General features: G+C 38.0%; 61 protein-coding genes, 1 riboswitch and 1 other annotated feature. Of the genes, 12 read left to right on the forward strand and 49 right to left on the reverse strand.

Annotated features, from left to right (window positions below):
• The 30 genes from ACOMCU_RS17360 to comGA all read right to left on the reverse strand — a co-directional run.
• The coding region (locus ACOMCU_RS17360; RefSeq protein WP_421050857.1) for a contractile injection system protein, VgrG/Pvc8 family at positions 1-1,310 on the reverse strand (1,310 nt) is incomplete at its 3' end.
• 33 nt (positions 1,311-1,343) lie between these two features.
• Entirely contained in the window at positions 1,344-1,751 is a 408-nt protein-coding gene (locus ACOMCU_RS17365; RefSeq protein ID WP_010859790.1) for a DUF4280 domain-containing protein, read from the reverse strand.
• Positions 1,752-1,884: 133 nt separating this feature from the next.
• Positions 1,885-2,622, reverse strand: a complete 738-nt coding sequence (locus tag ACOMCU_RS17370; protein ID WP_421050859.1) for a hypothetical protein — start codon at positions 2,620-2,622, stop codon at positions 1,885-1,887.
• Between the two features lie 18 nt (positions 2,623-2,640).
• Positions 2,641-3,216, reverse strand: a complete 576-nt coding sequence (locus tag ACOMCU_RS17375; protein WP_421050860.1) for a serine protease — start codon at positions 3,214-3,216, stop codon at positions 2,641-2,643.
• A gap of 26 nt (positions 3,217-3,242) precedes the next feature.
• A complete protein-coding gene (locus ACOMCU_RS17380; protein WP_010859793.1) occupies positions 3,243-4,373 on the reverse strand; it encodes a pentapeptide repeat-containing protein in 1,131 nt (376 codons plus the stop codon).
• A 47-nt stretch (positions 4,374-4,420) separates the two neighbouring features.
• Positions 4,421-5,845 (reverse strand): hypothetical protein, encoded by a 1,425-nt coding sequence (locus ACOMCU_RS17385; protein WP_421050861.1) that lies wholly within the window; start codon positions 5,843-5,845, stop codon positions 4,421-4,423.
• The gene (locus tag ACOMCU_RS17390; RefSeq protein WP_421050862.1) at positions 5,845-6,522 is read right to left on the reverse strand and encodes a hypothetical protein; all 678 of its coding nucleotides are present in this window, start codon (positions 6,520-6,522) and stop codon (positions 5,845-5,847) included. Before ACOMCU_RS17390 ends, ACOMCU_RS17385 begins: the two co-directional genes overlap by 1 nt.
• A 52-nt stretch (positions 6,523-6,574) precedes the next feature.
• Positions 6,575-7,360, reverse strand: a complete 786-nt coding sequence (locus tag ACOMCU_RS17395; RefSeq protein ID WP_421050863.1) for a DNA and RNA helicase — start codon at positions 7,358-7,360, stop codon at positions 6,575-6,577.
• Between the two features lie 30 nt (positions 7,361-7,390).
• The gene (locus tag ACOMCU_RS17400; RefSeq protein WP_421050864.1) at positions 7,391-10,036 is read right to left on the reverse strand and encodes a molecular chaperone; all 2,646 of its coding nucleotides are present in this window, start codon (positions 10,034-10,036) and stop codon (positions 7,391-7,393) included.
• 22 nt (positions 10,037-10,058) lie between these two features.
• Positions 10,059-10,754, reverse strand: coding sequence for an iron-dependent peroxidase (locus ACOMCU_RS17405; protein ID WP_421050865.1), 696 nt, complete (start codon positions 10,752-10,754; stop codon positions 10,059-10,061).
• Entirely contained in the window at positions 10,745-12,022 is a 1,278-nt protein-coding gene (locus ACOMCU_RS17410; RefSeq protein ID WP_421050866.1) for a normocyte-binding protein, read from the reverse strand. The genes ACOMCU_RS17405 and ACOMCU_RS17410 overlap by 10 nt, the downstream gene beginning before the upstream one ends.
• A 1-nt stretch (position 12,023) precedes the next feature.
• Positions 12,024-13,661 (reverse strand): PP2C family protein-serine/threonine phosphatase, encoded by a 1,638-nt coding sequence (locus ACOMCU_RS17415; RefSeq protein WP_421050867.1) that lies wholly within the window; start codon positions 13,659-13,661, stop codon positions 12,024-12,026.
• A gap of 50 nt (positions 13,662-13,711) precedes the next feature.
• A complete protein-coding gene (locus ACOMCU_RS17420) occupies positions 13,712-14,554 on the reverse strand; it encodes a PP2C family protein-serine/threonine phosphatase (RefSeq protein WP_421050868.1) in 843 nt (280 codons plus the stop codon).
• A 6-nt stretch (positions 14,555-14,560) separates the two neighbouring features.
• A complete protein-coding gene (locus ACOMCU_RS17425; protein WP_010859802.1) occupies positions 14,561-15,088 on the reverse strand; it encodes an FHA domain-containing protein in 528 nt (175 codons plus the stop codon).
• 40 nt (positions 15,089-15,128) lie between these two features.
• Positions 15,129-15,692, reverse strand: a complete 564-nt coding sequence (locus tag ACOMCU_RS17430; protein WP_036131520.1) for an FHA domain-containing protein — start codon at positions 15,690-15,692, stop codon at positions 15,129-15,131.
• A gap of 46 nt (positions 15,693-15,738) precedes the next feature.
• Entirely contained in the window at positions 15,739-16,167 is a 429-nt protein-coding gene (locus tag ACOMCU_RS17435; RefSeq protein WP_010859804.1) for a J domain-containing protein, read from the reverse strand.
• Between the two features lie 92 nt (positions 16,168-16,259).
• Complete coding sequence (locus ACOMCU_RS17440; RefSeq protein WP_010859805.1) at positions 16,260-16,685, reverse strand: hypothetical protein; 426 nt, start codon at positions 16,683-16,685, stop codon at positions 16,260-16,262.
• 386 nt (positions 16,686-17,071) lie between these two features.
• Positions 17,072-19,240, reverse strand: a complete 2,169-nt coding sequence (locus tag ACOMCU_RS17445) for a hypothetical protein (protein WP_010859806.1) — start codon at positions 19,238-19,240, stop codon at positions 17,072-17,074.
• A 541-nt stretch (positions 19,241-19,781) separates the two neighbouring features.
• A complete protein-coding gene (locus tag ACOMCU_RS17450) occupies positions 19,782-20,702 on the reverse strand; it encodes a serine/threonine protein kinase (protein WP_421050870.1) in 921 nt (306 codons plus the stop codon).
• A 519-nt stretch (positions 20,703-21,221) separates the two neighbouring features.
• Positions 21,222-22,685: an aminomethyl-transferring glycine dehydrogenase subunit GcvPB gene (gcvPB, locus tag ACOMCU_RS17455; protein ID WP_010859808.1), complete on the reverse strand. Its 1,464-nt coding sequence runs from the start codon at positions 22,683-22,685 to the stop codon at positions 21,222-21,224.
• Positions 22,678-24,024: an aminomethyl-transferring glycine dehydrogenase subunit GcvPA gene (gene gcvPA / locus ACOMCU_RS17460; protein WP_010859809.1), complete on the reverse strand. Its 1,347-nt coding sequence runs from the start codon at positions 24,022-24,024 to the stop codon at positions 22,678-22,680. The genes gcvPB and gcvPA overlap by 8 nt, the downstream gene beginning before the upstream one ends.
• 25 nt (positions 24,025-24,049) lie before the next feature.
• Positions 24,050-25,153, reverse strand: a complete 1,104-nt coding sequence (gcvT, locus tag ACOMCU_RS17465) for a glycine cleavage system aminomethyltransferase GcvT (protein ID WP_010859810.1) — start codon at positions 25,151-25,153, stop codon at positions 24,050-24,052.
• A gap of 205 nt (positions 25,154-25,358) precedes the next feature.
• A riboswitch (glycine riboswitch) is annotated at positions 25,359-25,451 on the reverse strand.
• A 144-nt stretch (positions 25,452-25,595) separates the two neighbouring features.
• Entirely contained in the window at positions 25,596-26,111 is a 516-nt protein-coding gene (locus ACOMCU_RS17470) for a shikimate kinase (protein WP_010859811.1), read from the reverse strand.
• 19 nt (positions 26,112-26,130) lie between these two features.
• Entirely contained in the window at positions 26,131-26,331 is a 201-nt protein-coding gene (locus tag ACOMCU_RS17475; protein ID WP_010859812.1) for a hypothetical protein, read from the reverse strand.
• Positions 26,309-26,734 (reverse strand): competence type IV pilus minor pilin ComGF, encoded by a 426-nt coding sequence (comGF, locus tag ACOMCU_RS17480; protein WP_010859813.1) that lies wholly within the window; start codon positions 26,732-26,734, stop codon positions 26,309-26,311. Before comGF ends, ACOMCU_RS17475 begins: the two co-directional genes overlap by 23 nt.
• Positions 26,731-27,045 (reverse strand): hypothetical protein, encoded by a 315-nt coding sequence (locus ACOMCU_RS17485; RefSeq protein ID WP_010859814.1) that lies wholly within the window; start codon positions 27,043-27,045, stop codon positions 26,731-26,733. Before ACOMCU_RS17485 ends, comGF begins: the two co-directional genes overlap by 4 nt.
• Positions 27,042-27,482, reverse strand: a complete 441-nt coding sequence (gene comGD / locus ACOMCU_RS17490) for a competence type IV pilus minor pilin ComGD (protein ID WP_219362945.1) — start codon at positions 27,480-27,482, stop codon at positions 27,042-27,044. Before comGD ends, ACOMCU_RS17485 begins: the two co-directional genes overlap by 4 nt.
• Positions 27,479-27,820: a competence type IV pilus major pilin ComGC gene (gene comGC / locus ACOMCU_RS17495; protein WP_010859817.1), complete on the reverse strand. Its 342-nt coding sequence runs from the start codon at positions 27,818-27,820 to the stop codon at positions 27,479-27,481. Before comGC ends, comGD begins: the two co-directional genes overlap by 4 nt.
• A gap of 11 nt (positions 27,821-27,831) precedes the next feature.
• The gene (gene comGB, locus ACOMCU_RS17500) at positions 27,832-28,905 is read right to left on the reverse strand and encodes a competence type IV pilus assembly protein ComGB (protein ID WP_421050872.1); all 1,074 of its coding nucleotides are present in this window, start codon (positions 28,903-28,905) and stop codon (positions 27,832-27,834) included.
• The gene (comGA, locus tag ACOMCU_RS17505; RefSeq protein WP_421050873.1) at positions 28,883-29,902 is read right to left on the reverse strand and encodes a competence type IV pilus ATPase ComGA; all 1,020 of its coding nucleotides are present in this window, start codon (positions 29,900-29,902) and stop codon (positions 28,883-28,885) included. The genes comGB and comGA overlap by 23 nt, the downstream gene beginning before the upstream one ends.
• A 323-nt stretch (positions 29,903-30,225) precedes the next feature.
• Here comGA and ACOMCU_RS17510 point away from each other — a divergent pair, with 323 nt between their 5' ends.
• Both ACOMCU_RS17510 and ACOMCU_RS17515 read left to right on the forward strand, forming a co-directional pair.
• Positions 30,226-30,936 (forward strand): helix-turn-helix transcriptional regulator, encoded by a 711-nt coding sequence (locus ACOMCU_RS17510; protein ID WP_421050874.1) that lies wholly within the window; start codon positions 30,226-30,228, stop codon positions 30,934-30,936.
• A 117-nt stretch (positions 30,937-31,053) separates the two neighbouring features.
• A complete protein-coding gene (locus ACOMCU_RS17515; RefSeq protein ID WP_010859821.1) occupies positions 31,054-31,296 on the forward strand; it encodes a DUF2626 family protein in 243 nt (80 codons plus the stop codon).
• Positions 31,297-31,703: 407 nt separating this feature from the next.
• On the opposite strand, the gene ACOMCU_RS17520 is transcribed toward ACOMCU_RS17515, so the two are convergent.
• Complete coding sequence (locus ACOMCU_RS17520; RefSeq protein ID WP_421050875.1) at positions 31,704-32,348, reverse strand: MBL fold metallo-hydrolase; 645 nt, start codon at positions 32,346-32,348, stop codon at positions 31,704-31,706.
• A 167-nt stretch (positions 32,349-32,515) separates the two neighbouring features.
• Here ACOMCU_RS17520 and ACOMCU_RS17525 point away from each other — a divergent pair, with 167 nt between their 5' ends.
• The 3 genes from ACOMCU_RS17525 (at position 32,516) to ACOMCU_RS17535 (ending at position 34,013) form a co-directional block, all read left to right on the forward strand.
• Entirely contained in the window at positions 32,516-32,695 is a 180-nt protein-coding gene (locus tag ACOMCU_RS17525; protein WP_010859823.1) for a DUF2759 domain-containing protein, read from the forward strand.
• A gap of 258 nt (positions 32,696-32,953) precedes the next feature.
• Complete coding sequence (locus tag ACOMCU_RS17530; RefSeq protein ID WP_010859824.1) at positions 32,954-33,493, forward strand: TlpA disulfide reductase family protein; 540 nt, start codon at positions 32,954-32,956, stop codon at positions 33,491-33,493.
• 217 nt (positions 33,494-33,710) lie between these two features.
• Positions 33,711-34,013: a hypothetical protein gene (locus tag ACOMCU_RS17535; RefSeq protein WP_421050876.1), complete on the forward strand. Its 303-nt coding sequence runs from the start codon at positions 33,711-33,713 to the stop codon at positions 34,011-34,013.
• Between the two features lie 340 nt (positions 34,014-34,353).
• Here ACOMCU_RS17535 and ACOMCU_RS17540 read toward each other — a convergent pair whose 3' ends face one another.
• The 4 genes from ACOMCU_RS17540 to rpmG all read right to left on the reverse strand — a co-directional run bounded on the left by ACOMCU_RS17540 (position 34,354) and on the right by rpmG (position 37,545).
• Entirely contained in the window at positions 34,354-36,249 is a 1,896-nt protein-coding gene (locus tag ACOMCU_RS17540) for an LTA synthase family protein (protein WP_421050877.1), read from the reverse strand.
• A gap of 284 nt (positions 36,250-36,533) precedes the next feature.
• Positions 36,534-36,743, reverse strand: coding sequence for a YqgQ family protein (locus tag ACOMCU_RS17545; RefSeq protein WP_010859827.1), 210 nt, complete (start codon positions 36,741-36,743; stop codon positions 36,534-36,536).
• 2 nt (positions 36,744-36,745) lie between these two features.
• Complete coding sequence (locus tag ACOMCU_RS17550; protein WP_421050879.1) at positions 36,746-37,330, reverse strand: 5-formyltetrahydrofolate cyclo-ligase; 585 nt, start codon at positions 37,328-37,330, stop codon at positions 36,746-36,748.
• A 65-nt stretch (positions 37,331-37,395) separates the two neighbouring features.
• Positions 37,396-37,545 carry a 50S ribosomal protein L33 gene (rpmG, locus tag ACOMCU_RS17555; RefSeq protein WP_008408521.1) on the reverse strand — a complete coding sequence of 50 codons (150 nt, stop codon included), beginning with the start codon at positions 37,543-37,545 and terminating at the stop codon, positions 37,396-37,398.
• Positions 37,546-37,695: 150 nt separating this feature from the next.
• Between rpmG and ACOMCU_RS17560 the strand changes: the two genes are divergently transcribed.
• Together ACOMCU_RS17560 and ACOMCU_RS17565 are read left to right on the forward strand one after the other, a co-directional pair.
• A complete protein-coding gene (locus ACOMCU_RS17560) occupies positions 37,696-38,151 on the forward strand; it encodes a hypothetical protein (protein ID WP_230491853.1) in 456 nt (151 codons plus the stop codon).
• A gap of 2 nt (positions 38,152-38,153) precedes the next feature.
• Positions 38,154-38,651: a hypothetical protein gene (locus tag ACOMCU_RS17565; RefSeq protein WP_421050880.1), complete on the forward strand. Its 498-nt coding sequence runs from the start codon at positions 38,154-38,156 to the stop codon at positions 38,649-38,651.
• 202 nt (positions 38,652-38,853) lie between these two features.
• Here the strand turns inward: ACOMCU_RS17565 and ACOMCU_RS17570 are convergent, their stop codons facing one another.
• The 9 genes from ACOMCU_RS17570 to ACOMCU_RS17610 all read right to left on the reverse strand — a co-directional run bounded on the left by ACOMCU_RS17570 (position 38,854) and on the right by ACOMCU_RS17610 (position 48,174).
• Positions 38,854-39,432: an anthranilate synthase component II gene (locus ACOMCU_RS17570; RefSeq protein ID WP_010859831.1), complete on the reverse strand. Its 579-nt coding sequence runs from the start codon at positions 39,430-39,432 to the stop codon at positions 38,854-38,856.
• Entirely contained in the window at positions 39,429-40,814 is a 1,386-nt protein-coding gene (gene trpE, locus ACOMCU_RS17575; protein ID WP_421050881.1) for an anthranilate synthase component I, read from the reverse strand. Before trpE ends, ACOMCU_RS17570 begins: the two co-directional genes overlap by 4 nt.
• A gap of 519 nt (positions 40,815-41,333) precedes the next feature.
• Positions 41,334-41,539: a binding site (T-box leader), on the reverse strand.
• Between the two features lie 39 nt (positions 41,540-41,578).
• Positions 41,579-42,649 (reverse strand): mechanosensitive ion channel family protein, encoded by a 1,071-nt coding sequence (locus ACOMCU_RS17580; protein WP_010859834.1) that lies wholly within the window; start codon positions 42,647-42,649, stop codon positions 41,579-41,581.
• Positions 42,650-42,725: 76 nt separating this feature from the next.
• Positions 42,726-43,598, reverse strand: coding sequence for a hypothetical protein (locus ACOMCU_RS17585; RefSeq protein WP_010859835.1), 873 nt, complete (start codon positions 43,596-43,598; stop codon positions 42,726-42,728).
• A gap of 187 nt (positions 43,599-43,785) precedes the next feature.
• Positions 43,786-44,445 carry a phosphate signaling complex protein PhoU gene (gene phoU, locus ACOMCU_RS17590; RefSeq protein ID WP_010859836.1) on the reverse strand — a complete coding sequence of 220 codons (660 nt, stop codon included), beginning with the start codon at positions 44,443-44,445 and terminating at the stop codon, positions 43,786-43,788.
• Between the two features lie 13 nt (positions 44,446-44,458).
• Positions 44,459-45,250 (reverse strand): phosphate ABC transporter ATP-binding protein PstB, encoded by a 792-nt coding sequence (gene pstB, locus ACOMCU_RS17595; RefSeq protein ID WP_219362986.1) that lies wholly within the window; start codon positions 45,248-45,250, stop codon positions 44,459-44,461.
• Positions 45,251-45,304: 54 nt separating this feature from the next.
• Positions 45,305-46,183, reverse strand: coding sequence for a phosphate ABC transporter permease PstA (gene pstA / locus ACOMCU_RS17600; RefSeq protein ID WP_219362916.1), 879 nt, complete (start codon positions 46,181-46,183; stop codon positions 45,305-45,307).
• A 1-nt stretch (position 46,184) separates the two neighbouring features.
• The gene (pstC, locus tag ACOMCU_RS17605; protein WP_421050883.1) at positions 46,185-47,132 is read right to left on the reverse strand and encodes a phosphate ABC transporter permease subunit PstC; all 948 of its coding nucleotides are present in this window, start codon (positions 47,130-47,132) and stop codon (positions 46,185-46,187) included.
• A gap of 64 nt (positions 47,133-47,196) precedes the next feature.
• On the reverse strand, positions 47,197-48,174 hold the full coding sequence (locus ACOMCU_RS17610) for a PstS family phosphate ABC transporter substrate-binding protein (protein ID WP_010859840.1): 978 nt from the start codon (positions 48,172-48,174) through the stop codon (positions 47,197-47,199).
• A 231-nt stretch (positions 48,175-48,405) separates the two neighbouring features.
• Between ACOMCU_RS17610 and ACOMCU_RS17615 the strand changes: the two genes are divergently transcribed.
• On the forward strand, positions 48,406-48,600 hold the full coding sequence (locus ACOMCU_RS17615; protein ID WP_010859841.1) for a hypothetical protein: 195 nt from the start codon (positions 48,406-48,408) through the stop codon (positions 48,598-48,600).
• Between the two features lie 192 nt (positions 48,601-48,792).
• Here ACOMCU_RS17615 and ACOMCU_RS17620 read toward each other — a convergent pair whose 3' ends face one another.
• The 4 genes from ACOMCU_RS17620 to ACOMCU_RS17635 all read right to left on the reverse strand — a co-directional run bounded on the left by ACOMCU_RS17620 (position 48,793) and on the right by ACOMCU_RS17635 (position 54,292).
• Positions 48,793-50,997 (reverse strand): peptidoglycan D,D-transpeptidase FtsI family protein, encoded by a 2,205-nt coding sequence (locus tag ACOMCU_RS17620; RefSeq protein WP_421050885.1) that lies wholly within the window; start codon positions 50,995-50,997, stop codon positions 48,793-48,795.
• Positions 50,998-51,279: 282 nt separating this feature from the next.
• Complete coding sequence (locus tag ACOMCU_RS17625; protein WP_421050887.1) at positions 51,280-51,885, reverse strand: superoxide dismutase; 606 nt, start codon at positions 51,883-51,885, stop codon at positions 51,280-51,282.
• 229 nt (positions 51,886-52,114) lie between these two features.
• On the reverse strand, positions 52,115-52,594 hold the full coding sequence (locus ACOMCU_RS17630; protein ID WP_421050888.1) for a DUF456 domain-containing protein: 480 nt from the start codon (positions 52,592-52,594) through the stop codon (positions 52,115-52,117).
• A gap of 66 nt (positions 52,595-52,660) precedes the next feature.
• Complete coding sequence (locus ACOMCU_RS17635) at positions 52,661-54,292, reverse strand: Na/Pi cotransporter family protein (RefSeq protein ID WP_421050890.1); 1,632 nt, start codon at positions 54,290-54,292, stop codon at positions 52,661-52,663.
• A 194-nt stretch (positions 54,293-54,486) separates the two neighbouring features.
• Between ACOMCU_RS17635 and ACOMCU_RS17640 the strand changes: the two genes are divergently transcribed.
• From ACOMCU_RS17640 to ACOMCU_RS17655, 4 genes are all read left to right on the forward strand, one after another.
• Positions 54,487-54,996: a DUF1189 family protein gene (locus ACOMCU_RS17640; RefSeq protein ID WP_421050891.1), complete on the forward strand. Its 510-nt coding sequence runs from the start codon at positions 54,487-54,489 to the stop codon at positions 54,994-54,996.
• A 52-nt stretch (positions 54,997-55,048) separates the two neighbouring features.
• Positions 55,049-55,393, forward strand: coding sequence for a hypothetical protein (locus ACOMCU_RS17645; RefSeq protein WP_421050892.1), 345 nt, complete (start codon positions 55,049-55,051; stop codon positions 55,391-55,393).
• A 96-nt stretch (positions 55,394-55,489) separates the two neighbouring features.
• On the forward strand, positions 55,490-56,605 hold the full coding sequence (ispG, locus tag ACOMCU_RS17650) for a flavodoxin-dependent (E)-4-hydroxy-3-methylbut-2-enyl-diphosphate synthase (protein ID WP_010859848.1): 1,116 nt from the start codon (positions 55,490-55,492) through the stop codon (positions 56,603-56,605).
• A 12-nt stretch (positions 56,606-56,617) separates the two neighbouring features.
• Positions 56,618-57,202: a 5' nucleotidase, NT5C type gene (locus ACOMCU_RS17655; protein ID WP_421050893.1), complete on the forward strand. Its 585-nt coding sequence runs from the start codon at positions 56,618-56,620 to the stop codon at positions 57,200-57,202.
• A 216-nt stretch (positions 57,203-57,418) separates the two neighbouring features.
• On the opposite strand, the gene ACOMCU_RS17660 is transcribed toward ACOMCU_RS17655, so the two are convergent.
• A complete protein-coding gene (locus tag ACOMCU_RS17660) occupies positions 57,419-57,547 on the reverse strand; it encodes a hypothetical protein (RefSeq protein ID WP_010859850.1) in 129 nt (42 codons plus the stop codon).
• Between the last annotated feature and the right edge of the window lie 124 nt (positions 57,548-57,671).

Consider the following 57,671-nt stretch of genomic DNA (forward strand, 5'->3'; position numbering starts at 1 on the left):
ACAAAGGTGATATTGTCATTGGCCTTGAGTGTAAGCGGATGGTTACTATGCACCTCAATTCCGCTGTCCTGGTTTAACTGCAGGAAAACGGCGCCTTCCTTGGCGGTAAAGGTCACAGATTGTGGGTCGAGTTTCATGTCTTTGCCTTTTGGTGTGCCCCAATAAGCTGTTTTTGGATCAGCTATTTTAGGGTTGGCATCGCCGCCTTTGCGAACACTGTGACGAACGACTGCTGTTTCCTCTCGGTGATTCGGGAAGGCAAGGTGGACGCTATCGCCGATTTCCGGTGGACTGTAAAAACCGCTATGACCCTCGGCTGTATACGGCGTAGCCAGTGAAAACCACGTGGCTTCTTCCTTCTTTTGCGCCTCATCAATCGCTAGGTGCAGTCGCACTTGATCCTTCTTTACCTCTAATACGGTCCCTTCAATCGCTGTGCCTGGAAGGGAGGGAATGCTTAGTCTCCCATTGCGAATGCCTGTCTCCGACATTAAATGGTATTCATAGCTAAGCACACCTCTTTGCATGCGGGCCATGGACTTTGCCACAACTAGCTCCTTGTTTTGGATAAGGACACGGTCACCGAGTGCTAATGTTTTTTTCGATTCAATTATATACGATACCGTATCCCGCTCCTCCATCGGTCGTTCGATGTCATTGTGTAGCGTATGTAAATAGATGGAGCGATCCTTAGCGATGGTATAGCTAGTAGCGGACAGCTTTTCTACTTGTCCTTCCGGCAGACCAAACCAGAGCTTGGGCGTATCGGCATCTACTGCGGGTACCAGTACCGTGCGAAAATGAGAGGCCATACGCTGTAAGAACTGCCAGTCTGTCTCCTTATATTGTAATATAAACTGCTTGATAGGAGTAGCCTTTGACGCCGTATCTATGACGTCCGCTCCGGGATGAGCAGCGAGCACTTGCTCAAGCATTTTACTATACGTCAGCTTCTCGTGCTGGAAGGAACGCGCATTTCGTTTACAATCTAACGTGAATGTTGACGACACAGCTTCAAGTTCAATTTGATAGACGCCTCTTACCATACGAACCGCCACTTCGGTTACTTGTCCCTTAAAAAGTGGGCGCACGCGCTGGCCATTGTTCTTTTGGTAGAGCTCTATACGATCTGCACTACTAGCAAGCTGCAGACAACTATCTTTCTTTTCCTCGGGGATTATTCCCGTAATGGATAACCTTGCATGGTCATTAACGGTTTGTATCAGGCTGATATCATGCAACGTCTGAACTTCATAGGGGGATACGAGATCGAGTTCTCCGTACCCAATCACTTCCTCATACGTCTTCACATGAATTCCCTTCTTTCCTCAGGGGATGGCGGCTTATTCCTGACCGTCATCTTCTACTTTAATGGTCCCGCAATAGAGGCACATATTGATAGATTGATTGATGAGTGCGGGGGATTTCTCAATCAACTGATCTGCTTTGCCATTAATCCATGGCATCGTGATAACAGGTGTGCAGGGCATTGGTGTCAGGACACCGTTATTCGCTGCTGTAGCTGCTGCGACCGTTGGATTGGATAATGTTTGGCATAAGCCAAAGGGTTGAATATTGACACCCGGTTTAAAATCCATCGTATTCATCTGTGCCTTGTTCTTCACGTAAACGCCGTGGCTTACGGGCATCTGTAAACTACTTGTTTGATCTCCCTGAGAGCATGATAATTTGGCGCCTGCTACTACATAGCTGCGCTGCTCGTCGCCCTTTGTTTGCATTTCGTCTGCCATCGAGAACCTTCCTTTCTATATGAATAGTGCATTCGCGTCCGTTTGAAGTGTTTCTTTATTTGCTTAACAAACAGAACTCAAACGTGTGGAGTGAATGCCTAGACTTTGATTAGAAAATTTATAGTACCTTGTATCAGAACATTAGAATTTCTTCTTTTTTCTCTTGTCCTTCCTCAAACAACTCTGTATAAATAACTTTTTTCTTGCTATCCTCTAGCTGACCAATTGAAATTTGTAACACCTGTTTTGTATTTTCTCCACCCATACGATAGAAATGACCGTTCCATCTGCCTGTAATTTTTTGTGCATCAGAAGCTACGATTTCCTCTACATATGTTAAGTCACCTAAATCGCTTGTTAGCGTGTTGCCATCCGCACTAATTGTCAGCTCTTTAACAATGGAAGCTGTAGGATTTTGTACTGTTGTCTGTTCATCAACTGTTGTAATGGTGATGTCGCTTTCACCAACTTTTCCAAGCTGGAAGTGTTCATTTGCCTCTAGTAAAAACTTGTACTCATTTTCTGTAATGCCTAGTTTTTCATCGTAGGGCAGAATCTCGCCTTCAGCTAAGCCACCTACTGTCTCTAAATACCATGCTTCATTTTTTGCAAGAGACGCCTGCATAGTTTCTGTGATTTTTTCCATCTTTTCATTTAAATCTGCAGGTAGACCGATTGCCATAACATCCGCTTTGTATGACCCTTCTGCAAAAATTTTAGCGAGATTCGCTTTGCTATTATCTACTTTTTCTTTAGCTGCGCTTTCCTGTCCAGCTACTTGTTCTTTTTTCTCACCTTTTTCAGCTTCATCTGAGCCACAGCCTGCTAGTACTAATGCCGCGAACATAACTGAAATCCATTTGCTTTTCATAATTACTTCTCTCCAAATCTAGTTATATGAAATACTGCAATCTGTTCCACTAAACGTCGCGCTCCATGTTCCCTCAGTTTGCACCTTTAGCAAGCGAATGCCTCGAAAAGCTCGGCGCAGTATGCTTTCTGCGAGCTCGATATTAACGATGAGATAATCCTCTTTAATACCCTCAATTTTAAAGATGGTATACGGGGCAGCTAACGCCTCATCGATAACCAATTTTTTCAAAGTTCCATCTAGATGGAACTCTGTTTGAGCTGAAAGACAAGCCACTTGTGGTGGAATGATGAGCCAATATAACACCTGTTTTAACTTGGCCTGTTCCATTAAAATTACCGGTTTGAATGGTAGTCGAGGTTCGTATTTTTCGACTAATTGTTTAACAGGGTCTGCTAATAGAGCAATAGGCTTTGCGATAAAATCGATATAGTCATTGTCATGCTTATTTAAAATTGGGAATTGACGATCAATGTCCTCCAATTCCTCCATTCTTTCCACTGTTAATAATTCTTTTTTGATGACTTGGGATAGACCAATTGGTTCTACAGCATTCGAGATACGATCATCCTGGGATAGAATAAAATAGTTCATCTTCTATAGGCTCCTTTTTACAACATCTACTTCCAAATGACATTTGCGGCTTGAAACGGATCAAGCTTCAGATGCTCCCGTGCTTCCTGCGAGAATATAGCCCGCTCTAAATTCGCACCTGCAAAATCAGTATTTTTTAGCTTCGCCCCGATAAAACAAGCCCCTCGTAAATTAGCCAACTCGAAGTTCGCCCCTTCTAGATTGGCTTCCGTAAAGCGTACTGGAAGATAACCTGGCATTTCCCACTTCTCTCGATTAGCAAGACCGCTTGCCCCTTGCACCTGTTGGAAATTAGCCCCCTGTAGCTGGCTATTGCTGAAATCCGCTTCATGGATGGCGCTAAAGCTCAAATCTGCTGCCATCAGCTGACTAGCATGTAAGTTAGCGCCAATCAGCAGACTACCTCGCATGTGGCTATGCGATAAATTGGTTTTTTTGAAAAACGCATAGCGTACATCGAGGCTTTCATAGTTGCCTGCGGATAAATCTAAATTGTTAAAGACCTCATACGGATATTCGTCCTCTAGTTTTTGGTCAAGCCAAGCCTTAATTTCTTCCGTATCTTTCTTGGAGAAATCATCACTATAAACAACTTCATTTATATCCATATACTCGCCGATACGAATTTCTACAGTTTCAGCTCTTTCAAGTGCTAAGTATTGTGGGCATCTGATGATGTCAGGCAGTGCATATCTTGCAAGGCTAATGACATACTGATGAAAAAGAGTGGCTTCCTGTAACTTGATGCGCTCTATCTCTGCCAGTGTAATCGCGCCCATGAATGTTTTGCTGTACATAGTTAGCTCTTCTATGAATTGCTCTAAAAAACGAAATGCCCAGTTTGCATCATAGCTCGCTAAAATAGGGTGTAGGTCAAAAAACCATTCTTCATCTGTGCCCTCCACTAGGTAACGATGCTGCCCCTCTAGAAGCTCTGTTCGTAGCATGGAAAAAGTGATATGTCCGATTGGCCCCTTTTGTTGCTGGGATTGTTGTTGTTGCAACTGTAGACAAATATTTTGAAAAGATTTTTGAAAGTCTTCCGCAAGCTCATCTTTAGAAGCTTGAAAAAAATCTTCTAATGCCAATAAATACTTCAATCTTCTTTTTTCTACTTCGGTTTCATAAAAATGCTGTAAAATTTCCTGCGCTTGCATATGCGTCTCCTTCTTTCTTTTTGGTCAGAACGTCTCCCATACGGCTGTTAATTGGCCTTGACTTCTTTGCCGAAAATCTGGACATTGCCGTCCATTGTTATTTTACTTTCTTTGCATTTTAATAAAATTTCTTCCTCCGCAGACAAAAGAATTTTCTTACTGGCATTGACAGAAATGTCTGCCGCCGAAATGAGTTTAATGTCCTTCTTGCTAAAAATCTCGATGCCGCTTTCTTCATTTAAGCGGATAAAAATATCGCCATCCTGCGCCGTAATGACAATTTCGCTTGGGCTCATCTTAATTTCTTTACCAAAGGCCGTTCGATAGTATTTAATAGAAGGATCATCGAGCTTATTCGTCGCACTACTATCTAAATTTTTGCGAATCGAGCTACTTGCAAGCCCCTCTTCTTCTTTATGGCTCGGGAAATATACATGGACATAATCATTGATTTCGGGCATACAATACCAGCCGCTATGCCCCTCAGCTGTATAGCCAGTCGAGTACAAGAACCAATGTGCTTTTTCCTTATCTTGTTTTTCATCGATAGTTAAATGGACCTTGATATGATCCTTGGCCACCTCAAGTACTTTACCTTCAATGGACAGACCAGAAATAGCTTGATTAAAGACTTCGCTTTTGTTCATGCCCTTTTTTGATGAAAGGCTATAAATATGTTTTAGCAGCCCATCCTTCATGGACGTGGATGCTTCAGCTACATAGAGGGTTTGTTCATTAAACGATACATGATCCCCAATATTGAAAACTTTGTCCGTCTCCACCTCATAGTAAAGAAAATCATTTTCTTCCATACCTTCATTACCGTTCTCTGTATAGAGGAGATAGTCTGCTAGTTTTTTTCTTGTTGTATAGTGATAGTCTGCAAGCTTACCTTTCGCACTACCAGCAGGAACACCGAAATGAAACTTCGGTTTATCGAAGGTCGCCGCAGGTACTAACCCCGTGTTAAAACGAGAGGCAAGTCTTTTTAAAAATTGCCAATCTGTTTCTCGATACTGCATGGTAAATTTGTCTAATTTACCGCCTTTTGTTGCTTCATCAATAATATCGAGGCCAGGGTAAGCGGGACTCATTAGTTGGAACAAGGATGAGTAGGTCATATCTTTGTGCTGATAGGAGCGACTTTTCGTTTTAATATCAAGTTGATAGCTGTTTGAGGCAGCCTCTACTTCTAGATAATAAATATCTCGAACCGCTCTCACTTTTATGCTTAAAATCACACCTTTAAATAAAGGAATGGGATTTCCTTGATGATCCAATTGATTGACTGCAATGGCTGCGTTGGCTTCAGTCATTTCGACGTATTTATCTCTTATCTCTTCAGGCACAATACCAGTAAAGCGTAATGTGGCATGCTCATTCATTTTCTTTGTCAGTGTAAGCTCTTGGAGACTGACTAGCTCAAAAGGTAAGACCTGTAAATTGTGATACGCTGTGACGGATACGCTCATTACTGTGCCCCTCCATTCATTCCATTAGGAGTAAATTGCAAGGTTTCCATCATCGCCCTTGCAATAGGTCGCCAATCCTCAAGATCCTCCTCCATACAATTGAAAGTACCAATGAGCGCTTGTCCATCTATAGAAGCAAAGAACATTAAATTAAAAATATCCCCATCTATAGCAGGTGTAATCACTTCGATAAAGCCAATTGTTTTGTCATTAATTTCTATCACATCTGTGTCTAACCATTCCGCTGATGGCTGGGCTTGTTCGAGAACGTCAATCATGTTTTCTTGAAACTCAGCAACCCCTGCTTCTGTTAAAACATGTGGTGTCATGTTGAAGGCTAGATTGATCGTTGTCGATTCATCTGTATAAATAATATTCGGCCTACGTTCCGAAGGGTATTTGAGAGATGCCAATTCAGGTAACATGATGGAAAATAGCTTGGGCATTCGTAACGTAATTTTCCCATTCAATATACGTTGGTCGATAACTGGAACATCTTCACCATCAATATCTACAAAGTCCTGGTAAAGATCAATTGCTTGTAGCTCATGCTGTTCCTCCTGTTGAGGTTCCGGCTCATTTTCTTGTAAAGCCGCTTCCTTTTGGGCTAATTCATGCTTTTCTTGTACCCGCATTTCATTTCTAAGTGCAAGTATCTTTTCATCTAAAAATTTCAACCTGTTTCACCTTCCCTTTCTTGAACGTATTATCACTAACAGACTTTCATTATTAGTCCACAATCATGCGCTTTGGGCGTCCTAGAGTCTGTCCTGCCTGACGACTGCCGCCCTTTGCTTCCACTAAAATACGACTTAAATATTTATGAATTTGTACATTTGTATACGCTTGGTCTTCCAACTCTAGTCGATTGCTTACGTAAAAGTCGATGACATCCCGTTGCACACGGTCATGATTTAAACATTCCAGCGCAAATGCTATATCATAGGCATTAGAGGGTCTATTTTTCAAAAGCTCGCGCGCAAAAAATTGTAAAATGATTGGATGAGATGTACTTTTTTGTACACCTGCATACTGACAGTGAATAAAATTGACCGTATTATATTCAGTAGCTAAATCGTGAAAATCGACATGTTGTGAACGGAGTCGAGCCCCTGGTTTTAATTTAAAGCGACCTAATTCCAGCTCATTTTTAGCCATTTTCACCGAATCATCGAGAACAATTTGCGTTGTGAAAGATGTAAAGTCTAATTCATTTACTTCTTCAGCAAATTTTATTTTCACCATCGTTTCATGCCCTGTTGCATAGTAGGGCAGCTCGTAATCTGAATGGAGTATATAGAGATGATCGTTATACTTGACAATTCCCTGGGTAATAATGAGCGATGTTTCAGCTACAAGGACATTAACCCCAGTGATTATGCCATTTGAATAATCCTTAAAATACAAATCGAGAAAGTCTCTTGGATAATCACGAAGATTTTCAAGCATTTCTCGTTTTAAAATCCTTCCTTTTTGGAAATGCGGATATTGATTGGCAAACACTCTGTCGTTCACCCCTCTCCTCTATTTCAATATTGATGTGACTTACTTTAATCCATCAAAGAAATCCAGTTCAGACAAATCTGTTTCAAAGGCAAAGAAATCTTTCTTACCTATAAATAGTTGCTCTTCTCTTCTCGCTACAGGTACTACATGGAAGCCCCAATGATCTTCTCCTGCAAATACAAAGAATTTTACTTCTCCATTAACGATGGAATCCGTCTCATCTTGTGGAATTTTATCTTGATAGTACGCAGCTATGTTCTCATAAAGAACTGAAACAAAATCTTCTTGTCGATTAAAGTAAATGTATTTATGTGTCGTATGATTGTCACTGCCGCTGAGGTAAAATTCAACTTCCGTGACACCCCATGGACGTGATATCGTACCGTGAATTTGGTTCAGTCGTTCCAGACTGCTGATGAGCAGTTTTTCCTGACGATTATGCGTAAAGGCACTGACAGCGTAAGGCACTACTGGTGCATGGTTGGTTACATTGGTTTCGATCATGCCTATCTTCTTAGCATTTAAATAGCGAAGTGCGCCTCGTAAACAAGCAAGCTTTAATTCAGGTACTTTTCCAACATTTTCAGCCTTTTGTCTAAATTCAATGCTTCGTCCTGGTACAAATTCCTTTAATGCCTCTCGAAAGGCATCAATTCTACAGGATTGACCCGTCAGTTTAATAATCGAATATTCGCCAAGCAGGCCGTTTTCATAAAAATCTTCTAAAAACTCTCTGACGATATCATAAATATCAGCCTTTATAAGGTGATTAATTTCCTTAATATTGAAATAGACATTAGGATAGTCGTAGACATCTTTGAATTGATTGTTTTCGAGTAGTGACAGACACCAACGATCCACTGCTGTTACGTTTATATCACTATCCTGATGCAGATCATTTTCTGAATAAAAACGACTTCTTAAAATCCCTGTCTTTCGGAAGAACTCTTTCTTCATCTCATCTGCCATTTCCCATAAGAAATAATAATTATTACGTACACGCAAGTATTCATCGCGCGTTCGATTTTCATATTCTTTAAAACGAGTAGGGATAATGTATTCTGCTTCACGAAAGGCCATTTCGAATTGTTCATAGACTGCTTCCACACCAAAATCATCAACATGTCTATAAATATCCTTGCCCGGAATATCGATTAATGCATCGATATCATAGGCACTTTTCCCTCGACTATAATAATTCGCAAAAACAATTTTCATAAACTGAAAAATACGGTATGTAATATTATTGCCGCCGAAATTTGTATCTCCATTTTCGTAAGTTGTATGAATATCAATTTTATAAGAGATATGTCCATCCTCGATTTGGAACTTACAGGAAGAAAGGTCGGTTGTACCGCCTCCACAATCGATGACCAGTGCTTTGTATTCCTTGCCATCCGTAAAGCTATTATTCTCTATTTGATTCGCGATGGTATTATAGAGCACAGCCATCCCTTCATCGAGTGCATGTTGTGATTCAATTTGATATTCAGGCAAAATAGCATGAAACATATCAAGAAATTGTGTTTTCAGCTTTACGGGACTTGAAATGTGCAAATGCTTGAATCGACATTTAAATTGATGCTCCGCCATGCGGACAATGTACAGCACAAACTCTCTTAAAATTTGACTTCGTGGAACAAGTGCCGTGTTGCCGTTTGCATCCATCACTTCTTCCAGCTTTGCATAGTTACTGACCCAGCGTTTAATGCCCTGAAATTTTGTTGCAAGCGTTGTATAGCTATTTTTTTTCATGACCTTTAACGCTTCGTAGCCAAAATGATAGTTTACTTGATCTGGATTCGAGCAATCTGCTACGGTCATAACGGTCGGCACTACTTCAATCCATTCATTTTGATGAAGTGGGTCTGGGAACGCTACAAAGTTGATGCTATTTAACTGAATTCTTTGGTTTAATAAATCATGACTACATGGCGAGGTAACATAATCACTATCTAAATAAACACCTGCCGTTGTATTCGTCGTTCCAAAATCGATTGCAAGAATAGCATTGGTCGTTTCCAGCTGTTTGATTTCCAAATCTGGTAATGGCACTTTATAATAATGAAGATTTGTCGGTGGAAGTGGATTCTCTTGATAGTAAGACTTGTAAATATACTCTGAATCTTGCTTTCTTAAGAAAATACAGCTGTAGTTTTTATTTTTTGTCTCCCGTATGCCGATTGCTTGCTCAGCTGCAAGATAGTAACGATTCGGATATTGGTCATCTTTTATTAGGTTAAGAATTCCGCAAAGCGCAAACTGTTCATTCACTAACAGTACATTGGACTCCACAAGAAAACCGCCTGTTTCTACAAGATACTGGTCTGGCTTATCGATTTTCATTCCTTGATAAAGGCTCATTTTCGCGGGAATTTTTATCTCGCCATTATCAGAAAGGGGCGTTTTTAAATAAGTTTGCATCGCAGCTTCAACTCGTTCAAAGCCCCCATCCTTGTTCTCTTTAATAAGAAGATTTTCTTCAGCACCTCGGTATCTTAATATGGTCTGAATTAGCTGATCTCTTGTCAATGTATTAATGAGCCCTGTGACAAGCTTTTCCTTATAGCAAATATTTCTAAGCTGAAAGGTTGTCATTTCCATTAATTCCACACGTGTAAATGTCATGTATTTCTTTTCTGTATAGCGCTTATTTGCATACAGTTTATACGAATATTTATTCATCCTGAATCCTCCTCCGCTCTATTCAGTAAAGGGCTATTCGATCCAGCTTCATTGTCTCCTCTGCACCAATTATGCCAAAGTGATTTTGCCAATAAACCTCCGTTTGAAAGTTCACTGGCAGGAAGATTTCTTGAACAAGTCGTACTTTCATCTCGTTAAGCTCTGACTTCTTTTGGCCAATATATAGAAGTAGCTCATCTTGTTCCTCTGACTTAACATAAATCATGCAATGTTTAAAAAGCCTTTTCATCGTATCCTTTAACAGGTAAATTTCATCACCTGTTTGATATAACCTTAAAATATTTAGCACGACCATCTCTTTTTCCTTTTTTGTAAATGCATGCATGTTGTCCCTCACCGTATCGCCAAATACATTTGCGTCGATTTCTCTGAGGATGAATTGTATAGAGAACTCTCGTTTATTCATGCCTTGCATTCGATCGATTTCTGCCAGAAAATGCAGGACAAAATCCAAGAAATACTCCCTTAGCTCTAAGTCATTCATGTTATCTGGATGAAATAGGTTTTTAAAGATTTCATAATAACGATAATAGGGATTTACTTCGACCTGTTGTTCTAGATGTTGTGCATTCAATAATTGTGGGCTAAGTTCCATATAGGGTGAAAAGTCTTTGGCAAGAAGAAACTGGATATCCTTTTTCGCAAAGCCCTCATCCTCGGCTCTAATAAGCAAGTCCCAAATATAATTCATAGCCATATACCTTCGCATCTATATTCAAAGAAATGTCTTTGCACTTCCGAAACAAGGAAGCTTAAAATATCATTTGAAATAAAACTTTTTTCCTCTTTTGCTGTAAATTGCAACAACATGACTTTCTTGTTACTTTTCTCTCCTATTACATCTAATAAGGACGGATCTGTAGAATGACTGAAGCTTGTTCCTTGGAATGATTCCATTATTTCTACATTTGCCAGCTCTATCTTTTCAGCAATTTCAAAGGAATTGACAAGTCTTATGATTTCACCTTTTGTTTTCACATTGGCTGAATATTTACTTGCATACTTGTGCATAAAACGATCCGTTCTGCGATTAGACACAAGTGGATAATTCAGTTTTCCAATTTTCTCTTCTTCTATTTGCGCTATTTTTAATAATTTCCAAATACCGGATTTGTCCTGTGGTGAAACAATGGTTATTTCATTTTCTAAACGTTTCACATAACGTACATTTTCCTCTTGTGTATCTACGAGATAGCCATGGTGACTTCCGGTCTTGCGAAGGGAAAGAACATGCTCATAATTCACTTTATCGACGGCTGGGGTGGGGAATCCTACATTCTTCACCGCATGTCTTTCAATATTCCATAGCGGCACCATATCCAGACGCTTTTTATGCTCAAATTCTTGTAAATCCATGGTGAATTCAATAATTTCGGCATCCTCGTTTAAAGGAGGGCTATCGACGAGAACAACATCAAAAAATTTATGGGCATAGGGGTGATTGATGGTTTTCCACGGTAGGCCATTTATTTGAAAAATAGGATATAGCTTGTCTATCTCTTCCAAATAAGTTGTATTCTTTTGAAGACTTACCTTTATGTCGACTTGTCCTTGCGTCGTTAAAAGTTTGCCAGCAAAGTAGCGCTGCTGCGTAAGTAACTGCTGGATTTGTCTAGAATCACACTGTAAAAATAACGTGAGCAGGACAAATGTTTCATTTTTCCTAAGCGCTTCAAGCATTTTTCCGATATGGATTTGTTTCTGTTCAAGATCAGATGGAAGCATAGGGAATAAGCAATCATGAATGGGATCGACATCTTCCTTTGTACTGAGTGTTACAAAAATATCGTGCTTATTCTCCAAATCTTCCATTTCGTTGAATATGCGCTCCTCAAGCTTTTTGTTCATTTCATCCTGATAATCGACTAAATTGACAAAGACGCCACTGACAATATCCTTTAGCAGTTGACGTTGCTCTAGATTTTCTATTTTACGTAACCGTTCAAACATGAGCTCTTTTATCACTTTACTTTCCTTCTTTCTCAGTATTTGAATTCTGATCGGCCGCTGTCGCTTCATCCATTGGCGGTTCCGCTCCACTCGCTGCTGTATCAGCTGGTTGTGCTTGAGGAACCGGATTTAACTTGTCATTGGCATTCATGATTTTACGTTCGAGACCTAAAACCTTCGCGAGTAAATCTGTCTCCTGATAGATTTCTTGCGCAAGTGTATAGGATTCGATTGCCTGCAAGTATTCTTGTCGTGCATAGCTTTGATCGCCGTTTTTTTCTAATCCTTCCGCTTTCAATTCCTTCTGTGCCTTCTTCAATTCCGCTATTTTTTCTTCTGTTTCTTCAATCTTTACCTTTATTTGAGGTTCACCAGTAAAGGATATAGCAAGTGCCTTCTTTCGTGCTTTTTGATAGGTTTCTAGTGCGCCATTATAGTCCTCTGCCTCAAATCTAAAATCGCCATCCTTTATGCCCTCAACAATTTGAACAATGGAATCCATATTGGTAATTCTTTGTTCAATAACCTCTTTGCCGAAGCTTTTAATAAGCTTGCCTTCCTTTTTGGCCTTCTCATAATGCTCCATTGCGTCAGTAAATTCTCCTGCCTCAGCTGCCTTATCGCCATTAATAATCAGCTGCGTCACTCTTAACTTTCTAGCTAGTAAATTTCTATGTATAGGATCTTTCAATTTCTTGGCGGCATTTCGGCCTTCGCTATATTCCAGTAAAGCATCCGCATAATTTCCATCCTGAAAATTAACGTTACCGGTCTTTTCATGCTCCTTCATCTCTACTGTCAATTCTGCTAATTTTTTTGCTTGTTTTGCTTGATAAAAGATCGTACTTCCTCCAACAATTAATGCTACGATGAGGGCAGCTACAATCATCTTAATGTATTTCATTTTTTTCTTGTTTGTTTCCTGATAAATCTTATTAGCGAAAATAGATGCTATTGTGTAGTTATTGACGACTTTTTTTTGCCTACTTAAAAGTACTTCCTCCAATAGATCTGTATATTGTTCGGGTTCCTTGGCGCCCTCTAATGCGTCTGCCATCTCAATTTCACTAACTTCTTCCCATAATCCCGATGTACAAAGTAGCAATACGTCGCCATCCATTAGCTTGATCTTATTGGAAACGAAAGGTTGAAAACTATTCGGTTTTCCAAGATAATTTAACAGATTCGTTCGTTCATCATGTTGGCTAATATCGAATGAACTGTTCCTGTCATTCACTAGCTCTTGTGCTAGACTTTGATCACTGCTTTTATAGGTCAATAGGCCATTTCGAAAATGATAGAGTCTTGTGTTCCCTGCCACTGCACAAATCATTTTGGAGTAATCTGATACAACAATGACTATGCTTGCTTTCAGTCTTACTCTTAAGCTTTGCGCTTGTAGTAAGTTTTGCGCATTTTTTATATATTTTTTAATGCTCCTTTTAGACATTGATGGTTTTTCCATAAATTTCTCAAGAATACCCTTTGCCGCTAGCTCTGCACTATTGATTTCCTGATCAGCATCTAGTCCTTTTACAGCCACCCAGCAGGCAACATCGTCTAGCTCTGCATAGGCAAAATAGTCCTTATTCTGCATAAACGAGCCAGCTTCTGATAGAAAGCTTGTTTTGAAATCGCTATTTTCCTTTCTCATGATTATCCTCCTTATTTACTGAGCCAATAATAATCACGCATAAATCAGCATTATGTCCATGTTGTTTCTAGAATGACGATGGTAGCATTGTCTTGATTTTTTAAGCGCTTTTGTTCAACAGCTTTTATCATATTTTGAGCTAAATCATAGGGCGGAGCTTGTTGGGAAAGAATTTTTTCCATTTCAACCTCTGTTAAGGTATCATAGATGCCATCACTAAATAGACATACCTTATCTCCTCTATTCAGCTTTATTGGACTTTTTCCAGTATCTATATTTTTAAATCCTTCATACCCTAAATAATTAATAAGCCTTTTTTTTAATGGATTCTCTTGCACCTCTAGCTGCGAGATTTCCCCTGATATATAACGATCCTTTAATACCGACTCAAAAATATGCTTTTGATTGATCGCTATAAATTCTCCGTTTCGAAAGATTGAAATCACGCTATCCCCGACGGCTCCCCAATGTAGAAATCCATGTTCATCAATCACTGCAGCCACGAGTGTAGTGCCCCCATTAGAACCATTTAAATTTTGCACAATCATCTGATTACTGGCCAAAGCCGTATCCTTAAAAAAGGACTGTATATTTGCTAGACTATTAAGCTTCATAAACTCTTGAATAAATGTCGTGACAGCAATCGTACTTGCCATTCGACCGTTAGCCAAGCCACTTATCCCATCTGCAAGTACAGCCATTGTTCCGTTATTCGTTTCAGCTGTAGAAAAATAATCATCCTGCTCGTCACGTCTGCCAACTGTCTGACCATTGCCGATTTCAATCTTTCTCGTTTCAACTTTTTGCACAATAATACTTCTAATGATTAGCAAACCTATGAGTACAATGATAAATCCAAGTACAACTATGTATGGCAGTAACTTCTGTTCCATTAGTCATCATCCCTCACTCTGGTTGTTTTCCCATTCAAAGTGAACACCACATAAAGGAATAAACAGAAACATACTTCTCCCTAACTGGATAACATCGTATGCCGCTAGCTCTGTGGGCGTATAGACAGCTTCATTATTGAGATAAGCTAATCCTGATGCGTCGCCGGGAAGGAGATAGAAATTTCTTTTTTTAGGATCATAGACAATAACAGCATGATTACGTTTGGAAATGGAATTATCTCCAATAATCCGAATGTGCATATCTTCAGCTCTGCCGATAAAGTTCTTTTCAGATAAAATTCGGTAGTCTCTTCCCATTTGAGGACCTTCAATACAAACTAACCAACCTGTAACAGGGTCAATACCATCCATTTCTCCAAGATAGGGCATTGTTTTATCATCCGCTTCCATAACAGCGATGGGTTGGCTAGTACCCTTTGGTTCCTGCTCCACCATCACATTGCAATACGGACAAATATTTCTATGTCTTCTTGAACTAAACATGTGACCATTTGTACATCTAATCAAACTCATTTTCATTTTCCCCCGTCTTTGTTACGAATCTAGATTTTCTTTATTTCACTAAAATACGTGTATTTGCTATGTATATAATATCTCCATGATTTATGCGAGAAGGATTGTCATATTTTAATCTATTTTTAACTCGTTTATTGGATTTTTTAATGCCTACTCCATTAACAGAATCAATATCCTCTATGTACCACATGCCAGAAACACAATTTAAAACAGCATGCTCGTAGTTGATGAGCGATTCATATTCTGTACCACTTAAATCGATGTCCGCTTCTAGTTCGGTTGTGCTTTTTCCTATAAGTAGTGAGGTTTTTCCTTTTACCGACCATTCTTTCATTTCTTTCCCTTGTTCACTGAGAAGGACGATTTTCTGAATGTCCGTATCCGTTATGTCATTTAAAACTTTCTTCGTTTCATACATAATGGATCCATAAACAATGATGATTATCGCTAGTATTGATCCAATAATCGTTTTCAACAGAAAATCTTGATTCATTACGAATACATATAAAATGAAAAAGAAAGCGATGATAACAATTAAAATATCTATGATTCTTAACATCATTTGTTTCTTTTCACTCTGCGCATAGGCTGAATTTTTCATGTCATACACGTTATCACTCTCCCCCACACTGATTGTTCATTTGTTGTTATTTATTAAAAAAGCGCTCAAATAAATCAGTTGTATCTATTGGATTTTTCTTTTTCGATTTATTTTGTGCTGACATTTCTTTCGTTTTCGGATTAAAGCCAAAAAAATGCTCGAAGTTCTTTTCAAGATCATTCATATTAAAATCTTGTTTATTTACAGTGGACTGTTGACGCGATTTATTTGTATGTTCATTTGTATAACTAGCACCTTGTCCTGCTTCATCAAGCCGAGCGTCATAAGCCTCTCTAGAAGCCGTGTCTTTTAGTACTTTGTATGCCTCTTGCACTTCTAAAAAAATCTTTTCCGATTCCTTGTTACCACCGCTTACATCTGGATGATGTTTTTTTGATAGTTTTCTGTATGCAAGTTTTATTTGATCTTGTGTTGCTTGCCTGCTAACGCCTAAAATTTCGTAATGATTTTTCATTAAATTTCATCCCCAGTATTAGGATTATTCAAAATTATCTAAGGAACTATATAGTCCCTTAGATAATTTGGTGTGTTCTATCAAACTACGATTTAGACAGCGTAGCCGCCTTCGATTTTTGCTAAATCTGTTTTGTCTTTCTTTTGTTTGATGAATAAGAAGAATTCGCCAATACCTTCTGTATCGCCGTATCTTTCTGTGTAGTCAACAACAAACGCATTTGGGAAATTAATTTTTCTTACTACTTGATCAGCCGAGATAACTTCTAATGTTACTTTACGGTAACAGTCAGCTTTTTCAGCAGGTACTAATGACCATAATCCTAATTTCATTGTGTCATCAGAATTATCGCCATCTGTTGCAGTAAGGATTTTCCCTTTAATTTTTAAAGTTGCTCCTACATCTGTAGAACGAGCGTTTGAGTCATCCGGCGTATCTGTTTCATACTCAACCGTCATAATACTTTCTAACCCTAGTTCAATTGCTTCTGATCCTTCTACTTTTAATACAAAACCCATACTTATTACCTCCTAGAATTTTTGGAATCAACACTTTAATCTGTTTTTGGTGAAATAGAAAAGTATTAATTTCTCGTCGATTGGATAAAGAAAATCATCGAGAAATATGTAAGTATTTCACCAAATATAGGTTTAAGGAGATTCATATATTTATGTTAAAAGATTTATTCATGAATAAATCTTAAACATCCAACGAATACATCAATGGATAAAAATTTAAGTGAAACTTCAATCAGTGGGTGTATTTTTATCCCCACTGATTGTTAGTTTAATCAATCGGGCTTTTACGGTCAGTTGAGCGCTCACCTAGTTAACTTGTTCTCTATCTTTTGTGGTGGGCGTCTTATTGACCAGTAAAGCGGGATAAATTTGTAGTTGAAATTATCTTATGCTTTAACTGCGCTTGTGCCTTTTGTAATCATAACTTCAAGGTTCTTCACATTGCCGTTAAATACTAGATCTATTTGACATAAGCTTGTTTTCTCATCAATAATGTAGCCGATATCGTCTCCATCATGGATAACCGAGTTTACATAGCCTTTATCATTGAGCCACTTACTTTTTTGGCTACTTGGATTATTACTAAAGAATCGAACAATATTTTCATGTTTAAAGTCTCCTGATTGGAAACGTAGAATTCGTTCGATATAGGTACTCACTTGTGTTTTGTAGATAGAATCGAATCCATCTTCTTCCATCGCAAGGCTTCTTGCTTTATACACGGTAATACGTTTAATGTCTTTATCTTGAAGCTGTGCGTTTTCTGATGAGAAAACAAAACCAAAGCTTCTACTATTAATGGCGTCTTTTATATTGTTCGTAAAGCCTGAGATCTCTTTTGCCATCGTTGTAACAGCTCTTAAAGAGTTATCTCCTGCTTCAATATCAAATCGAACGCCAGGATAGCTTCTTTTCACATTTCGGAAGGATTCTTTTAGATACTCTGGACATTGATAAGCGGAAACAATACCAGCAGCTACATAACTAGCACCTACATATACGCCCTCTATCCATAGTTTTAAAATATCTTCCTTTTCCTTAGATAGTCTTGCCCCATTTTCCGTTGCCTGCATTCTTGTATCAATAACTACTCCAGATTTATCTTTGGGAATAATAGTGAAGTTCGGGAGGCAAGGGATTGCAAATTCACTGAATTCTTTTCTAACAAGAACCGAACATTTATCGATAAGTCGATCGATACCAGCCGTTGCAATTCCATTGAAAGTTGTCTCTTCTTCAGCCATAAAGTTGAAGAAAATCTGCACTTTATAATCTTTTACAGTGTCAAGCAGCATAGATAAGGATTCCATTGTGTTACCTTCTTGTTTGGCAACTTTTTCGTTTCCTTTAAAACGTGATCTGCTCACTTTCATCTTCCCTGATGCTTCTAGCTCGAGCGATGGCACAATCCCATACCAGACCGTATCAGTAAAGTCATTTTTCGAGTTTACTGTATTTAAATACGTACTTAGTCTTGGGATGTTATTACTTTTAACGAGCATGTCCAACTTTGTATTTGTTACAAGTAACGAAGGCTGCATACCTTTGTTCTTTGTCGCATACTGATCAAAATACATTTTGACGCCTAGTAGTTTTTCAACAAGTGGCTTTACAGTCTTTACAAATTCATCTTTTGCATCTTTATAGAATTCTAAGTATGTATTGTAGTTCTGTACCTCTGTTTCTACATCAAATTCTGCTCTCACTGTTGGTAATGGTGAGAAGGTTCTTACTACCAAATCCTTTACATAAGATGATGGTGATTCGGTAATCGATTCATAATCCTCTTCGAAAACTGTACTTAAACCATAGTTACTGTTTTCTTCAATGACCATTAAATCAGCATTCGTATTTTGAGGTGCTTCGATGATCTTTAATTCACCTGTTTCACCAATAGTAAGCGTTCCGATTTGTAACTTTTCGGATTCATCCTCTTCCTGATTAGCGCCTAGTAAAAGTCTTGTCTTAATATCTTCAATAGCTAGTGGTAGCATCGCCATTACGTTGTTATAATTTCGACTTGCTACTTCAAACATCAGGTTAAGCTTATCCCCAGTATCTAGTTTCTTGGGATCCCCTTCGTCTAACTTGTCATATTCACCATATAAGTAATGGATTTCTTTCCTTACTTGACGAATATCATCCATAACCTTTTTGGGAGAAATCATATCTAAGAGATTTTCAAATTTAAAATCTACATTGGCGATGCCCTGACTGCGTTTCGTATCTATGAGGGTAAATAGCATTTTTAAGAAATCATTATTTTGATCAATTGCGATTTCAGAAATACAATCGTCTTGAATACCTTCTGGTTTTTTTAGTGTATACATAACCTTTTGATTTGCTGCATTGTAGAAAGAGTAGACCGTTGGGGAAAACTTATCTAAAAATTCATCGAAGCTTTTTACAAGAAGATATTGATTAATTTCTTTGATTTTCTCATCACTGAGGCTGTCAATTCCCTTTACATCCCCTACAAGTGTAATTAAGTCCAGCTTTTCTGGATTAATCTCCTCAAAGAGCATTGTTCTGTTTGTTTGATTGATAATCTCCATTTATTCGGCTGTAAATTTCTACAGCCATCCCTCCTTTTATAACGAATTTCGAGTAACCATAACTATTTATAAAACATAACCATTAGTGGTAACATATTTAAACCCAGTAATACTCAGTTATTAAACACTATTTTCATACTAATAAGTAAACAAATGGTACCATAAGGCGAAAAAATCTCTTGCAATTCCTAATCCGACAAATGTTACAGTATGTTATTGGTATGTAAAACTGTATTCACTGAAGAGCCAGTCATATCAGGCGTTACACTAATGACAATATGTATCACAAGTAACTATACATTACGAAAAAATATTGTCAATATTTTCAATAGTATTTTTTTCAATTTGAAATATACAAATGTATTATTAGTAAAAAATAACCATGTTAAATTTCGTGTAAATAATTTTCTAAAAAAGGTATAGAAATGTTGATTTAACAATATTAAACAGCTTATGGATTGATGTTTATTCATCCACAAGCTGCTATAATTCGCCCAACTATGAAACTGTAAAATGATTATATAGATTTATTTTTGTAAATTTATTTATTATTATCGTCAAAATAATACCTAATTTTGTTGACTATACTCTCTGACAACATAGTCAATAATAAAAACTTTAGCGAAAAGCATCTTTTTTTTGCGTTAACGGTTAGACTCCACATGATCATTTTAGACATGATGAAACTCACTTTTTTGTTATATTGTCTGACATTTTTTAAGCTATCCTCTATTATTCTTTGTGGTACATCCATTGGTACAACATCTGTGAGGGAATAGTAAAGTGTTGCAGCTAAAGCGTAGATATCAGTGTATACCCCCTGCTTCGATTTGTCAGAATACTGCTCAAGTGGAGAAAATCCAGGGGTTGTAAATATCTTATGTTGCGTCGCAGTCTTATAAAATATAGCTGAGCCAAAATCGAGTAACTGTGGCTTCCCATGCACATCAACCATAATATTACTTGGTTTTATATCTCGATGCAGAATGCCTTCTTTATGTAGATAATGTAATGCATCAATTAACGGCAGAAAAATATTATTGTACAAATGATTTCTATTGTTAAGCTCATATTTTTTTACATATTGAGCTAACGGCAAGCCTTCATAGTATTTCATGACGATATAACAAGACCCATTTGCTTGAAAATGCTCTATGTACTTAACAATATTTTGATGAACAATTTGCCGCAAGAGAAGTGCCTCATGCAGAAACTCCCCCTTTAACTCTTCAAATTTTGTCTTTGTAGAGGGCAGTCGATGAATCACAGTTAAATTATCTAAATCACGCAAAGCTAACTCACTTGGATAGAACTCTTTTATAATAAATTGCTCCCCTGAATGAATGTTTTCCCCTTTGTAAACAATTGACAGCTTACTGGAAGAAATAATCTCATTTATTTTATATGTATCTTGTAGGACACAGTTTATGGGTAAGCTTATTTCGTACTGAATAGCATTCATGTGCTTCTACCATCCTTTTTAGCAAAATCCATTTAAAAAATATGTATAGTCGATGACAAAATTAGTATAAGTTCTTAATTGTTATAATTCCAAATTAATGTAATTAATATAAATATATCCCTCTATATTAGCAATTTTCTCGTTAATTGTCAGCGACATACCAATGACTTTTATTGTAATTTCGATTTTTTAGATATAAAACTGGATTGACTTACGAAGCTCGGGGTGGGGCTTGTAAATTCTGGGTGTGCTCGGAGGGGTGGATTGGTCGCCGAGTTGGGGCCTCGGTACGCTCGGGGTGGGACCAGTTGCGCTCGGGTTTGAGCTCGGTACGCTCGGGGTGAGAGCAAATACGCTCGGGTTCGTGCTCGGAACGCTCGGGTCTCTCTCACTATCGCTCGGGTCCAGACTCGGAACGCTCGGGTTGCTATAAGCATCGCTCAGCTCCGGGCGCAGCACAAAAAAGCTGTCCGAAAAGTAAATATATACTTATCGGACAGCTCTCTATTTTGTTGAAAATTATGCTTTTTGGTAACGAAGCACTGGTGTACGAGCAGCGCGTGTTTCGTCTAGACGCGTTACGACTGTTGTATGTGGTGCTTCTTGCACGATAGATGGGTTTTCTTCTGCTTCTTTAGCGATTTGAATCATGATGTCGCAGAATGCATCTAATGTTTCTTTTGATTCTGTTTCAGTTGGCTCAATCATCAACGCCTCTTCCACGTTTAGTGGGAAGTATGTTGTTGGTGGATGGTAGCCGAAATCTAACAGGCGTTTTGCAATATCCAGTGTACGTACGCCCAGTTTCTTTTGACGACGACCAGATAATACAAATTCATGCTTACAATGACGGTTATATGGTAGGTCGAAGAACGGCTCTAGGCGACGCATCATATAGTTTGCATTTAAAACGGCATATTCCGTTACTGCTTTTAAGCCATCTGGCCCCATAGTACGGATATATGTGTACGCACGTACGTTAATACCAAAGTTACCATAGTAAGGTTTTACGCGACCAATTGATTGTGGACGTTCGTAGTCGAAGTGGTATGATCCCTCTTCTGTTCTTACAAGGACTGGTTTTGGTAGGAACGGAATTAAATCTGCCTTTACGCCCACTGGACCTGAACCTGGACCACCGCCACCATGCGGGCCTGTAAATGTTTTGTGTAAGTTCAAATGCACACAGTCAAAGCCCATGTCGCCAGGGCGCGCTTTACTCATTACTGCGTTTAAGTTAGCTCCATCATAGTAAACTTTACCGCCAACAGCGTGAATCAGCTCGGCCATTTCGATAATATTTTCTTCAAATAAGCCTAGTGTATTTGGATTTGTCAGCATTAATGCAGCTGTGTCAGGACCGACTACATTGCGTAAATCTTCAATATCGACTAAGCCATTTTCATCGGATTTCACAGTAATTGTTTCGAAACCAGCAACAGTGGCAGATGCCGGATTTGTACCATGCGCTGAGTCAGGCACGATGACCTTATTACGGTGACCTTCACCATTCGCCTCATGGAAGGCACGAATCATCATCAATGCTGTCCATTCACCATGTGCGCCTGCTGCTGGTTGTAATGTTACTTCATCCATGCCTGTAATTTCTACTAAAGAAGTTTGTAGGTCATAAAGAAGCTCCATGGCACCTTGAACAGTGGATTCATCTTGTAATGGGTGAACATTCGCAAAGCCAGAAAAACGTGCAACCGCTTCATTAATTTTCGGATTATATTTCATCGTACAAGAGCCTAATGGGTAGAAGCCAGAGTCAACACCATGGTTTCGACGAGAAAGAGCTGTATAGTGACGCATAATATCTAACTCTGAAACTTCTGGTAATTCAGCTGCTTCGGCACGTAATAAGTTCGCAGGAAGTAAATCTGCAAGATCAACTGCTGGTACATCAAGTGCTTCTAAGCTATACCCTACGCGACCTTCTTTTGTAATTTCAAAAATGAGTGATTGATTTTCGTTATGCATTGAGAGCCCCCATTTCTGCAACAAGTGCATCAATTTCTTCCTTCGTGCGTAATTCCGTTACAGCAATTAACACATGGTGCTTTAAAGATTCATAAGTTTGACCTAATGGATAGCCACCGATAATACCTTTTTCAATTAAGCCTTTATTGATTTCTTTCACGCATTTATTTGTTTTCACGACGATTTCATTAAAGTGTGCGCCTTGGAATGCTACTGTGAAGCCTGCCGCTTCAAAGGCATTTTTTGCATAGCGTGTTTTTGCAATATTTTGCGTAGCCATTTCTCGAACACCTTGCTTACCTAGTGCTGTCATTGCAACTGATGCTGCAAGTGCCAGAAGTGCTTGGTTTGAACAAATATTCGAAGTCGCTTTATCACGACGAATATGCTGTTCGCGTGCTTGTAATGTTAAGACGTAACCGCGTCGACCTTCACCATCCACTGTTTCCCCAATAAGACGGCCAGGAACTTTGCGCATTAATTTTGTTGTAACTGCGAAGAAACCACAGTGTGGACCACCGAAAGCTTCTGCGATACCAAAGACTTGCGCATCCCCAACACAAATATCTGCTCCTAACTTTCCAGGAGGCGTTAAAATTCCTAATGCTAGTGGGTTTGAGGAAACTACAAATAAGCTTTTTGCTTCATGTGCAATATCACCGATAACTTGTAAGTCCTCTACTTGACCGAAGAAGTTTGGATATTGTGCAATGACAGCAGCAGTATTGTCATCGATCAGCTCTTTTAATGCGCCAACATCCGTCACACCATCTTTTTGAGGAATTGTTACGATGTCAATAGATTGACCGTAAGCATATGTAGCAACGACATCACGGTATTCAGGGTGAACCGTCTCAGATACTAAAATTTTCTTACGACGTGTATGGCCCGCTGCAAGCATACCTGCTTCAGCTAGTGCTGTTCCACCATCGTACATAGAAGAGTTAGCAAGATCCATTCCTGTTAGTTCGGCAATCATCGTTTGGAATTCAAAGATTGCTTGTAATTCACCTTGTGAAATTTCTGGTTGATAAGGTGTATAAGCTGTATAGAATTCTGAGCGCGAGATTACGTGATCCACGATAACCGGTTTATAGTGATTGTAAACGCCTGCACCTAAAAATGATACGTTGGCATTAGTATCTTTATTTTTCGCAGCAAGTGCTGTTAATTCTTTTAACAGTGCTGATTCTGATTTTGCTTCTTGAATGTCATAAAGGCCTTTGAAACGTACTTTTTCTGGGATATCCTCGAATAATTCATCAACTGAGGATACGCCAACTACGTCTAACATTTCTTGTTTATCTTGCTCCGTCATTGGTAAATAACGATGTTTCATAAATGTAGGTCCCTCTTTTCAAATTTTATTTTGAACGCTTGTAAAACGGTGTTGCAACTGTTACTACCTTTAAGTGCTTGCCACGAATTTCAACTTCTAATTCCGTTCCGATAGTTGCGAATTGGCTGTCAATTAAGGCGTGACCAACATTACGTTTAGAAGAAGGAAGTTGTGTACCTGTTGTCACTTCACCAATTTCTTCGCCGTCCTTGAACACTTTGTAGCCATGACGTGGAATACCTTTATCAATCATTTCAATCCCAACAAGTTTGCGAGATAACCCATTTTCTTTTTGTGCTACTAATGCATCGTGACCAATAAAGTCATCTTTATTTAATTTCACAGCAAATCCAATACCTGCTTCAAGCGGTGAGATTGTCGCTGATAGCTCTTGACCGTATAGTGGAAGACCCGCTTCAAAACGAAGTGTATCACGACAGCCTAAACCTGCTGGCACAACACCTTTGTCTTTACCGGCTTCTAAGATTTTACCCCAAAGTACTTTAATATCCTCTGGAGAACCGTACAGTTCAAAACCATCTTCTCCTGTGTAACCACTACGAGAAACTAAAGCTTTGTGTCCAGCAATTTCAACGTCTTCTTGGAAGCGGAAATATTTAATGGCACTTAAATCCGACGTTGTTAATGTTTGAAGAACTTCTTCTGCTAATGGACCTTGTAGGGCAATTTGCGCATAAGCATCGGATTGATTGTCGATTGTGACCTCGTATTGGTGCTGATTTTCTAACATCCAGTCATAATCTTTTTCAATATTCGCTGCATTGACACATAACAAATAATGATTGTCAGCTAATTTATATGTTAGTAAATCATCGACAACGCCACCATCTTCATAGCACATTGCATTGTATTGCGCTTGACCTGTAGCAATTTTTGAAATGTCATTTGACAAAAGATTTTGTAAAAATTCTAGTGCTTCAGGACCAGTTACTAAAATTTCTCCCATGTGCGAGACATCAAATAAGCCTGCGCGACTACGCACGGCATCATGCTCATCTTTAATAGAAGAGAATTGCACTGGTAGTTCCCATCCACCGAAGTCAATTGTTTTACCACCAAACTTTGCGTATTCATCAAATAGAGGTGTACGTTGTAATTCATTCGTCATTAGTATTGCCCCCTTATTGTTAGTATCATTTTTACTGGTAGTAGTTCGTCTGTTTTTCCACATAAAAAAAGACAGACGAACCCCTTTTCGGGATTCTCTGTCCTTGCACCTGAAAGTTACACCAGACTGACTCGCATTTTCTTGATTGCCAATCAGCAGGCTTTCCCCTTTGGTGGCTGTTGTACTACAGCTCTCTCCAGAGTTGCGTCTTGTACGAGTCCTTTTACCTGAGAGATTCATAGCCCTTAGCTATTTGCTCCTTCGGTGGCGTCTATACGCGCTCTCCCCGCACAATCATCCGCCCAAGAATCATCTTGGTACTATTTAGTATTCAATGAACTTAAGTTACCTTATTAGTCTATATCCTAACATTGATTGTATTGAAAAGGCAATCATTTTTTTATTTAACTTAAAAGGCGAATATTAAAGTTTGTTTATTGTATTATCGTTCGCCTTTTAACCTTTTCACCTGAAATACTAAATACTCTAGAATATTGCGGATTGTTCTACCTTCTGTCAGAACCTGTATATGTCCTGCTTCACGATAAAATTTTCTTCTGTAGTGATACAGCTCCTCTAACTCTTCCTTCGTTGAACTTTGTACAAGGGGTCGGTTTTGATCATGCTGTATTCGTTTGTAAATATCTTCGAATGTGGCATCTAAAAAGAACACGAGTCCACTACGTCTCATTATTTTTCGATTTTCTCCATTTACGGCTACACCGCCGCCTGTTGAAATAATACAAGCTTCGTCTCGGAAATTTTTCAAAAATTCTGTTTCTATCTCTCGAAAACGTGCCTCACCGTATTTTTCGAAAATCTGCGGGATCGTCATGCCCTGTTGTCTAACGATTTCATGATCCATATCATAGTACGGCAGCTTTAATAAATAGCTTAACCGCCTTCCTAATGCACTTTTCCCGCACCCCATAAAGCCAACTAAATATATTTTTCGCATTCGAATCACCTTCTTATAACTACGATTCTACACTGTCTGACAAAATTTGTCCTAATAAATTTATCGTAGCTCGAACATTGACCTTTTCAAGCGCATCATATGTTCGTAACTGTATTTCATAAGACATACAATACGTAAGAACAAAAGTAGTTACAAAAAATAATAATGCAATTGCGATTAAAAAAATAGCCCCTCTGTCATTTTTCAATAATTGGCACATAATAGGTCCGCTCCTTCTGCAAACCACTCGGAAATCCGACGGCTACCGTAAGTTCATTATTTGTATATTGGAACTGACAGCGATTAAGCCCGATGAGCATCGGTACATGGCCACCATTCACTTGATTACGTATCATATTGTTATAGCAATCGATATGATGAAGTGTTCCTGAAGCTTGGAAAGTTATCCTCCTTTGATCATCTCGAATCGTAAACGATGTAACATCCACTAAGTACGTATTTAAATCATAAACAAATAGCTCCCACTTCGAGTGTTCATCTGTCAGTATGGTTGTTTTTATTTGCGCATACCATAGCATGATGACTATAAAAAGATGCGAGATTAACACAAAAACGATGACTTGAAACAACGATTCCAATAGTGTGTAACCTTTTTCGTTCATTTACTTTCACCTGTAAGTTGAATGCATTTGTGACGCAATTCTCGCATATTTTGGAATGTGACACATATCGCCTGCCCATCGTAAGCCCAATGATAATCCACACCATCTATTGTTTTCATACCTTCATTTTTTTGTAAGTACCGATACTGCTTTAAACCTTCATAAGCCGTTTCAGCAGCAATAACCTCAAGCTTTTTGTTGGATAAATTAGTTTTCATATTATAGGTAATGGGTAATAACGTTGTACAGATTACCATTACAATGACCACTGATAGTATGGATTCAACAAAAGAATAGCCCGACTCATTCATTCCACTCTGGATCTCCCTCGCCCTAATGTAATAACAACCTTTTTTATACCTTGAGGCGTTTTAAAATACAATGTGCCTGCATTCATCACATTACCACTGTAGTTATACATAATTGTTTGAATGGTACTTGCAGCTGTCATCAATTCCACACCGTTTGGGAAAGGTCGCTCGTAGTGATTGGTATAAAAATCTTTTTTTATAAGATAGCGATGAGGTGGGCTTTCAAACTTCATGGATACATACTCTCGCTGCTGCATACTATAAGTTTGAATAAATTGAATATCCAATTGGATTTGCGTAAAAAAACGCTCAAGTTCCTTTGTTTCAGCTGCTTTTAAGGAAAGCTTTGTCACGATCCCCGTTAAACACATTACGATAAATAAGACGAGTAACATTTCAACCAACGTAAAACCACGCTCATTTTTTATATCGTTCATGTTCCACTATCACCTGCTCCTGAAGGCGGATTTGCTAATTTTACCTCGCCTTCACTTGTAATAACAATTTCATTTTTATTTGGACAGGTCGTTTCATTTTCTTTTAAATAACCGTTCGTTACTAAATCTTCTAATGTTGGATATGACATATAGTCCACTCTGTAAGCCTCAACTTGTCCCTGCACCATCGAAATATATGCCGTACAGCCCTTTTCATCTATCGTCGCGAAATGTTTCGTTACATTTGGAATGGTGATTAAAATTAGTATCGAAATAATTAGCAGTACGATTAGCATTTCGATAAGAGTAAATCCTACTTGTTGTTTAACATATTTCATTTAGCATCCTCCTATACTAGTTCAATCATGTGATATACCGGTAATAATAAACTGACATATGCAGCTATTATGCAAAGTGCAATGATAATGAAAAACGTTGGCTGCACAAAGGCTAGCATACGCTTCAGTAATAGCTGCTGCTTCTCTGCCAGTAATTCACTATACAAGACGAGCTCTTTCCCTAGATAGCCACTTTGCTCTCCATGTTCTACGAAAATTGAAAAATCCTTGTGCCATTCAGCCATAAATATCACAGCCTGAGTAAGTGTATCACCATAAATAACCCTTTCTTTTATACGACCAGCAAAATGCTGCACAAATGGTTGTAACTGCTGTTCTTGTAAAATTTGAAGACTGGCTTGTAAAGAGAAACCACTTTGCAGCAAACTTCCTAAATATGCGGCGAATTGTCTTGTGATCGATAAGCGAATATAGTTGTTTATAAATGGAATTTTTAATGACATGCGCAGCTGCTGCACAATTGATTGTCGTTTAAGAAAGAACCGGTATATTATTGAACTGGATACAACAACTATCCCTATCGTAAAAAGTACATCAGGCAAATGTAATAAGTAACGCGAGAATTCAATACTACTCTCCCCCGCTTCACCACTACGACTTAAGACCATTTTCTCTATATTTGGAAAGAAAATTGTTCGAAATACTAAGAACAGCAGCAATAAAAACAACAGTAATATGATGGGATACAAAAGTAGGCCTTTCAATTTTTTCTTTGTTGCTTCATTTAACGCCATTTGCTTAGCTACGCCTTTTAACGCTTCCATCATATGCCCATTATTTTCTGCAATAGCAATAGCTACTAAATAGTGCTTTGATATTTGCAATGTTTCCAGTACTCCTGTTACACCTGCCCCTTCTTTAAATTTGTCATTTATCAATTGTTGTATCTCTTCATGTGCTTCTACATGATGCGGTAAGAGCATGGAAATCGCTTGTGCAAACAAATAACCTTCCTGCATCAATACACTTAAGTGACTGAAAAAATTGGCCTGCTCCTTTACTCGCCATTTGGTTGCTTTTTTATAATCCATCTGCAACTTCTCAATAAGCTCTCGTAGTTGCATAATGCTGTCTCTCTAACAACTTTTTTTGACCAGTAAGTGTTAAATCATAGGGCAACTCATAGCTAGCTTTCTGCCTAATTGCTCGGATGGCCTCACTAAGATGAACATCGCTTAATATTTCTAACAGTGCACGTCGCTCTTCTTGCATTTGTGGTGCCTGGATAAGTATTTGTGCCACTATACCAATAACCGTTTGCCGTAGTTCCTCTATAGACACACCTAAGTCGATTAATCGGTGGAGACAACTAACAGAGTCCTTCGCGTGTATCGTCGTTAAAACAAGATGACCGGTAAGCGAGGCCTCTATTGCAATCTTTGCAGTTTCTTGATCTCGTATTTCGCCAATCATAATAACATCTGGTGAATGACGTAATATTGCCTTTAATCCCGAAGCATAAGTAATGCCCGCTCGTTCATTTACTTGAATTTGGAGAAGATGAGCCTGATTATTTTCTACAGGATCCTCTAAAGAAATGACATGTTTATTTAGATATGTGGAACAATGATGAATGAGGGAATATAGGGATGTCGTTTTACCAGAGCCGGTTGCTCCACTGAAAAGCAAGATGCCTTGCTTGCTATCAACTAGCTCCAGTAGCTTATCTGCTGCGCATTTGGAATAACTTAAGGAAGTAAGAGGAAATGACTGATTTTGAAGTAGGAGCCGTATAATTAGACTCTCTTTTAAATAGGCAGAAGGAAGTGTAGAGACGCGAAAAGCAAACCGATTTTGCTCCACTGTTTTTTGAAAGGAGCCACTTTGGGGTTTTCGTCGCTCACTAATATCTAATGCGGCTAAAAATTTATAATATGATACAATTCGCTCTGCTAATTCATTTGGTAGTTCACCTGCGTAAAGCAACTTATCATATTTGCGAAAATTAATACGGTAACGACCTTCATCTGGTATTAATAACAAATCCGAAGCACCAAAATGATAGGCCTTTAACAATAGTTGCTCACATTTTTGTTCGACTACCGACTCAAAGTTTTGCATAGATGCACCTCTTTTCTGGTTCGTTCGAATATGACCGCTCTATTCGTTATTTCCTAGTATAATTAGGAAAGTGATACGAGAAAAGCCCTTTTCTTAAAATAAATTTTTACTATAAATTTTCCTATCGAATGTGGTTTTTGCTAAAAAAATGTGGATAACTTGCAAATTTTCACTAAAAATGAACATAACTATATGTAAAAGTTAATATTTATGTTGAAAGGAACTGTAACTTTTTCAATAATACAATATAATAGATTCAACATGATTATTTTCCTAGCTATATTTAACAACATTTTCAAAAAATCAATATTGAGGTGAAGCAAATGATCCATCCATTAAAAATTACTAGTACATTAGCCGATGAAACTAGATACTCTATATATGAGTACATCCTAAAAGAGAAAAAGACAGTAACTGTGCAAAATATTGCTGATGAATTTGGCATTCATCCGAACGTTGCGCGCCTGCATTTAACTAAACTATCAGAGATCAATATCATTTCAGCCGATTTCGCAAAAACTGGTAAAGGCGGTCGTCCTGGACGTGTTTATAAAGCATCGGAAAAAGGTGTCTCCCTTACATTCCCACGACGTGATGAAGATCGTCTTTTAAAATGGTCCATTCAACTGATTCAAGAATTAGGTGAATCAGCATTGGCAAAATGCCAAGACATTAGTTACAAAGATGGCTTCCAGCAAATGAAACATTATGTAAACGCTGAATTTAAATTAAATAATATATTTTCCTTTGAAGAAAAGCTTCAATTACTAACAGACAATGCTGCATTAATCGGCTATATTCCACAAGTACAGCAAACAGACCATGGTAAAAAAGTGATTTTCTCCATCTTTAATTGTCCGTTCCAAGAACAGCTTAACAACCACTCAGATATTGTTTGTACTTTGCATGAATCTTATTTGAAAGGACAGTTAGACGCTCTATTCGCAAGTAATGAATTTGTCCAAATTGAAAGCATGATACATAATTGCGATTTATGCAAATATGAAATAAACGTGACAGAAATTGATAGCTAAATCAAAAATCCATTTGTTTGTCACAAAGAAGTAGAAGTTCCAGTTTACAGACACCTTTCATATCATTTATAATGAGTAAGAGATTATTGTGTCGTGGGCAAAAGGAGGGGAAATTTCATGGATAATATGTATAAAGTTATGGCATTCTGGACAGGTATTTTTGCAGTTATGTTCTACCTTGGTGGTATGAACGAAGTATCGCTATTATTCGTAGGTAATACAGGTTTATTCTTATTATTAGGCTTCTTGAACCTTTCAGAACGTATGTACATGTACATTTTCGGAGCATATTTAACTGTATTCTTCGCTGGCTTCACGTACTATACAACATTCATTCACGTACCTGGTGCGGGTCATTAATACAGAGAAAATAGTGTGTCTCATAAATATGTGAGACACACTTTTTTTATGTTCATTTATGCAATCATTTCGATAAGAGCAGAAATTAATACAGTAATATGTGATAAAATCTTCATTTGTTTAGCAGTTGGTCGCATAAAAACATAGAAAAAACCCCCCTTCACAATCAATTAGGTTTAAATTCTGTTGCTATCAAACCTATATGAAACGTTTGGGGGATTTTTACATAGTTAATTCGTTAATGTTTGATTAAATTTAGTAATTCAGTAATTAAATTCAATAACCAACGATAGTAGTACTATTAATTCTATTGCATCACCTATGGTCATTTTTAACAAATGTATAGAACGGTATCATTTTCTACATGATTCGCTGTTATAGCAGAAACAGCGCTTCCTACTACCACTTTAAAAACCATTTAAAAATGGATTTGTTTCCATTTCCGCCCCAACTGTCGTGTAATTGCCATGACCTGGGTATATAATCGTATCCTCTGGTAGCTTTAGTAGCTTATCGTGAATCGATGCCAAAAGTACCTTTGTCGAACCACCAAGTAAATCTGTTCGACCTACGCCTTGTTCAAATAATGTATCTCCAACAATTGCAAAGCCATCATTTTCGAATAGATATGAAATACTACCTGGTGAGTGTCCTGGTGTAAAAACGGCTTTAAAAACAAAATTGCTTATTTCAAATTGTTGTTCTTTCTTAATAATATTTCCCTCAGCTGGTGCTCCGACATTATAATTCGGCAGCGCTGCGTATTTACTTGAGCCATTTTTAGCTGGATCACTTAACCAACTTACCTCGTTTTCATGAATCCATAGCGGGAGTTCAAAAGCTTCTCGCACTGCATCTACTGCACCGATATGATCAAAATGTGCATGTGTTAAAAAAATGGCTAACGGTTTAAGGCCATTACTGCGTATCACCTTTATAATACGTCCTGCTTCCTCGCCTGGATCAAAAATTAGACATTCTTTGTTTTTATTTGATACGATATAACAATTCGTTTGCACTGGACCAAGCGAATAGCTTCGTACATTCATCATCCTCATCACCTCAACTTCATATTATACATTCATTGCCACATTTTGACGATAAAAGTTCATAGTTTCCGCTATATTAGTTCTCGACAAACAAAGATAGAACGTTTACAATTAAGTAGGAATATTGTTTACGACATTCATTTTCTGATGTCGAAAGGAGTGTCTTTTTAATGAACTTATTAATGGTTATTTTTGGTCTAGTAGCGATCTTAGCAGTCGTTGGTACATTCCAAGCAATTAAAGAAAAGAACCTATTAAGCGTTGTTTTCAACTTATTAAGTGCAGCTGTATTTGGTTGGTTCACAATCATGACAGTTATCCATAGCGGATACCCACCAACACTACACTAAGATGTAGACAGAAAAAAGAGCAGCCTCGTATGAGGCTGCTCTTTTTCTATTTTAATAAAGCGTAATCACGCTGTATAGACTCCAGATCATGTTGTGTTAATTAGCTTTATCGCTTATCTATGAAGCCTTCATAAAAAATAATTACTGTTACCTCTTGTCAGTTCAGTTATAATATAAGTAAATATTTTGTAAAACAGTATAAATTTTATTTTCCGGTACAAAATTTAAAAACACAAACTGGTATTAAGGAGATTCATCATGCAGCGTAAAAAATTAATTTATATGATATTTTCAGTGCTATTAGTCATTTCACTTATTGGGATTACTGTAAAAAATGAAATGTCAAAAGAAGCAGTATTAAATTTGTTGATTGATAAAGAAGATGGCACGAAACAGATTGCCTTTGAGACGAGACTGACGCAATTAGATGAAACAACGACAACATTAGCAGCATATAAAGGAAAGGTCCTCATCATTAATGTTTGGGCATCTTGGTGCGGCCCTTGTCAAGAAGAAGCGCCAGATTTAAAGGATTTTTACGACAAAAAACCTGACGATGTTGAGCTGCTAGCAATAAATGCAACTTCATCTGACAGTCGTGAAAATGCCATTAAATTTCAGCAATTGTATAATTTAAATTTCCCTATATTTCTCGATTTAGATGGATCGTTAGGTAAATCATTAGAAGTAATGGCTTATCCAACAACTTTTATTATTGATGCTGAAGGCAATCTAAAGTACACAATAAAAGGTCAAATAAATCAACAACAATTAACTAAATTGTTAACAAATCTTTAGTTAGCGTGAGTGTTAATGACCGTAGCGAATCGTTGTCTCAATTTGCACTCTAGCAAAAATCATCAAGATCTTTAGGAATATTTGTATCAACATCATCTATAATGTAAAAAAACTGCATTAGTAATATAAGGACAGAATTTTTCGCAATTGTGGTTGTTCTGTAAGGCATTTAATAAAGTACATACAATTTGAGGTGATGGTCTTGAGGAAAAGTAAGTTGTTTGTAGTATGTTTATTAATCCTATTTGTTGGAATATTTGCAGCAGGTTTTTATACGCTTAGTGATGTTCTAATTGAAAAAACAGTTAAAATTGACGAACAAAATATTATAGAGAAAAACGGTGAATACTATCTTTTAATTGATGAACGTGAGTTGTCTTTATCGAAGGATTTTTACGACAAAATTAATTTAGGAAAATACAACGAATACAACATTAAGTATGTTTATAATCGATTGAAAAAAAATGATGGTGAGGTCGTGATGCTAAAAAGGTATGGTGAACAACCTTGGGGTAAATAAATGGGTTATTAATGATGATATAAGCGTATTTGGGATGTCCTCTCAAATACGCTTATTAATTGGTCAAAAAACAACATTAGAGCCTAAATAAAGCTCCCAGCTAATCCACTAAGGAATCTCGTGCGTCACTTGATTAAATCGTCATCATTGCAAGCTGATGGCATCGCTTGTCGTCTTCATTGCACAAATTCCCCTCAATACCGTATAGAGAGACTCGTGCGGTAGAGCAAGCCTGCTAACCCCCACGGGAAGTGAGTGACTTTTCCAGACTTCAGACTTGCATTATTACTACTTATTGTAAAAGAAAAAAGAGAGACCTCGCTAAGAGATCTCTCTTTTTTTATTTCACAGCGTCTTGCTTTAAGTTACCTGTTTTTTCATCATAGAAACGAAGTAAATCTCCATTAATAATGGCGTCGGAGTTTTCTAATTCAATCGTTGCACGATCAGCATAAGGCTGACATGGCTCACCATCAATTTGCTCTCCTGTTGCTTTGTCGTAGCAAGCTTCACCTGCATAGACATATTTGTCAGTTACAAAACGACCGTCACGGAAAATAACAAAATCCTCATGCTCAGGAGAGAATAAATCTGCACCTAATTGCATATCTTTTGACGTTTCAATTCCTAGAAGGTGTAAAATTGTCGGACGTATATCCACTTGACCTGATACCTCTTGCATTTCTTTACCTTCACCAGAACCAGGAATATGGATAAATAAAGGTACTTCTTGCAGCATTGCATTATCATAAGGTGTGATGCTTTCTTTGCCTAAGTATTGTGCCATTGCCTTGTTATGGTTTTCAGAAATACCATAATGGTCACCGTACATTACGATAATGGAGTTATCATAGACATCTTGATCTTTTAACGCTTGGAAGAAGTCTTTAATACCTTCATCCATGTAACGAACTGTTTGGAAGTAACGATTTAATGTGCCTGAGTTTGAAGTATATTCAGGAATCATGACATCATCTGGATCCAATGTAAATGGATAGTGGTTCGTTAATGTAATTAAACGAGAGTAGAATGGCTGTGGCATGTCTTTCATTAATGCTGCAGATTGCTCAAAGAATGGAATATCTTTCATACCCCAGTTGACTGCTTGGCCTTCTTCTACTTTATATGAGTCTACATCATAAAATTTATTGATTTTTAATGATTTGTACATCATGTCACGATTCCAGAACGATTTATTGTTCGGGTGCATAACGTTTGTAAAGTAACCATTTTCCCCAAGACGCTCCGCCATTGAGTTATACGTGTTTCCACCATGTGTGAAGAATACTGCACCACGACCTAAGCCAAATAATGAGTTTTCTACAATAAACTCCGAGTCAGATGTTTTCCCAAGACCTGTTTGGTGATAGAAATTACTGAAATAATACGTGTCTGGATCTTTTGTTAAAGAGTTCAAGAACGGTGTAATTTCATGACCGTCCATATCATTATTAATCACAAAGTTTTGTAAAGATTCAAGTGACACGTAGATTACATTACGATCCTTGTATTTGCCAAACATATCTTTATTGATTGCTGCTTGATTTGATCGAATGTAGTTGTTTACTTCTACTAATTCACTGCCATCCGCCAATGCGCGTTGTGCAGAAGATTTAGACTGAATATAAATATCATACAAATGGTAGTTGTACGTACCGATATTTTTCACAAGTAATTCGCGGTCAAAGCTACGTGTTAAAAGCTGTGGACGCTCTGTTTCCGCTAAACCTAAGTTTAAGAAAGTCATCGCAATAGCTAATACGAAGAATGCACGACGGAATTCAACATTAACTTTTACTGCTGCCTTCATTCTTGGTAAGTATTTATTCGCAAGTATTAGAATAAACACATCCGTAAAGTACAATACATCCCAAGGGTTAATAATGGCTGCTGCCGATGTTCCTAAATCACCAAAGTTACTTGTCTGGAATAATACCGGTAAAGTAATAAAGTCATTGTAGAAACGATAGAAAGCAACGTTCCCATATAAAACAATTGATAAAATGACACTGACAATAAGAATATAGCGATTTTTAGCTTTAGGTGATTTAAAGAATAACGATAGACCATAAGTAAATAATAAAAAACTTAGCGGGTTGATAAACAAAATGAATTGTTGCATCGCATTTTCAATTTTCATCTCAAAGCTTGTGTGGTAAACAATGACCGTTTTTATCCAAGTTGCTACGACTGCTAGTATCATAAATGAATGTTTAGGCCACTTTATTGATTTCATTCCTAACATCCTCTCCTATTCCTTACACAAAAAAATAATAAATTTAACTAAATTGTTACTGAAACAAAATATATCTTAATCCTTTTTTTACAGATAATCAACAGATATATTTTTGGAAAAAATTTCTGCTCATGCACTTATATGCTCAGGATACTTATATATACGTTTCTCATTGTAAAAAGTTTCGTAAAAAACATAAAAACAGTGGGAAACCACTGTTTCAGAGAATATTACATACATATTACAATATTTTTACCATAACCAAATAATTCACACTTAAAACACTATTGTTTATTTTGTTCAACACGCAGTCTTGTCGTTTCTTGTCGAATCAATAATAAGGCCATTTGGTAATCTTTAATGTCTAGAACATTCGCCTTATACAACTCGCGAATTTCATCTTCCATTAACATTAAATCTCCCACTGGATCACGTGTATAAATATAAGTGCCATATGTTTTTAATAATTCATAAATATCTAACATTTTATCCATTTTTAATTCGCTCCTCGTTGTGCTACACAGTTAATACGATTTGTAGGCGTCACAATGATATCCACCGGACAATCATGTGGCTCTTTTGGTACACCTTCACGTAGCTGTTCATCGAAAAGCAGCGACATGAGTTTTCCCTTTTTATAGTTTACTAAATAGCGGTCATAATAACCACCACCATAGCCTACACGATAGCCATGTGTGTCAAAAACAACCCCTGGAACAACAATAACATCCATTTCATTTGCGTCAACAAATTCAGTGACTTCAGGAATTGGCTCACGCAAATGCATATAAACCGTTTCGAGCTGAGCAAACGATTCTATGACATAAAACGACATTTCTCTCGTTTTCGGATTGCACTTAGGGACAGCAACGTTTTTGCCAAGTTGCCATAGTGCTTCAATTAGATGAATTGTGTCAACTTCTGGCTTACTAGAAATCGTGATACCGATCGTCTTTGCTTCTATTATATATGTTTCCTGTAACAGTTTTTTTGCCACTAAAAATGATTGGTCGCGATATGCAGTTGCAGACATTTTCGCAAGAGCTTCGCGTACCTCGTTTCGTAAAATTGTTTTATTCATACTAGGCTACCTCCTATTAGAATGTAGAAAGCCAAAACCACATGTGGTTTTGGCTTAATGAGCGATTACTTTGTTTCACGGTGAAGAGTGTATTTCTTCTCGCGAGAGCAATATTTTTTAAGTTCAAGACGCTCTGGATTGTTACGCTTGTTCTTTTTTGAAATGTAGTTACGTTCGCCGCAATCTGTGCAAGCTAAAGTAATGTTTACGCGCATCATTAACCCTCCCACTCTATATCAAGAATTAAAATTTGAGCATGATTTATACGACTAACCCATTATACCATAAACTGAAAAAAAATCTACCTTCATTTCATATTAACTTTGCATGTGGTAAAATACCTTATAATTACATAATTTAATGAGGTGAAACTATTGGATTTATCCATCATACTAATGATTGCTGGTATCGTTCTTATAGTTGTTTCGTTCTTTTTCAAAAATACTGCGAAAAAAGTCGAACAGGATGTAGAAGAATTGTCTATATCTATTTTTCAAGAAACTAATAATTTGAAACGTCGCATGAAAATTGTTGAAGAGGAGCTACTTCTAGAACCAGAATTTCAGGTGAAATCACCAGTAGCTCAAAATCAAACGATTCAAAATCCAAAAATGCAGCAGGTCATGCAGGCAGTTCAACAAGCAGCACAACAAGCGACTAAATCAGCTCAGCTGCCCCAGAATACGAAGCCTATTCACCAAATCATTATTAGTCAGGTACTCGAGCTCAATAAGCAAGGTCTATCTATTGCTGATATTAGTATTCGTTCAAATTTAACAGAAGAGCAAGTTCGCCAAGTGATTGCAAACGGAGGTCGGTAATTGTGAATAAATCCGCTATCCGTGCATTTGGAATTGCACTTTTTCTAGTAGGGGCATTGCTTGCATTGGCCCAGCGTTTTGATGTCAATATTGGCTTTCCCACTGTAACCTCCACTACAGATAAGAACGTAGAGGTACTACAAAAGAAACTGGATCTGGCAAATAAAAAACTTGCTTCGTTAAAAGAACAGACCACTGATCCTACTACAGCCAACAAGACGGCCGATAATGATACGCCAGAAGAAACAAACGAAGGCGACATTGAGACAGATAGCCCAACAGATGAAGCAACGATGACACTTCAGCTATATAGTGGTATTACCCCCTATATCGTGGCACAGAAGCTTGAAGATGGGGGCATTATTTCGAATAGCGTAGAGATGGAGCTCCTACTTGCAAATGCTAAATATGCTCGTAGTTTACAAATTGGCGCTTACGAAGTGAACTCTTCAATGTCTTTAGAGGAAATTGCAAAACTTATTACCGGTAAGAAGCAATAAGCCACAGCTTATATAAAGTGAAACTTCAATCCGTGGGGCTTCCTGGCCGTTCATGCGGGATACAGTGAAGGTGACATTCCGTAGGATCAATTGATTATCGTCATCGATATACACGAAAGCTGATAAAAAATCTTTTTCTAATTCTACACGAAAAGGCTGTTAACAAAAATCAGAAACAACTGATTTTTGTAACAGCCTTCTTTTATGCCATTTGCACTTGCTCTAAAAACGCCTGCACCATATCACTGCCCTTTTGGGTGCCAATTGATTCTGGATGGAATTGTAACCCGTATATCGGATATTGCTTATGTTGAATCGCCATAATTTCTGCATCATCACTTGAAGTTGCCGTAATGATAAAATCTCCATGTAAAGTGCTCGGCTCAATTATCAACGAATGATAGCGCATCACTTCAAGTTCACCGTCTAAATGAGCGAACAAGCCTGTTTTGCTATAGTGTAAGGTAGACAACTTCCCATGCATAATATGGGTTGCTTGCACAATGTTACTGCCAAACGCCTGCCCAATCGATTGATGACCAAGGCAAATACCCAAAATCGGAAACTTCGTATAAAGCTCTTTCACCACATCTACTGTAATTCCTGCTTGATCTGGCGTACCAGGACCAGGTGATAAAATGATTGCTTCTGGTTGCAATGCCTCAATTTCTTTAATCGTTAGTTCATCGTTTCGTACTACCTTCACTTCTTTGCCCAGCATACTTACCTGCTGATATAAATTGTAAGTGAATGAATCATAGTTATCGATCAGTAAAATCATTTTTTCACCTCCAGTAGCGCGCGCGCTTTATTGAGTGTTTCTTCATATTCGGATAAAGGGACCGAATCATAGACAATACCGGCCCCCGCCTGTACATGAGCACGGTCATCTTTGATAACCATTGTTCGAATTGCAAGGGCTAAATCCATATCCCCTGTTGAAGAGATATAACCAACCGCTCCTGCATAAACGCCACGCTTTACAGGTTCCATCTCATTTATCAGCTGCATAGCACGGATTTTCGGTGCCCCTGATACTGTACCAGCTGGCAAACAAGCGCTCAGCACATCCAACACATGCACCTCATCGTGTAGTTCGCCGATGACCTCTGATACAATATGCATCACATATTTATAACGCTCTATGTTCATATATTTAGTCAACTTCACTGAACCCACTTTGGTTATACGTCCAATATCGTTGCGACCTAAATCTACCAGCATACGATGCTCTGCAATTTCTTTTTCGTCGTTTAGCAAGTCATCTGCAATTAACTCATCTTGCTCAAGCGTTTTCCCACGCGGCTTCGTGCCTGCAATAGGATTCGTTGTCACCTTTCGATTCTTAACCTTTACTAGACTTTCAGGAGAAGTGCCTAAAATGATATATGCTCCATAATCCATATAAAACATATACGGTGATGGATTTGATGTTCTCAACTGACGATATAAGGCAAAGGGATTTCCTGTAAATGGTGACGAAAAGCGTTGAGATAACACAATTTGGAAAATATCACCCTTCTTAATATGCTGTTTGGCACGTTCTACCATGGCAACAAATTCTTCTTTGGGTATCATGGGCTGAAAGTTTAAAGCGCCTAACGCCATCTCTCCAAACGTTGCACCAGCATGAAGTTGCGCCTCCATTTCATCAATAATTGCTTCCATCATTTTTAGGGAGCGCCCCTCTTCAAATAAATCGATTGCTGCTAACGTAATCTCTTGCTTTAAATGATCAAAGACAATAAAAGTATCATAGAAAAAAACATGTACATCTGGCATCTTTAAATCATCATGCAAATATTCACCAATGTTCTCTGCATAAAACGCTGTTTCATAACCAAAGAAACCAATTGCTCCTCCGAAAAAGGCAAATGGATAGTCTGCCTTATGGAAAGGCATCACCTGCTTAAATTTCGCAAGTACACTTCCGCTTGACTTTTCCATATCTTTGTCCTTAGTAAATGTATAGCCAGTTTTATCCCCAACAAGCTCTGCAACTGGATTGACCGCAATAAAGGAATAACGCCCACTTTCCTCGTGCTTGGCCGACGATTCGAATAGCATCTTATGTTTTCCCGCTAGCGATTGATACACCGAAATTGGCGTCATCATATCCCCTTGTAATACCTTCATGGCAAATTTTCTAAGCTCAACTGTCATACACTTTCTCTCCTTCGCTATGCTATACTCTGCTCTGCTACACCAAAAAAATTCGGTATGTTTTACGCCTCGTAGTATTGTCACTGACGCTTTGCTTGCGCGCAGATAAACAATACGTCCGGATTTTGAATTGAGCTAAGACCTGCATGTGCAAGTCAGTTAGTCATTCTCACAAGGATGCGAGGAATTTAGGGTAACATTCACCTTAATTTCAAAATCCGTGATATCTACCAGAGGCTTTCTTTATGCAGTCAGCATTAATTGCTCACTGCATAAAGCTACAAACCCATTCATCTTAGGGCTGTCTAAAAGTCCTTCTAACAATAATGCTCGTCTTTCTTAATGGTAAAAATGCGCTTCACTCAGGAGTTTATGCGGATTTTTACCTTAGTATCAAAAAATAGGATACCTCCAAGCATGTTGTTTTTACTTTTGGGACAACCTCGGTCTTCTGTGGTTGTTGCTGCACTTTTTCCACAAAAAACTTTTGTAAATGAATATAAAAAGGCCTTTCCATCACAAAAGGACGGAAAAGCCGTGGTGCCACCTTCATTGGTCTTATTAAGACCCACTCTAAGCCCTGTAACGTAGGCAAACGCTAATCCATACTATTTTCAGGATTAGAGCTCCGAAGTCCATTCACCATTCATTTGTACTAGCTCTCACCAACCGCTAGCTCTCTATAACAAATTATAATAGCTACTACTCTTCATCAAAGCTGATTATTTGTGTATATTGTAAAACATAGCGTCGAACAATTCAAATTATTTTTCTTTAGCCAGCCAATGATCATCTGTTGGTTCTGCCAAGTCAATATCATGTTCTTGCAATATTTGTCGAATTGCAAAAAGTATATCTTGTCTTACACGCAACAAAACACCTGTATCGTTTGTTGCCACAAAAAATCGCACAAGAACACGGTAGGAAGCTGGACGGAATTCATCAATAAATACATGAATCATATCTTTCTCCGTATTATCATGTAAATAAATCTGCTGATGAATCGCACTTAATGCGCTGCGCAGTTTTTCTTCTTCGTTTTCAAGCGCTACATATAGAAATTGTTCACATTTTCGTTTTTCACGTTTCGATAAATTATATAGTGGGCGATTGACTAAATATGAGTTTGGTACATAAACCAGTCCTTTATCGCCAGTTTGAATAAGCGTACTACGAAGGTTAATATCTTCAATTATCCCTTCAATCTTTTGATCTTCTGTAGCTACCCAATCGCCAATTTGAAACGGATTGTCGAGTGCAACCGACATTCCTCCAAATACATGCGCCAATGTATCACGAATCCCAAACGCAATGGCTACACCCGTTAAGCCAATTCCCGTTAAAAAGCCATTCAAGTTAAAATCCCAAAGAGAAGCAATCGTGAACATTGCTAAAATCATTATTAGTACTTTACCAATGCGTAGGAAGAACGGCAAAAGAACATTTTGCTCCTCATCATTATTAATAGTCAAAGGTTGCTTTGTATAATAATGTAATACATCATACACACCTTTAAAGGCAAAAAACACCATAATGGACAACACAAAATTCTTTGTTGCCACATCTGTAAATAAAGATACTTCTAGTAACCTCGATAAACTAATAACAATAACCGCTGACATGAAGGCATAACGTATCGCCTTATTAAATTGTTCTAGTACGGTTGCTTGAAAGTAACGCTGTCTTTTTCTTAAAAACGCAACGATGACCGTAATTATTTTTTTCAGCACGAACTGTTGCAATAACCACCCAATTAAACATAGTGAAATGGCAATGATTATGTCCATCCAAGTCGGTGCTACTACATTTGGTAATAACCATTTCAATAAATCCATGTAATTCTCCTTTTCTTACCTATGTAAATTTACATAAAATAAGCCGACCAAAATCCGTCTGGTCAGCTCCACGTGTCTATTGAATAGCATCATCCGCAAAAAAAGCTCTATTCGCAAACCAAAATTGTTGCTCGTTAAAATTTTGCTCCTGCATGGCAATCACAGAAAAATCAGCATGATAGTGATGCTTCATATCCTCTAATATTGCTTTCGCACGCTTTCCTAATAAATGTTGACCATCAACAGGATTACCTTCGGTGAAAATGATGATATCCGCTTCTGTACATTGCTGATTTTCTTGTAGTAAACCTTTAACAAACTGTAACACAGGCAAAATTGCTGCTTTCCCTTTTGCCTTATATTCTATAAAATCCTTAAAATCTGATAAATTCAAATGGCCATTTTCAAATCGATAATGGACATGAATTTGGCAATCATATGGCACGATATATAAATCCCGCTGCTCACGATGAGCACTCATAAATAACGGTAGGATCATACTCTTGCAAAGCTCGGAATAGACCTCCATTCCCGTTGTTTGCTCAAGACAAATAATCATGGGCCCAGGCTCTTTTTTATATTCAGCAAATGGAACATAGTAGATATTTCCTTTTTTTGTAGTATGATGCTTCAATTGTAGACGTTGTGCCTCCTGCCATTTTCGTTCATAATACAAACGCTGCTCTTTCCCATTCGCTTGCCGTTCAGCCTGCTCAATAGCAGGGATATTTTCTCGAATTTCACGCATGGCATCAGCTAACTCAAGTGCAAATGCTGCCATATTTCGTAAGGTCTCACTCTTGTAAAAATATTCTATAAAAAAATGTTGTTCCTTGTCACTTAACTCCTCTAGATGTAAGTGTTCATATAAAAAACACAAGTATTCGCGTTGTTCAGGTGTGATATCTAGTTCAAATTTCTCTATAAGTGTTTCTACAGCATCTTTCACGAAGCAGCACCTCCTTAGCACATACTTTTTGGATAATGTCTATAGTATAACCAATTTTATTTTTTGACAATACAAATTCATTCCGCAATATTTGACGCTTTACGGAGGGCAATGTTGCTGATATTGCGGAATTTTTCACCACATTAACAAAAAAAGAGAATGGCTTCATCCGCCCTTCTCTTCTTCATTAATTATTCAGTTCATAATGTTTACCTTTAATTAAGTAAAATAAGTGCTCAGCAATGTTTGTTGCATGGTCAGCTGACCGTTCTAAATAACGGCAGACAAAAGTTAAATGCGTAATCTGATGAATATGAGTAGGATTATCAGCACCTGCACGAAGCAACAGTGTCACTGTCGCACCATATAAATCATCTACATAATCATCAAGCTCTGCAATTTCTTTTGCACTTACAGTATCTTCTTCAGTAAAGGCTTTGATGATACTTTCAAGCATTTCAACCGTTTTTTGGCACATTGTCTGTAAATTTGTTGTTGGAAAGATAAGTGGCTCTTTCCCAAGGCGAATTGTCTCCTTGGCAATATTGACAGCATAATCTCCGACTCTTTCCATATCCGATGCCGCTTTCACTAGTACCATGAGGCGGCGTAAATCTGTGGCTACTGGTTGTTGCTTGGCAATCATTAAAATTACCCGGTCATTTATTTCTTCCTCTAAACGATTAATGATTAGATCATCTTCGAGAATCTTCAAGGACTTCTCTAAATCCTGCTCCAATAATGCATCAAAAGCTATTTTTAAAGCATGAATACTGCTACTTGCAATTTCTACAAATTGCGCTTGAATTTCTTTTAACTCCTGCTCAAAGCGTTCACGTACTACCATCTATCGTTCCTCCTTAGCCGAAGCGTCCTGAAATGTAATCTTCTGTCCGTTGATCTGCAGGTGTTTGGAAAATCACATCCGTCTTATCGTATTCGATGACTTCGCCGCTTAGGAAGAATGCAGTACGGTCTGAAATACGCGCTGCTTGTTGCATATTGTGTGTGACGATAATAATCGAATAATCTTTTTTCAGCTCTTGTACCAATTCTTCAACCTTTAATGTAGAAATGGGATCAAGTGCAGATGTAGGCTCATCCATTAAAATGACATCCGGTTCGATTGCTAAACAACGCGCAATACAGATTCGTTGCTGTTGACCACCTGAAAGGCCATATGCATTTTGATTTAAGCGGTCTTTTACCTCATCCCAAATAGCCGCACCACGCAATGATTTTTCAACAATTTCATCCAGAATTTTTTTGTTTTTTATGCCATGTATCCGCGGACCATAGGCGATATTATCATAAATAGATTTTGGGAATGGGTTTGGCTTTTGGAAGACCATCCCTACATGCGTACGTAATTCTTCTACCGTATAGTTTTTATCTAAAATATTGCGCTCACGATATAAAATTTCACCAGATGTACGAACGATTGGCACTAACTCTACCATTCTATTTAACGTTTTTAAATATGTCGATTTCCCACATCCAGAAGGGCCAATTATTGCTGTTACTTCGTTCTCATAAATGCTTAAATTGACATCTTTTAAGCCATGGTGATCACCATACCATAAATTTAAGTTGCGTGTATCATACACCATTTTTTTTGCTACTTCTATAGTAGGCTTTGCGCCTGTATGAATCGATTTGACGACTGATTTTTCCTCTTTAAAATCTAGTACCATAAGGTCACCTCATTAATAACGTTTTTGGAATTTATTTCGAATAAAAATCGCGATAGAGTTCATTAGTAAAAGTACTGTCATCAGTACTAAAATACCGGCCGATGCTACATATTGAAATGCCTCTTGTGGACGTTTTGCCCAATCATAAATTTGCATTGGTAGCGCTGTAAACTGACTTAGTAAATTATCTGGTAAAAACTGTAGAATAACAGGAATTCCAATAACCACAAGTGGAGCTGTTTCACCAATTGCACGAGACAAAGCCAAAATACTACCTGTTAAAATCCCTGGTATTGCTGCTGGAAGAACGACACGTAAAATCGTTTGCCATTTTGTTGCCCCCATACCGTAAGAAGCTTCACGTTGTTCACTCGGTACAGCGCGAATGGCTTCCTGTGCAGCAACTATAATAACCGGTAAAATTAGTAAGCTCATAGTGAAACCGGCTGCTAAAATACTTTTACCAAGTTCCATCATACGAACAAAAATCGTTAAGCCTAGTAAACCAAAAACAATGGAAGGTACGCCCGCTAAATTTGAGATATTCATACGAATAAAGTCATTTAGTCTATTTTTCTTCGCGTATTCTTCTAAATAAATTGCTGTACCCACACCTAAAATAATTGAGACAGGTGCGACAACCCCCATGAGCCAAAGTGAACCGACTAATGCCGCTTTAATTCCCGCTTTATCTGCAAAACGTGAAGCGAAGTTTGTTAAGAAATCGAAATTTAAATAGTCAATACCTTGCGTCACAATACGGTACATCAATATAGCCAGCATTACTAATGCAAATGTAGTGGCTAAGAAGAACAAGGTTTTCCAGACTTTATTGAACATAATACGCTTCGTCATTCGTTTCATGACGACTGAGTCATCGATATAGCGCATGCTAGTAAACCTCCCTGAAGCGTTTCGAAATATAATGAGCGAGTAAATTCATCACTAATGTAAAGATAAATAATGTGAAACCTACTGAGTAAATCGAATAATAAATTGTCGTTCCATAGCCGGCGTCACCCGTTGAAACCTGCACAATATATGCCGTCATCGTTTGAATAGAGTCCGTGACGTCCAAATCAAATTTCGGTGTAGAACCTCCTGCAAGCGAGACAATCATCGTCTCCCCAATTGCCCGGGAAATAGCGAGGACAACTGATGCTATAATACCTGATAGTGCCGCAGGTAATACTACTTTAATGGCTACTTCAAACTTTGTAGCACCGAGGGCCAATGCACCTTCTCGCATACTATTGGGTACGGATGACATGGCATCTTCTGAAAGTGAAGTGATCATCGGTAAGATCATGATTCCAACAACAATCCCTGGACTAAGTGCATTAAAAAGTTTTAACCCTGGCATAATTTGTTGTAACATCGGTGTGACAAACGTCAGAGCGAAGAAACCATAAACAATTGTTGGTACCCCTGCTAAAACTTCTAATATAGGTTTAACAATACGTCTTGTTTTCTCATTCGCATATTCACTTAAATAAATAGCAGATGCAATCCCAAATGGTACTGCTACAACAACTGCGATAAGCGTGACTTTCAACGTTCCTGCAATAAGTGGTAGAATCCCAAACAACGGTTCCTTCCCTGAAAACGGTAGCCACTGTGTACCAAATAGGAAATCCGTAATCGAAACACGTTTGAAAAACTCAAACGTTTCAAAAATAAGGGTGAAAACAATGCCAAATGTCGTCAAAATAGAGATAAGGGCTGCAGAAAATAATAGAGCTGGCATTGCTTTTTCCACTATTTTCTTCGTTTTTTGATTGCGTGAATTCGCAATTAATTGCTGCACAGATGTTGTCTTATTTTCTTTTTGAGAAACCATTGGGTGCTCCTTTCAAGTAAGCGAGGGAAAGAGCATACATCTCTTTCCCTCCATGCATGTCTACTTATTTTAAGCCTTCTAAAGTTTTTAAACCTTCAGCATATTTTTCTTCAGGTAAGCGGACATAACCTACTGCTTCAGCCATGTCGCCTGAATTTTCAAGTGTGAATTTCATGAAATCGTATGCTGCTGCGTTATCTTTAATTGCACTATTTTTTACATATGTGAACAATGGACGTGAAAGTGGTGCGTATTTACCAGTTTCAATCGTTTCATTTGTAGGTTCTACTCCATTTACTTTCACAATGTTTAATTTGTCTTTATTTTCTAGGTAGTACGCGTAGCCGAAGAATCCGATTGCGTTTTTGTCACCTGATACACCCTGTACTAGCATGTTATCATCCTCTGATAATGTTGCAGAACTTACTAGATCCGCTCCATCTAAGATTACTTCGTCAAAATAGTCATACGTCCCAGAGTCTGTACCTGGAGAATAGAATACGATTTTTTCTGCTGGCCATGATGGATCTATATCAGACCACTTCTTCTCTTTACCATCTTCAATCCAGATTTGTTTTAATTGCTCTACTGTTAAATCTTTAGCCCAGTCATTCTCAGGATTCACTACTACTGATAAACCGTCATATGCTAAAGCTAGCTCTGTATAAGCAATACCTGCTTCTTCTAGTTTCGCTTTCTCTTCATCTTTTATATAACGAGATGCATTTGAAAAGTCTGTCTCCCCTGCGATGAATTTTTCAAAGCCACCACCAGTTCCAGAAACACCTACTGATACTTTGACATCCGGTTGTGCACCTGCATACTCTTCTACAACTGCTTCAATAATCGGTGCTACAGTTGAAGAACCATCTCCAGCTACAGAACCTTGCAGTTTTTCGTCAGTAGCATCTTGTCCTGAACTTGCTGGTGCATTAGTTTCTGCATTGTTACCATTTTGAGTAGAGTTGTCACTACCACATGCACCTAGCATTAATGCTGAACCCATTACCGCTGTCATCGTTAAGTACTTCCACTTTTTCATCTCATTTGCCTCCGTCACTAACTTTTTTATAGTTGTTTACCTTACAATCTTTACTATAAAGACTGATTGTTGAAGTCGTATAAACCGTTCGTAAAAGAGACGTAAAGGAATGTAATTGTTTGTAAACGATTGTAAAGACACATTTACAATTGAGAAAACTTGCTTCCTCTATGAAAGATGCTATAATTAGCAATTGTGTGTCAGAAAATAATACAAGAGGGGTTTAACTTTGTGATAAAACATGCAAAAGTACAAAATGCCGATTACTTTAAAACGTATTTAACACTTATAATGCATCATCGGGAGTTTTCTTTACAGGAGGCTGTTGATTTTATGGTCCAGTCTTATTTCTGTAATAATATAGAGCTTTATGGTACAAAACCAAAGCAACAATTTGAATTAGCTGTACAACAACTATCTGCTTAATGCAAAATCGACTGCCTCTACTAGGAGAGACAGTCGATTTTTTTATAGTACTGTTGAATGGTTGTATCCATCATTTTAATGATTTTATCCGTCACTTTTCACTTTTTATCCATCACTTTAATGATTTTATCCGCCTAGCCACTCAATGGAAGAGTAAAACCGCTAGGCATTTTTCATGCACTAGCGGTTTTGTTATTGTTGTTCATCTTCACCAATTTTTTCTTTTGTGATTGCTGGTAAAATTGGTGGCTCTACATTGCTATCATTAACTTTCGTAGAATCATACTTGTCTTTAAGTTCATAGTACTTATCTAAAGAACGTCTAGCAATTTCATTATTATGATCCAAATAAATTTTAAAGTTTGTTGTTACCCAAGGAATCAGAACGGCATAAGCAATTTCAGGATTTTCATATGGCGCATAGCCAACATGTGTTAAGTTAGTTGTCTCTGTACCGTAATGCTCTGTTAATGGTCCATAATAAACTACCTCAGCTGTACCCGTTTTCCCTGCAGCTGTATACGGTGCATTTGCAAATTGTTTTCGTGCAGAACCTTGATTACCTGTATAAACACGACGAAGCCCTTTTTTCACATAGTTAATTTCTTCTGCAGAATTATCAATGCTATTTAAAATCGTCGGGCCCACTTCAGTTACTAATTGGCCGAGCTTTTGACCATCTTTTGATGGCTCACGTACTTCTTTCACCACGTGTGGTTGAATGCGATAACCACCGTTCGCCACCGTTGAAATATATTGTGCTAATTGCATTGCAGTATACGTGTCGTACTGTCCAATGGCTAAGTCAAGTGTTTTACCGCCCATCGTTGGACCGGATGGACCCTGCACGCCACTAAATTCATTCGGTAAATCAATACCTGTTTTTACCCCTAAGCCAAATTGGGCATAAGAATTACGCATTTTTGAAAACGTATCGTCCCTTAAACGGAGCGGCATCATATAACTATAAGGCGTTCCATTAATAAGCAAGGCCGTTTTAAACATATATACGTTAGAAGAACGCTCAAGAGCGGTCAAACCATCCATAGATATATAGCCACCACGGTTAAAAATCGAGCTCTTTTTTGGCGTGCCGAGTAAATGAATTGGTTCGTCTCCTAATACAGTATTTGGTGTAATTACTCCTTGATTATAACCAGTAAGTAAAGTTGCAGCTTTGACAACTGATCCTGCCTCATAGGCTGTTGTGAATGAACCATATGCATAATCGACGATGATGTTTTTACCTGTTTCAGGATCTTTCTCAATTTTCTTACCGACCATTGATAAAATGTCCCCTGTATTCGGATTCATCATCACTAAGAAGGCACGGTCTAATAAATATGAGCCCGGTATCGCTTTTAATTTCAACAGCTCTTCTTCTACAATTTTCTCTGTCTCAGCCTGTAATTCGCTATCAAGCGTTAACACTAAGTCCTTACCAGGCTCGCCCTCGTACGTTGTAATCGTATCGACCACTTGCCCTTTTTTATTGGTAATATTTTTGACAACTGTTTTTTGTCCTTGTAAAAGCTCTTCGTACTGCGCTTCAATATAACTTTCTCCAACACGATCATTACGTGAGTAATCACGCGCTAAATAATAGTTCAGCTTCTCTTTAGGTATCCCTTTCGTTGGTAGCGTTGTACGCCCTAAAATAGAAAGTGATGATAATTTGACACGCTTCCAGTCTGTCGTCGTATTGACCCCTGGTAATTCTGTTAATCGTTCTGAGACACGAGCAAATTCATCGGCTGAAACATTTTCACTCTTAATGATTTGCGGCGATAAATTATAGCCAGATGCCATTTCTCGATAAATCGCCAACACTTCTAAATCCGCCTCTGTAAGTTGCGCTAATTCTTCATCTGTAATTCGCTCGCGTACAATTCTATCAATCTCAGCATTGATTTGACTTGTCGTAATATTTTCTTGCGTTTTAATTTTCGCTTGTTCTTTATCTGTTATCTTCTCATAGGCAGCATCGTGATTTTTTAGAATCCAAAAATCCTTCTTATCACGTAATGTAACACGTTTTGTTGGTTGTTCAATCAATTGCGCCAGATCCTCGGCAATTTTCAGCATATCATCCGTTTTTGTCGTCTGCATTTTCGTATACGTAATCGCATTTTCAGGCTGATTGTCGACCAAAATACGGCCATAACGGTCATACATGCGGCCCCTCGGCACACTTGTATTTACAGGAACTTCCTCTGTACGCTCTAAAATACGTACATAATCTTCTCCTTTTACAATTTGCATATAACCAAGCCTAAAAATTAACATTGAAAATATGATAAATATAGCAAAGAAAAGGACATTCATCCGAAATGTTAAATTGGAATGATGCTTAGCTTTAACACTCGCCGCGCGATTTTTTCCAGGTGCTTTGCGCATATGTATTCCCCTCCTCCTCTAATTACTGTTTAAATACACGATACTAAGTATACCATCCGAAGTACCGACAGAAAAGCATACTCTTGAGTAAAGCTCCATTTTATTTGACGGCACTTTCATTAGAAAAGTTTCTTACATTTGTAATTTTGGGGGATAAATCACAAAAAGTACTCGATAAAATTTAAAATCTGGGCGATAAATCAACGAAAGTTCTCGATAAAATCAAAAAAAGCTATGCCACAGTGAAAACTCACCCTTGGCATAGCTCATTATTAAGTATTATTATTTTGCAGCTTGGAATTTAGCTTCTACTACATCCCAGTTTACTACGTTCCAGAAAGCACCGATGTAGTCTGGACGACGGTTTTGGTAGTTTAGGTAGTAAGCATGCTCCCAAACGTCTAATCCTAGAACTGGTGTTTTACCTTCCATTACTGGAGAGTCTTGGTTTGGTGTAGATGTAACTGCTACTGAGTCACCATCAACGATTAACCAAGCCCAGCCTGAACCGAAGCGAGTTGTTGCAGCTTTAGCAAATTCCTCTTTAAAAGCATCGAAAGAACCGTATTTAGCGTCGATTGCTTTTGCTACTTCACCAACTGGTGCGTTTGAACCGCCTGGAGCGATTAATTCCCAGAATAATGTATGGTTAGCATGTCCGCCACCATTGTTGCGTACAGCTGGTTGTTTGTCAGCTGGAAGTGCATCGATGTTAGCGATTAATGCATTAATATCTTTATCTGCAAATTCAGTGCCTTCAACTGCTGCGTTTAAATTTGTTACATAAGTATTGTGGTGTTTAGAATGGTGAATCTCCATTGTTTTAGCATCAATATGTGGTTCTAATGCGTCATATGCGTAAGTTAATTGTGGTAATTCGTAAGCCATTGTTAAGTTCCTCCCTAGATTAAAGAATAATTAGTACATACATAGATTATCAAAATTGGTCAAACCATTCAATGAAAAATATCTCAAATCCAAGATTTCAGCCTTTTGACTGAAAAACCAATTCGATTACTATCATACCCGCTCGCTGATTTTGTTAAACATCGGCTCAATTGTATTAGCGTATTAGCATTCAACGTTTGACTCCCTGGTATCTATGCATCTGTTAAAGTTAAATAGTTATAAAAAAAACAACAATCATTACGACTTGAATAACCCCTTTTACTACAGTTGATGTTAAAAAACCTATAAGTGAACCAATGCCACTTTTTACAGCTTCATTAACTGTACGTCGCTCCACTGCCAGCTCTGCAATAACAGCTCCTAAAAATGGACCGATTAATATCCCAGCAAAAGGAATAACGAATGGGCCAATTAATAAACCAATTGTACTGCCCCACATGCCCGCATTCGAGCCACCGAACTTTTTTATACCAAATGCATTTGCGACCATATCAGCTCCGAATAGTAATACAACAAATAATATTTCAATTGCCCAGAACCACCAGCTTAAATCAGCAAATGAGAAAAATAATCCATATAGTAAAAAACCACCTAATAGAAAGATTACACCAGGTATAATCGGGTACACGAGCCCAACAAAAGATACGATAAAGCAGGCAATGACCAATATCCATCCAACAACTTCCATAAAATTTCTCTCCTTTTGTCTCACATCGCCTTTTATACGTAGGGTACTATAAAAAGTTTCACAATTTTAATAACGAATACCTAAAATAGAATCTGCGATATTGACGGCATGATCGCCAATACGCTCTAAATTACTGACGATATCCGTGTAGACGATCCCCGCTGCACCGCTACATTCATTCGTATTTAAGCGCGCAATATGTTTTTGTCTTAGTTTATCCTCCATATCATCAATTAAACTTTCTAGCTCAGTGACTTCTTGCGCTAGACTAAGGCTGGCTGTATCAAGAGCCTCGATGCTTTTACGTACCGCTTCAATCGCTAGACTAAACATTCCTATTAAATCTTGGCGCGCTGATTTACTCAAACTTACCTCATGGTGATCCTTATACTGTAAAAGTTCTAAAATATTTTCGAAATGGTCACCAATCCGTTCAATATCCCGTACATTCGTTAACAGAGTATGATGACGAACCGAATCTGCACGAGACAGCGGTTGTTTAGACACCATCACGAGATAGTTGGTAATTTCTTTATCTAAATGATTGAGTGCTACTTCTAATTGTAAGACTGTCGGGATATGCTCTGCCTCACCTGTTTTCATATATAAAAAGGTTTCATCCAAACCACGTAATGCATGGTCGCCCATACGTAAAACCTCTTCTTTCGCCTGACCAAGTGCAATAGCTGGTGAAGAATCAATGAACGAAGGGTCCAGATGTTTTGTCGTAACATCTATATTGCCATCATGCCCTGGCAGTATTTTCGTAACTAGAATTGACAAGCCACCAATAAACGGTAATTGAATCAGCATATTAAAAATGTTAAACGAGCCATGTGCCACAGCTATTTGCATACGTGACTCTAAATGGAACAGTTCACTTATCCATTGGACATACTGCATAAAAGGTGCAAAAAACAACATAAAAATCACTGTTCCTATGACGTTAAATAGCACATGTGCCGCTGCTGCCCGCTTTGCATAAATAGAAGCACCAAACGATGCTAAAACTGCTGTAATAGTCGTGCCAATATTTTCGCCAAATAAGATGGGTAAGGCACTTTCCAAACCAATTAAATGTTCTGCATATAAGCCTTGTAATACTCCGACAGTTGCTGTAGAGCTTTGTACAAGCAACGTAAAAAGTGTACCAAGAAAAACGCCTAAAATAGGTTGGTCACTTAAAAGTACAGTTAATGAAGCAAAATCAGCTAATTGGTGAAGCATCTGCATACTTGTGCTCATAAGCTCAAGCCCTAAAAACAGACCACCGAAGCCAAATAAAACTTGACCAACATGGCGATATATTGCTCTTTTAAAGAAAAATAAAAATGCCGCTCCAATCGCGAGTAGCGGATAAAAATAAATACCAATATCAATGCCGATAATAAATGCTGTTAATGTCGTACCAATATTCGCACCCATTATTACGCCAATTGCTTGACGTAATGTTAAAAAGCCAGCACTAACTAGTCCAACTGTTATGACTGTCGTTGCAGAGCTCGACTGGATACAAACTGTCACAATAATTCCGACTAGTACACCCATGAACGGATTTGTCGTAAAACGATTCAACCATTCGCGCAGTCGATCATCTGCTGATTTTTGTAGACCTTCCCCCATTAATTTGATGGAAAATAAAAAGACCCCTAAACCGCCTAAAAATTGAAATAGTATGCTTTGCCAATCTATTGTCAATTGTATTCGCTCCAATTCCTACATCTCTACTACTCTATTTCTAATCATTAAATGAAAAAGCACAAAAAGTAAAGAAAACCTTTAACTTCTTTACATAATGTTAACATTTTAGCATTAGATTCACAGGCAATCGAATTCAATTCATACCTTGTCACAAATGAACATGGTAGAATAGCGATTGGAGGAGATATTTTATGAAACACTCACAACTATTTATTGATAGCCTGATTCATCCTAAAAAACTAGCTGCCTATCGTCTATTACCGATCGGAAAGGTTATTCAATACACCTTTCTACTAGTTAGCTTTGTTACAGTTTTCTCATTCGGCCGTTTCACAGCTGGGATGTCTATCGATACCTTTGATATTAGCGGAATGACGGAATACATAGAAGATATTAAATGGCTATTATATCCGGCAACACTCATCATGCTTTTTGTCTTTACTACCATGCTAATTTTTGCGCAAATCGCCATTTACGCCTTAGCAGGTCTGTTTATATTGAAAGTCATGAAACGCCGTGGTGAATACCGTCATATATGGCGCACAACAACGTTCGCTATTACTTGGGCGACTATCTTAAGTACCCTTTCAGAATACTTACCTACTAGCAATACGATTATCTCAATAATATCGCTACTCTTAACAATTACTCTATTAATCGTAGCCTTTACAAAATATCCAAAACAACCAATTGCAAAATAATATGCATGATTCCCCTCTCTTCTCAATATAGTGTAGAAAAGGAGGGGATTTTTTGCGAGCATTAATTTTAACAGCTATTATTGTACTTATCGTCTTTGTTGTGAAAATAGATTTAACGGAAGGGACATTACCACTCGCTGCTTTTTATCCTAAAGAAACAGCAAACGCCCTTTGTGAAGAACAACGAGAGCCAAATTATATCAGTGTACAAACCATTCAAGGTGATACTCTCCATAGCTTATTTGCACTACATCCTGCAAAAGTACCCATGACCTTTCCAGAAAGACTACAGCTCTTTTATGAATTAAACCCACATTTACAGTTACAGGCACTTGTTCCTGGCGAAAATATTAAGCTTCCGATGTCATTTGAATTCCACAACAAATGCAGAAAATGAAAAGTTAACGTTTCTTCCTTGTCCTTATTTTCTTACACTGCTAAAATAAATGACAGTGACGGCTGAAAGTAGTGGCCCGAAAAGGAGAGAAAGTTAATGAGTGAAATTTGTCACCGTTCAAAAACACGTCCTGTACGTGTCGGTAATTTAACAATAGGTGGTAGTAATGAATTATTCATTCAAAGTATGTGTACAACAAAAACACATGATGTCGAAGCAACAGTCGCAGAAATTCTTCGCCTAGAAGAAGCAGGCTGTCAGGTCGTTCGTGTCGCAGTGCCTGATGAGCGTGCAGCTGATGCGATTGCAGAAATCAAGAAACGTATCAATATTCCATTAGTAGCTGATATTCACTTTGACTATAAATTAGCATTAAAAGCGATTGAAAATGGTATCGATAAAGTTCGTATTAACCCAGGTAATATCGGGCGTAAAGAAAAAGTAGAAGCCGTTGTTAACGCAGCCAAAGCTAAAGGTATTCCCATTCGTATTGGTGTAAACGCTGGTTCGTTAGAGCGTCATATTTTAGAAAAATACGGTTACCCAACAGCAGACGGCATGGTGGAGTCTGCGCTACACCATATTAAAATTTTGGAAGACTTAGATTTCCATGATATTATCGTGTCGATGAAAGCATCAGACGTCAATTTAGCAATCGAGGCCTATGAAAAAGCTGCTAAAGCCTTTGATTATCCACTTCACCTCGGGATTACTGAATCAGGTACATTATTTGCAGGTACTGTAAAATCAGCTGCCGGCCTTGGGGCAATCTTGTCAAAAGGAATCGGGAACACGCTACGTATCTCCCTTTCCGCTGATCCTGTTGAAGAAGTAAAAGTAGCACGTGAACTATTAAAATCATTTGGTTTAGCCTCTAACATGGCTACACTTATTTCTTGCCCAACATGTGGTCGTATTGAAATTGACCTCATCTCTATTGCCAATGAAGTAGAAGAATACATTTCTACACTCAATGTACCGTTAAAAGTAGCAGTTCTTGGCTGTGCGGTAAACGGACCAGGTGAAGCACGCGAAGCAGATATCGGTATCGCTGGCGCACGTGGTGAAGGTTTGTTATTCATGAAGGGCAAAACAGTTCGTAAAGTACCTGAAAAAACTATGGTTGAAGAGCTGAAAAAAGAAATTGATAAATTGGCTACTGAAATGGCAGAAAAGCGCGCGGCTGAAGAAGCAGAAAAAGCGAACGCCTAAGGAGGTGCTAGCATGAAAAAGCCTCGTTTTGGTATCGATATTGATGGCACAGTGACCTGTCCGAGTACACTTATTCCACATATTAACAAGCAATATAATGTCAACATTACATTAGATGATGTGTGCGAATATGACTTTTTGTCTGCATTTCCACATCCTATAGACCGTCTGGCGTTCAATACATGGTTTAAAGCAAACGAGCCTTACATGTATGAAGTTTCAGAAGCCGCCAAAGATGCTAAAAACATTTTAAATGCTTGGCAAAATAACTATGAGTTGTATTACATTTCTGCACGTGGTGAGAATGTATCAGATATAACGTTGAATTGGTTTAAATCTCAAGCAATCCCGTACGATCACATCGAATTGATTGGTAGTCATGATAAGCTGGCAGCGGCAAAAAAGCATAACGTTGCTGCTTTCTTCGAAGATAAGCATGATAATGCCGTGATGCTAGCCGAAGAGTTAAAAATACCTGTTGTGTTATTCGATACACCCTATAATCGACTTGCAGTACCTGACAATGTCATGCGTGTCTATAACTGGCAAGAAGCCAATCAATTCATTACAAACTATTTTAAAGAACAGTTGCGCTAAAGTGCGCCCATACATCCACCAGCTGCTTGCTCGCGGGAAGCAATAGTAAGTACCCTATCTAAGGAAACGAGCGACCACGATAGCGTGTTAGCCTAGGCGACATCTACGTACGTAGTACTCAACAACTAAAAAATGAGATTTTCATAACAAAAAGAGTCGTGTTCACTTTGCTGAACATGACTCTTTTTAACTACGAACAAAAGGCCATTCAACAAATTAAACTTCCAGTATCCCCCGAACCCATCGATCAACAAAGCTTTCGAACGTAATACCATAGTTGTCGTATATTGCATGATACACAAAATAAGTTCCTAACCTTTCCAGTATTTCATCGTTAATCTTCATAACAAACAGCTCCTTTTCTTTGGAATTAAGTTACGAAGTTTTAAGACCTTCTACCTTTCCCTACCTGACATGGCCTACAAAACAAGAGTTTCACATAGCATCGTTGCAAAAACGACACAATCTC

The sequence above is a fragment of the Lysinibacillus sp. UGB7 genome, from assembly GCF_049058285.1.
Taxonomy (GTDB): domain Bacteria; phylum Bacillota; class Bacilli; order Bacillales_A; family Planococcaceae; genus Lysinibacillus; species Lysinibacillus sphaericus_B.

Bases quoted from the DNA above. Each gene is read 5' to 3' on its own strand.
- ACOMCU_RS17655 (WP_421050893.1), top strand. From the start codon at position 56,618: ATGAAAAAGCCTCGTTTTGGTATCGATATTGATGGCACAGTGACCTGT.
- ACOMCU_RS17405 (WP_421050865.1), bottom strand. From the start codon at position 10,754: ATGGCTATGAATTATATTTGGGACTTGCTTATTAGAGCCGAGGATGAG.
- comGA (WP_421050873.1), bottom strand. From the start codon at position 29,902: ATGCAAAACTTTGAGTCGGTAGTCGAACAAAAATGTGAGCAACTATTG.
- comGC (WP_010859817.1), bottom strand. From the start codon at position 27,820: ATGAAATATGTTAAACAACAAGTAGGATTTACTCTTATCGAAATGCTA.
- comGB (WP_421050872.1), bottom strand. From the start codon at position 28,905: ATGCAACTACGAGAGCTTATTGAGAAGTTGCAGATGGATTATAAAAAA.
- ACOMCU_RS17630 (WP_421050888.1), bottom strand. From the start codon at position 52,594: ATGGAAGTTGTTGGATGGATATTGGTCATTGCCTGCTTTATCGTATCT.
- ispG (WP_010859848.1), top strand. From the start codon at position 55,490: ATGAGTGAAATTTGTCACCGTTCAAAAACACGTCCTGTACGTGTCGGT.
- ACOMCU_RS17380 (WP_010859793.1), bottom strand. From the start codon at position 4,373: ATGCAAGCGCAGGAAATTTTACAGCATTTTTATGAAACCGAAGTAGAA.
- ACOMCU_RS17545 (WP_010859827.1), bottom strand. From the start codon at position 36,743: ATGGATAAAATGTTAGATATTTATGAATTATTAAAAACATATGGCACT.
- rpmG (WP_008408521.1), bottom strand. From the start codon at position 37,545: ATGCGCGTAAACATTACTTTAGCTTGCACAGATTGCGGCGAACGTAAC.
- ACOMCU_RS17540 (WP_421050877.1), bottom strand. From the start codon at position 36,249: ATGAAATCAATAAAGTGGCCTAAACATTCATTTATGATACTAGCAGTC.
- ACOMCU_RS17440 (WP_010859805.1), bottom strand. From the start codon at position 16,685: ATGGGTTTTGTATTAAAAGTAGAAGGATCAGAAGCAATTGAACTAGGG.
- ACOMCU_RS17475 (WP_010859812.1), bottom strand. From the start codon at position 26,331: ATGTGCCAATTATTGAAAAATGACAGAGGGGCTATTTTTTTAATCGCA.
- trpE (WP_421050881.1), bottom strand. From the start codon at position 40,814: ATGACAGTTGAGCTTAGAAAATTTGCCATGAAGGTATTACAAGGGGAT.
- ACOMCU_RS17520 (WP_421050875.1), bottom strand. From the start codon at position 32,348: ATGATGAATGTACGAAGCTATTCGCTTGGTCCAGTGCAAACGAATTGT.
- ACOMCU_RS17400 (WP_421050864.1), bottom strand. From the start codon at position 10,036: ATGAATAAATATTCGTATAAACTGTATGCAAATAAGCGCTATACAGAA.
- ACOMCU_RS17550 (WP_421050879.1), bottom strand. From the start codon at position 37,330: ATGAATAAAACAATTTTACGAAACGAGGTACGCGAAGCTCTTGCGAAA.
- ACOMCU_RS17425 (WP_010859802.1), bottom strand. From the start codon at position 15,088: ATGAGTTTGATTAGATGTACAAATGGTCACATGTTTAGTTCAAGAAGA.
- ACOMCU_RS17485 (WP_010859814.1), bottom strand. From the start codon at position 27,045: ATGAATGAGTCGGGCTATTCTTTTGTTGAATCCATACTATCAGTGGTC.
- ACOMCU_RS17625 (WP_421050887.1), bottom strand. From the start codon at position 51,885: ATGGCTTACGAATTACCACAATTAACTTACGCATATGACGCATTAGAA.
- ACOMCU_RS17580 (WP_010859834.1), bottom strand. From the start codon at position 42,649: ATGGATTTATTGAAATGGTTATTACCAAATGTAGTAGCACCGACTTGG.
- ACOMCU_RS17530 (WP_010859824.1), top strand. From the start codon at position 32,954: ATGCAGCGTAAAAAATTAATTTATATGATATTTTCAGTGCTATTAGTC.
- ACOMCU_RS17515 (WP_010859821.1), top strand. From the start codon at position 31,054: ATGGATAATATGTATAAAGTTATGGCATTCTGGACAGGTATTTTTGCA.
- ACOMCU_RS17370 (WP_421050859.1), bottom strand. From the start codon at position 2,622: ATGAAAAGCAAATGGATTTCAGTTATGTTCGCGGCATTAGTACTAGCA.
- ACOMCU_RS17510 (WP_421050874.1), top strand. From the start codon at position 30,226: ATGATCCATCCATTAAAAATTACTAGTACATTAGCCGATGAAACTAGA.
- ACOMCU_RS17470 (WP_010859811.1), bottom strand. From the start codon at position 26,111: ATGCGAAAAATATATTTAGTTGGCTTTATGGGGTGCGGGAAAAGTGCA.
- ACOMCU_RS17430 (WP_036131520.1), bottom strand. From the start codon at position 15,692: ATGAAAAATTCAGCCTATGCGCAGAGTGAAAAGAAACAAATGATGTTA.
- ACOMCU_RS17445 (WP_010859806.1), bottom strand. From the start codon at position 19,240: ATGGAGATTATCAATCAAACAAACAGAACAATGCTCTTTGAGGAGATT.
- ACOMCU_RS17640 (WP_421050891.1), top strand. From the start codon at position 54,487: ATGAAACACTCACAACTATTTATTGATAGCCTGATTCATCCTAAAAAA.
- ACOMCU_RS17415 (WP_421050867.1), bottom strand. From the start codon at position 13,661: ATGAGAAAGGAAAATAGCGATTTCAAAACAAGCTTTCTATCAGAAGCT.
- gcvT (WP_010859810.1), bottom strand. From the start codon at position 25,153: ATGACGAATGAATTACAACGTACACCTCTATTTGATGAATACGCAAAG.
- ACOMCU_RS17420 (WP_421050868.1), bottom strand. From the start codon at position 14,554: ATGGAACAGAAGTTACTGCCATACATAGTTGTACTTGGATTTATCATT.
- ACOMCU_RS17450 (WP_421050870.1), bottom strand. From the start codon at position 20,702: ATGAATGCTATTCAGTACGAAATAAGCTTACCCATAAACTGTGTCCTA.
- ACOMCU_RS17570 (WP_010859831.1), bottom strand. From the start codon at position 39,432: ATGATTTTACTGATCGATAACTATGATTCATTCACTTACAATTTATAT.
- comGD (WP_219362945.1), bottom strand. From the start codon at position 27,482: ATGAACGATATAAAAAATGAGCGTGGTTTTACGTTGGTTGAAATGTTA.
- ACOMCU_RS17365 (WP_010859790.1), bottom strand. From the start codon at position 1,751: ATGGCAGACGAAATGCAAACAAAGGGCGACGAGCAGCGCAGCTATGTA.
- phoU (WP_010859836.1), bottom strand. From the start codon at position 44,445: ATGGTAGTACGTGAACGCTTTGAGCAGGAGTTAAAAGAAATTCAAGCG.
- ACOMCU_RS17620 (WP_421050885.1), bottom strand. From the start codon at position 50,997: ATGCGCAAAGCACCTGGAAAAAATCGCGCGGCGAGTGTTAAAGCTAAG.
- gcvPB (WP_010859808.1), bottom strand. From the start codon at position 22,685: ATGCATAACGAAAATCAATCACTCATTTTTGAAATTACAAAAGAAGGT.
- pstA (WP_219362916.1), bottom strand. From the start codon at position 46,183: ATGCGCTATATCGATGACTCAGTCGTCATGAAACGAATGACGAAGCGT.
- ACOMCU_RS17525 (WP_010859823.1), top strand. From the start codon at position 32,516: ATGAACTTATTAATGGTTATTTTTGGTCTAGTAGCGATCTTAGCAGTC.
- pstC (WP_421050883.1), bottom strand. From the start codon at position 47,132: ATGGTTTCTCAAAAAGAAAATAAGACAACATCTGTGCAGCAATTAATT.
- ACOMCU_RS17660 (WP_010859850.1), bottom strand. From the start codon at position 57,547: ATGAAGATTAACGATGAAATACTGGAAAGGTTAGGAACTTATTTTGTG.
- ACOMCU_RS17385 (WP_421050861.1), bottom strand. From the start codon at position 5,845: ATGAGCGTATCCGTCACAGCGTATCACAATTTACAGGTCTTACCTTTT.
- ACOMCU_RS17435 (WP_010859804.1), bottom strand. From the start codon at position 16,167: ATGAAAAATCATTACGAAATTTTAGGCGTTAGCAGGCAAGCAACACAA.
- gcvPA (WP_010859809.1), bottom strand. From the start codon at position 24,024: ATGAAACATCGTTATTTACCAATGACGGAGCAAGATAAACAAGAAATG.
- comGF (WP_010859813.1), bottom strand. From the start codon at position 26,734: ATGAACGAAAAAGGTTACACACTATTGGAATCGTTGTTTCAAGTCATC.
- ACOMCU_RS17610 (WP_010859840.1), bottom strand. From the start codon at position 48,174: ATGAAAAAGTGGAAGTACTTAACGATGACAGCGGTAATGGGTTCAGCA.
- ACOMCU_RS17375 (WP_421050860.1), bottom strand. From the start codon at position 3,216: ATGAACTATTTTATTCTATCCCAGGATGATCGTATCTCGAATGCTGTA.